At 55.8% G+C, this 55,996-nt stretch carries 57 protein-coding genes and 1 riboswitch (2 of these 58 only partly in view); of the genes, 30 read left to right on the top strand and 27 right to left on the bottom strand.

Annotation, left to right across the window (positions count from 1 at the left end):
- The 6 genes from OOJ60_RS12955 to ttdA form a co-directional block, all read right to left on the bottom strand.
- A protein-coding gene (locus OOJ60_RS12955) for an urease subunit beta (RefSeq protein ID WP_042289337.1) crosses the window boundary here: on the bottom strand, positions 1–236 show its 5' portion. It extends 85 nt beyond the left edge of the window; 236 of the gene's 321 nt are visible here — the first part of the coding sequence; its start codon is at positions 234–236; its stop codon lies off the left edge, out of view.
- A 9-nt stretch (positions 237–245) separates the two neighbouring features.
- Positions 246–548, bottom strand: a complete 303-nt coding sequence (locus OOJ60_RS12950; protein WP_042289336.1) for an urease subunit gamma — start codon at positions 546–548, stop codon at positions 246–248.
- Positions 549–557: 9 nt separating this feature from the next.
- Positions 558–1,382, bottom strand: coding sequence for an urease accessory protein UreD (locus OOJ60_RS12945; RefSeq protein WP_205612744.1), 825 nt, complete (start codon positions 1,380–1,382; stop codon positions 558–560).
- A gap of 140 nt (positions 1,383–1,522) precedes the next feature.
- Entirely contained in the window at positions 1,523–2,986 is a 1,464-nt protein-coding gene (locus OOJ60_RS12940) for an anion permease (protein WP_042289328.1), read from the bottom strand.
- Between the two features lie 48 nt (positions 2,987–3,034).
- On the bottom strand, positions 3,035–3,640 hold the full coding sequence (gene ttdB / locus OOJ60_RS12935; RefSeq protein ID WP_000722944.1) for a L(+)-tartrate dehydratase subunit beta: 606 nt from the start codon (positions 3,638–3,640) through the stop codon (positions 3,035–3,037).
- Positions 3,637–4,548, bottom strand: a complete 912-nt coding sequence (gene ttdA / locus OOJ60_RS12930; protein ID WP_120714909.1) for a L(+)-tartrate dehydratase subunit alpha — start codon at positions 4,546–4,548, stop codon at positions 3,637–3,639. The genes ttdB and ttdA overlap by 4 nt, the downstream gene beginning before the upstream one ends.
- 209 nt (positions 4,549–4,757) lie before the next feature.
- On the opposite strand from ttdA, the gene ttdR reads away from it, so the two are divergent.
- Positions 4,758–5,693: an L-tartrate utilization transcriptional activator TtdR gene (gene ttdR / locus OOJ60_RS12925; RefSeq protein WP_205612685.1), complete on the top strand. Its 936-nt coding sequence runs from the start codon at positions 4,758–4,760 to the stop codon at positions 5,691–5,693.
- A 30-nt stretch (positions 5,694–5,723) separates the two neighbouring features.
- Here ttdR and plsY read toward each other — a convergent pair whose 3' ends face one another.
- Positions 5,724–6,341 (bottom strand): glycerol-3-phosphate 1-O-acyltransferase PlsY, encoded by a 618-nt coding sequence (plsY, locus tag OOJ60_RS12920; protein WP_042289743.1) that lies wholly within the window; start codon positions 6,339–6,341, stop codon positions 5,724–5,726.
- Between the two features lie 106 nt (positions 6,342–6,447).
- On the opposite strand from plsY, the gene folB reads away from it, so the two are divergent.
- On the top strand, positions 6,448–6,813 hold the full coding sequence (gene folB / locus OOJ60_RS12915; RefSeq protein ID WP_042289321.1) for a bifunctional dihydroneopterin aldolase/7,8-dihydroneopterin epimerase: 366 nt from the start codon (positions 6,448–6,450) through the stop codon (positions 6,811–6,813).
- A gap of 92 nt (positions 6,814–6,905) precedes the next feature.
- Positions 6,906–7,727: an undecaprenyl-diphosphate phosphatase gene (gene bacA, locus OOJ60_RS12910; RefSeq protein WP_042289318.1), complete on the top strand. Its 822-nt coding sequence runs from the start codon at positions 6,906–6,908 to the stop codon at positions 7,725–7,727.
- A gap of 96 nt (positions 7,728–7,823) precedes the next feature.
- Here bacA and OOJ60_RS12905 read toward each other — a convergent pair whose 3' ends face one another.
- Positions 7,824–9,065, bottom strand: coding sequence for a multifunctional CCA addition/repair protein (locus OOJ60_RS12905; RefSeq protein WP_181822081.1), 1,242 nt, complete (start codon positions 9,063–9,065; stop codon positions 7,824–7,826).
- A 65-nt stretch (positions 9,066–9,130) separates the two neighbouring features.
- Positions 9,131–9,745, bottom strand: coding sequence for a TIGR04211 family SH3 domain-containing protein (locus OOJ60_RS12900; RefSeq protein WP_042289312.1), 615 nt, complete (start codon positions 9,743–9,745; stop codon positions 9,131–9,133).
- 240 nt (positions 9,746–9,985) lie between these two features.
- Here OOJ60_RS12900 and OOJ60_RS12895 point away from each other — a divergent pair, with 240 nt between their 5' ends.
- From OOJ60_RS12895 to glgS, 4 genes are all read left to right on the top strand, one after another.
- Complete coding sequence (locus OOJ60_RS12895; RefSeq protein ID WP_205612684.1) at positions 9,986–11,287, top strand: CYTH domain-containing protein; 1,302 nt, start codon at positions 9,986–9,988, stop codon at positions 11,285–11,287.
- A 105-nt stretch (positions 11,288–11,392) separates the two neighbouring features.
- Complete coding sequence (glnE, locus tag OOJ60_RS12890) at positions 11,393–14,221, top strand: bifunctional [glutamate--ammonia ligase]-adenylyl-L-tyrosine phosphorylase/[glutamate--ammonia-ligase] adenylyltransferase (RefSeq protein WP_060570851.1); 2,829 nt, start codon at positions 11,393–11,395, stop codon at positions 14,219–14,221.
- Positions 14,222–14,268: 47 nt separating this feature from the next.
- Positions 14,269–15,702 (top strand): bifunctional D-glycero-beta-D-manno-heptose-7-phosphate kinase/D-glycero-beta-D-manno-heptose 1-phosphate adenylyltransferase HldE, encoded by a 1,434-nt coding sequence (gene hldE / locus OOJ60_RS12885; protein WP_042289305.1) that lies wholly within the window; start codon positions 14,269–14,271, stop codon positions 15,700–15,702.
- A 167-nt stretch (positions 15,703–15,869) separates the two neighbouring features.
- On the top strand, positions 15,870–16,076 hold the full coding sequence (gene glgS / locus OOJ60_RS12880) for a cell surface composition regulator GlgS (protein ID WP_082636864.1): 207 nt from the start codon (positions 15,870–15,872) through the stop codon (positions 16,074–16,076).
- Positions 16,077–16,110: 34 nt separating this feature from the next.
- On the opposite strand, the gene ubiK is transcribed toward glgS, so the two are convergent.
- Positions 16,111–16,413, bottom strand: coding sequence for a ubiquinone biosynthesis accessory factor UbiK (gene ubiK, locus OOJ60_RS12875; protein WP_042289303.1), 303 nt, complete (start codon positions 16,411–16,413; stop codon positions 16,111–16,113).
- 132 nt (positions 16,414–16,545) lie between these two features.
- Positions 16,546–16,751: riboswitch (FMN riboswitch) on the top strand.
- 105 nt (positions 16,752–16,856) lie between these two features.
- On the opposite strand from ubiK, the gene ribB reads away from it, so the two are divergent.
- Positions 16,857–17,510 (top strand): 3,4-dihydroxy-2-butanone-4-phosphate synthase, encoded by a 654-nt coding sequence (gene ribB, locus OOJ60_RS12870; RefSeq protein WP_042289301.1) that lies wholly within the window; start codon positions 16,857–16,859, stop codon positions 17,508–17,510.
- Between the two features lie 210 nt (positions 17,511–17,720).
- Positions 17,721–17,897 (top strand): hypothetical protein, encoded by a 177-nt coding sequence (locus tag OOJ60_RS12865; RefSeq protein WP_042289298.1) that lies wholly within the window; start codon positions 17,721–17,723, stop codon positions 17,895–17,897.
- 21 nt (positions 17,898–17,918) lie between these two features.
- Here the strand turns inward: OOJ60_RS12865 and zupT are convergent, their stop codons facing one another.
- Positions 17,919–18,692, bottom strand: coding sequence for a zinc transporter ZupT (zupT, locus tag OOJ60_RS12860; protein WP_199957051.1), 774 nt, complete (start codon positions 18,690–18,692; stop codon positions 17,919–17,921).
- 132 nt (positions 18,693–18,824) lie between these two features.
- On the opposite strand from zupT, the gene ygiD reads away from it, so the two are divergent.
- Positions 18,825–19,622, top strand: a complete 798-nt coding sequence (gene ygiD, locus OOJ60_RS12855; RefSeq protein WP_060570847.1) for a 4,5-DOPA dioxygenase extradiol — start codon at positions 18,825–18,827, stop codon at positions 19,620–19,622.
- Positions 19,623–19,653: 31 nt separating this feature from the next.
- Here the strand turns inward: ygiD and OOJ60_RS12850 are convergent, their stop codons facing one another.
- The 3 genes from OOJ60_RS12850 to tolC form a co-directional block, all read right to left on the bottom strand.
- The gene (locus OOJ60_RS12850; RefSeq protein WP_042289291.1) at positions 19,654–20,814 is read right to left on the bottom strand and encodes a glutathionylspermidine synthase family protein; all 1,161 of its coding nucleotides are present in this window, start codon (positions 20,812–20,814) and stop codon (positions 19,654–19,656) included.
- A gap of 5 nt (positions 20,815–20,819) precedes the next feature.
- Positions 20,820–21,491, bottom strand: coding sequence for a DUF1190 family protein (locus OOJ60_RS12845; RefSeq protein WP_042289288.1), 672 nt, complete (start codon positions 21,489–21,491; stop codon positions 20,820–20,822).
- A gap of 198 nt (positions 21,492–21,689) precedes the next feature.
- A complete protein-coding gene (tolC, locus tag OOJ60_RS12840; RefSeq protein WP_269535573.1) occupies positions 21,690–23,165 on the bottom strand; it encodes an outer membrane channel protein TolC in 1,476 nt (491 codons plus the stop codon).
- Positions 23,166–23,365: 200 nt separating this feature from the next.
- On the opposite strand from tolC, the gene nudF reads away from it, so the two are divergent.
- The 5 genes from nudF to parE are packed head-to-tail and all read left to right on the top strand — an operon-like array spanning position 23,366 to position 27,770.
- Entirely contained in the window at positions 23,366–23,998 is a 633-nt protein-coding gene (gene nudF / locus OOJ60_RS12835; protein ID WP_042289285.1) for an ADP-ribose diphosphatase, read from the top strand.
- Positions 23,995–24,417 (top strand): DUF1249 family protein, encoded by a 423-nt coding sequence (locus tag OOJ60_RS12830; RefSeq protein ID WP_012907621.1) that lies wholly within the window; start codon positions 23,995–23,997, stop codon positions 24,415–24,417. Before nudF ends, OOJ60_RS12830 begins: the two co-directional genes overlap by 4 nt.
- A 24-nt stretch (positions 24,418–24,441) precedes the next feature.
- Positions 24,442–25,269 carry a 3',5'-cyclic-AMP phosphodiesterase gene (cpdA, locus tag OOJ60_RS12825; RefSeq protein ID WP_042289280.1) on the top strand — a complete coding sequence of 276 codons (828 nt, stop codon included), beginning with the start codon at positions 24,442–24,444 and terminating at the stop codon, positions 25,267–25,269.
- Positions 25,269–25,850 (top strand): esterase YqiA, encoded by a 582-nt coding sequence (gene yqiA / locus OOJ60_RS12820; RefSeq protein ID WP_042289277.1) that lies wholly within the window; start codon positions 25,269–25,271, stop codon positions 25,848–25,850. The genes cpdA and yqiA overlap by 1 nt, the downstream gene beginning before the upstream one ends.
- Positions 25,851–25,877: 27 nt before the next feature.
- Entirely contained in the window at positions 25,878–27,770 is a 1,893-nt protein-coding gene (gene parE, locus OOJ60_RS12815) for a DNA topoisomerase IV subunit B (protein WP_181822077.1), read from the top strand.
- Between the two features lie 76 nt (positions 27,771–27,846).
- Here the strand turns inward: parE and OOJ60_RS12810 are convergent, their stop codons facing one another.
- Positions 27,847–28,698: a helix-turn-helix transcriptional regulator gene (locus OOJ60_RS12810; protein ID WP_205612682.1), complete on the bottom strand. Its 852-nt coding sequence runs from the start codon at positions 28,696–28,698 to the stop codon at positions 27,847–27,849.
- Between the two features lie 164 nt (positions 28,699–28,862).
- Here OOJ60_RS12810 and OOJ60_RS12805 point away from each other — a divergent pair, with 164 nt between their 5' ends.
- From OOJ60_RS12805 to OOJ60_RS12790, 4 genes are all read left to right on the top strand, one after another.
- Positions 28,863–30,677: a DUF2264 domain-containing protein gene (locus tag OOJ60_RS12805; RefSeq protein ID WP_205612681.1), complete on the top strand. Its 1,815-nt coding sequence runs from the start codon at positions 28,863–28,865 to the stop codon at positions 30,675–30,677.
- Positions 30,678–30,709: 32 nt separating this feature from the next.
- The gene (locus OOJ60_RS12800) at positions 30,710–31,978 is read left to right on the top strand and encodes an oligosaccharide MFS transporter (RefSeq protein ID WP_060570843.1); all 1,269 of its coding nucleotides are present in this window, start codon (positions 30,710–30,712) and stop codon (positions 31,976–31,978) included.
- 23 nt (positions 31,979–32,001) lie between these two features.
- Positions 32,002–33,192 carry a glycoside hydrolase family 88 protein gene (locus OOJ60_RS12795; protein ID WP_205612680.1) on the top strand — a complete coding sequence of 397 codons (1,191 nt, stop codon included), beginning with the start codon at positions 32,002–32,004 and terminating at the stop codon, positions 33,190–33,192.
- 179 nt (positions 33,193–33,371) lie between these two features.
- Positions 33,372–34,556, top strand: coding sequence for an aminotransferase-like domain-containing protein (locus OOJ60_RS12790; RefSeq protein ID WP_205612679.1), 1,185 nt, complete (start codon positions 33,372–33,374; stop codon positions 34,554–34,556).
- Positions 34,557–34,608: 52 nt separating this feature from the next.
- Here OOJ60_RS12790 and OOJ60_RS12785 read toward each other — a convergent pair whose 3' ends face one another.
- From OOJ60_RS12785 to qseB, 4 genes are all read right to left on the bottom strand, one after another.
- The gene (locus OOJ60_RS12785; protein ID WP_042289259.1) at positions 34,609–34,923 is read right to left on the bottom strand and encodes a putative quinol monooxygenase; all 315 of its coding nucleotides are present in this window, start codon (positions 34,921–34,923) and stop codon (positions 34,609–34,611) included.
- Between the two features lie 30 nt (positions 34,924–34,953).
- Positions 34,954–35,535 carry an NAD(P)H-dependent oxidoreductase gene (locus OOJ60_RS12780; protein ID WP_205612678.1) on the bottom strand — a complete coding sequence of 194 codons (582 nt, stop codon included), beginning with the start codon at positions 35,533–35,535 and terminating at the stop codon, positions 34,954–34,956.
- 105 nt (positions 35,536–35,640) lie between these two features.
- A complete protein-coding gene (qseC, locus tag OOJ60_RS12775) occupies positions 35,641–36,993 on the bottom strand; it encodes a quorum sensing histidine kinase QseC (protein ID WP_042289247.1) in 1,353 nt (450 codons plus the stop codon).
- Entirely contained in the window at positions 36,990–37,649 is a 660-nt protein-coding gene (gene qseB, locus OOJ60_RS12770; RefSeq protein WP_042289246.1) for a quorum sensing response regulator transcription factor QseB, read from the bottom strand. Before qseB ends, qseC begins: the two co-directional genes overlap by 4 nt.
- Positions 37,650–37,801: 152 nt before the next feature.
- On the opposite strand from qseB, the gene OOJ60_RS12765 reads away from it, so the two are divergent.
- The 6 genes from OOJ60_RS12765 to OOJ60_RS12740 all read left to right on the top strand — a co-directional run bounded on the left by OOJ60_RS12765 (position 37,802) and on the right by OOJ60_RS12740 (position 45,860).
- On the top strand, positions 37,802–38,200 hold the full coding sequence (locus OOJ60_RS12765) for a YgiW/YdeI family stress tolerance OB fold protein (RefSeq protein WP_042289243.1): 399 nt from the start codon (positions 37,802–37,804) through the stop codon (positions 38,198–38,200).
- Positions 38,201–38,330: 130 nt separating this feature from the next.
- Positions 38,331–40,589 carry a DNA topoisomerase IV subunit A gene (parC, locus tag OOJ60_RS12760; protein WP_042289242.1) on the top strand — a complete coding sequence of 753 codons (2,259 nt, stop codon included), beginning with the start codon at positions 38,331–38,333 and terminating at the stop codon, positions 40,587–40,589.
- A gap of 277 nt (positions 40,590–40,866) precedes the next feature.
- A complete protein-coding gene (gene plsC / locus OOJ60_RS12755; protein WP_042289239.1) occupies positions 40,867–41,604 on the top strand; it encodes a 1-acylglycerol-3-phosphate O-acyltransferase in 738 nt (245 codons plus the stop codon).
- Between the two features lie 76 nt (positions 41,605–41,680).
- A complete protein-coding gene (gene ftsP / locus OOJ60_RS12750) occupies positions 41,681–43,093 on the top strand; it encodes a cell division protein FtsP (RefSeq protein ID WP_205612677.1) in 1,413 nt (470 codons plus the stop codon).
- 110 nt (positions 43,094–43,203) lie between these two features.
- Positions 43,204–45,375: a YgiQ family radical SAM protein gene (locus OOJ60_RS12745; RefSeq protein WP_042289236.1), complete on the top strand. Its 2,172-nt coding sequence runs from the start codon at positions 43,204–43,206 to the stop codon at positions 45,373–45,375.
- 68 nt (positions 45,376–45,443) lie between these two features.
- On the top strand, positions 45,444–45,860 hold the full coding sequence (locus OOJ60_RS12740; RefSeq protein WP_205612676.1) for a carboxypeptidase-like regulatory domain-containing protein: 417 nt from the start codon (positions 45,444–45,446) through the stop codon (positions 45,858–45,860).
- Between the two features lie 42 nt (positions 45,861–45,902).
- Here OOJ60_RS12740 and dkgA read toward each other — a convergent pair whose 3' ends face one another.
- Both dkgA and yqhD read right to left on the bottom strand, forming a co-directional pair.
- On the bottom strand, positions 45,903–46,730 hold the full coding sequence (gene dkgA, locus OOJ60_RS12735) for a 2,5-didehydrogluconate reductase DkgA (RefSeq protein WP_042289222.1): 828 nt from the start codon (positions 46,728–46,730) through the stop codon (positions 45,903–45,905).
- Positions 46,731–46,834: 104 nt separating this feature from the next.
- Entirely contained in the window at positions 46,835–47,998 is a 1,164-nt protein-coding gene (gene yqhD, locus OOJ60_RS12730; protein WP_205612675.1) for an alcohol dehydrogenase, read from the bottom strand.
- 191 nt (positions 47,999–48,189) lie between these two features.
- On the opposite strand from yqhD, the gene OOJ60_RS12725 reads away from it, so the two are divergent.
- Positions 48,190–49,089 carry an AraC family transcriptional regulator gene (locus OOJ60_RS12725; RefSeq protein ID WP_181822072.1) on the top strand — a complete coding sequence of 300 codons (900 nt, stop codon included), beginning with the start codon at positions 48,190–48,192 and terminating at the stop codon, positions 49,087–49,089.
- 49 nt (positions 49,090–49,138) lie between these two features.
- Here the strand turns inward: OOJ60_RS12725 and yghB are convergent, their stop codons facing one another.
- Together yghB and metC are read right to left on the bottom strand one after the other, a co-directional pair.
- The gene (gene yghB, locus OOJ60_RS12720; protein WP_060570833.1) at positions 49,139–49,798 is read right to left on the bottom strand and encodes a DedA family general envelope maintenance protein YghB; all 660 of its coding nucleotides are present in this window, start codon (positions 49,796–49,798) and stop codon (positions 49,139–49,141) included.
- Positions 49,799–49,960: 162 nt separating this feature from the next.
- Complete coding sequence (gene metC / locus OOJ60_RS12715; protein WP_205612674.1) at positions 49,961–51,148, bottom strand: cystathionine beta-lyase; 1,188 nt, start codon at positions 51,146–51,148, stop codon at positions 49,961–49,963.
- Between the two features lie 250 nt (positions 51,149–51,398).
- On the opposite strand from metC, the gene exbB reads away from it, so the two are divergent.
- On the top strand, positions 51,399–52,133 hold the full coding sequence (exbB, locus tag OOJ60_RS12710; protein ID WP_042289210.1) for a tol-pal system-associated acyl-CoA thioesterase: 735 nt from the start codon (positions 51,399–51,401) through the stop codon (positions 52,131–52,133).
- Between the two features lie 6 nt (positions 52,134–52,139).
- Positions 52,140–52,565, top strand: a complete 426-nt coding sequence (gene exbD / locus OOJ60_RS12705) for a TonB system transport protein ExbD (protein ID WP_205612673.1) — start codon at positions 52,140–52,142, stop codon at positions 52,563–52,565.
- A gap of 112 nt (positions 52,566–52,677) precedes the next feature.
- Here the strand turns inward: exbD and OOJ60_RS12700 are convergent, their stop codons facing one another.
- The 3 genes from OOJ60_RS12700 to OOJ60_RS12690 form a co-directional block, all read right to left on the bottom strand.
- A complete protein-coding gene (locus tag OOJ60_RS12700) occupies positions 52,678–53,562 on the bottom strand; it encodes an SDR family oxidoreductase (RefSeq protein WP_060570831.1) in 885 nt (294 codons plus the stop codon).
- Positions 53,563–53,654: 92 nt separating this feature from the next.
- Positions 53,655–54,077, bottom strand: a complete 423-nt coding sequence (locus OOJ60_RS12695; RefSeq protein ID WP_199957081.1) for a cytoplasmic protein — start codon at positions 54,075–54,077, stop codon at positions 53,655–53,657.
- On the bottom strand, positions 54,077–54,484 hold the full coding sequence (locus tag OOJ60_RS12690) for a hypothetical protein (RefSeq protein WP_205612672.1): 408 nt from the start codon (positions 54,482–54,484) through the stop codon (positions 54,077–54,079). Before OOJ60_RS12690 ends, OOJ60_RS12695 begins: the two co-directional genes overlap by 1 nt.
- A gap of 103 nt (positions 54,485–54,587) precedes the next feature.
- On the opposite strand from OOJ60_RS12690, the gene OOJ60_RS12685 reads away from it, so the two are divergent.
- Complete coding sequence (locus OOJ60_RS12685; RefSeq protein ID WP_205612671.1) at positions 54,588–55,091, top strand: ESA_00282 family adhesion-associated protein; 504 nt, start codon at positions 54,588–54,590, stop codon at positions 55,089–55,091.
- Between the two features lie 68 nt (positions 55,092–55,159).
- Positions 55,160–55,657 carry a TIGR00645 family protein gene (locus OOJ60_RS12680; protein WP_042289198.1) on the top strand — a complete coding sequence of 166 codons (498 nt, stop codon included), beginning with the start codon at positions 55,160–55,162 and terminating at the stop codon, positions 55,655–55,657.
- A 73-nt stretch (positions 55,658–55,730) separates the two neighbouring features.
- Here the strand turns inward: OOJ60_RS12680 and OOJ60_RS12675 are convergent, their stop codons facing one another.
- Positions 55,731–55,996: the 3' portion of an aldo/keto reductase gene (locus tag OOJ60_RS12675; RefSeq protein ID WP_205612670.1), read on the bottom strand. 775 nt of this gene lie beyond the right edge of the window; the window shows 266 of its 1,041 coding nt (coding positions 776–1,041); the start codon falls outside the window, past its right edge; it ends in the stop codon at positions 55,731–55,733.

Raw genomic sequence — 55,996 nt, 5'->3', positions numbered from 1 at the left:
ACCTCGCGCTTTTGCCCCGGTTCAAAGCGCACCGCGGTGCCGGCGGGGATATTCAGGCGGTATCCGCGCGCCGCCTCGCGCGGGAAGCGCAGGGCGGGGTTAGCTTCGAAAAAGTGGTAATGCGATCCAACCTGAACGGGGCGATCGCCGTGGTTTTCCACCACGAGAGTGCAGGTCTCGCGCTGGTGATTGAGCGCAATATTTCCTGCCGCGATCCGGTATTCGCCTGGAATCATAACCTCTCCTTACACGATCGGATTGTGGACGGTCACCAGCTTGGATCCGTCCGGAAACGTTGCTTCTACCTGGATGTCCGGGATCATCTCCGGTACCCCCTCCATCACCTGATCGCGGGTGAGCACATGGCGGCCGTCTTCCATCAGCGAGGCCACGCTTTTGCCGTCGCGTGCGCCTTCCATAATGAAGGCGCTGATCAGCGCTACCGATTCCGGATAATTCAGCTTCAGGCCGCGCGCCAGACGGCGTTCTGCCACCAGCGCGGCGGTAAAGAGCAACAGCTTGTCTTTTTCTCTGGGAGTCAGTTCCATCGGTGTCTCTTAGGTCTGCCAGATACGCGGCAGATGCGGTTGTTTGTGAGTTAACAGCGGACGTAAAAAGCGCCAGATATCGCGCATCGCGCGTTGGATAAGCAGGTTGTCTGCCGCCAGAAAGCGTACGGTGAGCAGCGAGTCAACGAGCGTCGCGCCTGCGTATTCGCCAAGCGGCATAAGCCGTTCACGGGCTCCGTCCAGCATCGCCTCTGTCCCCGGATAGCAAAACATCGTGCCGCACCACGGCTGGTTCGCGACGGCGGAAAGATCGCCCCCGCGAATTTTCAGGCCTTCGATAAGCAGCGGTATGCCGTCGCGCCAGATTTCCAGCCGGTTGACCAGCGTGCCGTGGCTGAACGTTTCCTGCATTACCGGGCGACCCAGGCAGAGCAGATCCCAGCCGAGCAGTTGGCTTTCGGTTGTCAGATGGAACACGGTGCGCAGGCTGGCGCGAGCGCCGGGAAACAGGATCGTATCCTGCGGCAGCCATTCCAGCGTGGCGTGCGGCGCAAGGGTGAAATCCTGACGCAGTTGCGCCAGTTGCCCTGCGCTGCGGTAAAACTTTCCCGCGCCGGGCTGGGTGATTAACGCGTGGCTGTGGGCGTCAAGGGTGACGGAAATGTGCAGTTCATCGCCGCCGACAATACCGCCAGGCGGGTGAAGCAAATAAAGATGACAAACATCATCTTCCGGGTAAAACGGTCGTTGAACGGCTAACGGACCAACGTGACGCGCTGAGGTGAGCACCGTTTTGTGCGCGGCACGGGTAAACCGCAGGTCCAGTTCGGCCTGCCAGCCCCGAATGAGTGTCTCGTGCGCAAGCGTGTCCAGAGCGTTCCCCTGTCAGTTTAAAGATAGGTGCATGGCAAAAAGTATGCCTCAGCACGGCGGCAAAGCGGTCATATGAGACGCTTATGGGAAAGGAGGGAAATCAGAAAAAAGGGGCGGCAGCCCGGCCGCCCCAACGGGGGTTAAAGCAAAACGAGAGGCATCCAGAGCAAACCGGTGACGATCAGTAGCAGCATGAAGATCAGGCCAAAAATCGCCCCCAGCCGCCAGTAGTCAGCCGTCGGCAAATAACCGCTACCGTAGTAGATGGGGCTGGGGCCGGTAGCATACGGGGTAAGAATGCTACCCAGACCAATCGCCGCGCCGACCATCAGGCAAAATACGGGGAGCGGAATGTCCGGCATCGCCAGCGCGGCGGCGATCATCATTGGCGCCAGTGCGGAGGTGTACGCCGTGGCGCTGGCGAAGAAATAACGCAGCAGATAAAACACCACGATCAGCGCGACCATCACCATTGTCGGGGAATAGCCGCTCAGGCTGCCTGCCAGCAGGTTGCCAAACCAGCGGATAAAGCCGGTATTGTTCAGCCCGGTCGCAAGAGTAATCAGTGACGCGAGCCAGAAAAAGACGTTCCATGCGGCTTTATTACTGACGATGTCATCCCAGCAGATAATGCGCAGCACCAGCATTAACGCCACCACGCTGTAGCCAACCATCGCCGCGTCAATGTAGTCACCGCCGAAAATCCACAGCACCAGCGCGCCGACCATCAGCACTAACATCTTTTTCTCACGCGTGCTCAGCGGGCCCATCGCCTTCAGCTCCGCCTCTGCCCAGCGCGGCACCTGATCGCCGGACTTAAGCACCGGCGGGTACAGCACATAAGCAAGCCACGGGACCAGCAGAACCAGCAAAATACTCAGCGGCAGCATCCCTAAGAACCAGTCGCCCCAGCTTAGCGCCGTGTGCGCCGCGCCCTTCATCAGGCCAATCAGCAGCAGGTTTGGCGCCATCGCGGTGAGGAAAATGGCGCTGGTGACGCAGTCGGCGGTGATCCCCATCCACATGATGTAGGAACCAATAGAGCGCGAACTGGCGTCATTCGGCTGCGAATGATACAGCGGCGGCAGATTACGGATTATCGGGTAGATAATCCCGGCGCCGCGCGCGGAGTTTGAGGGCGTAACAGGCGCGAGGATCAGCTCAGAGAGCATGACCGCGTAGCCGAGAAACAGCGTGCGGTGCCCCATCTTTTTCACCAGCCATAGCGCGATGCGTCGCCCCAGCCCGGTTTTTTCATAGCCCGTACCGAACATAAAAGCGGCAAAGATCAGCCAGATAACTGAATTAGAAAAACCAGACACCGCCCACGATAGCGCTTTGGCGGTGAATTTAAACCCGTCCTGCGCCAGCTGTTCGGGGCTGAACAGCAACCACGGCGAGAGGACGGCGATCGTCGAAATGCCGATCATCGCCACCACCGCGCCGGGAACAGGTTCCAGAATCAGTCCCACAATGACGCCGGTAAAGACCGCAAAATAGAGCCACGTGTGGTTCTCAAGACCGGTGGGGACGGGCAAAACAGCAATAATGGCGATGACCACCAGCGGAGCCAGGTATCGCCACCAACCAGCTAAAGGTGCCATTGTCGTATCCCTGCGAAGAGGGAGAGGCGGGGCGCCTCTCCGGAAGGGTTATTTGATGTAGTGAACGTGCTCGCAAATTTCGTCGACGATCGGACCACGACGCTCGGCGAACTGCTTTTTGTTCTCGGCGATCAGGTTATTGCCGTGGGTGTCGATAGAGACGATCAGCGGACCGAACTCCTTCACCCGACACACCCACAGGGATTCCGGCATGCCGAGTTCCGTCCAGTGGACTTCCTCTATCTCTTCCACCTGCGTAGCTGCCAGCACCGCGCAGCCTGCGGGGAAAATCACGTGCAGCGCCTTGAATTTCTGGCAGCCTTCTTCGGTCAATGGCCCCATGCCGCCTTTGCCAACCACCAGTTTGACGCCGGTCTGCTCGATGAACTCTTTTTCAAACGCCTCCATGCGCATGCTGGTGGTCGGGCCGACGGAAACCATCTCCCATTTTTCACCGTTTTTGCGCACGATCGGCCCGGCGTGGAAAATGGCTTTACCGTTCAGGTCGTAAGGGATCGGGCGCTTGAGTTCGATCAGGCGGCGATGGCAGACGTCGCGGCAGGTGACCAGCGTGCCGGTCAGATAGATCACATCACCAACGCGGATATCCTCCAGGTCTTCGGCCTTGATCGGGGTCGTCAGGATCTTTTTCATAGCGCGCTCCGGGTATGAGACAGGTTTTCGAAGGAGAGATCGGCATGCACCAGCAGCGTACCGCGACGGTGCGCCCAGCAGCCGGTGGAGACGGCCACCCCGATAGTCGAGGGGTGACGCGCGGCGGATTCAATGTGTACGCCCATGACGGAGCTGTTGCCCGTTAACCCCTGCGGGCCGATCCCCAGTCGGTTCAATCCTTCTTCCAGACGCAGTTCCAGTTCAGCCGCTTTGGGATTTGGATGGCGGGTGCCGATGGGGCGCAGAATCGCTTTGCGCGACAATACCGCGGCGGTTTCTACGGAAGTGGCGATCCCCACGCCCACCAGCACCGGCGGACAGGCGTTTACCGCCAGCGTGGAGATATTTTCAAACACGAACTTAACAACGCCTTCGTAGCCTTCGGACGGCATCAACACTTTTGAGCGCCCCGGCAGGGTACAGCCGCCGCCTGCCATATAGACTTCTATTTCGGCGTCGTCGCCGTCGGGGATAATGTCCCATGTCACCCACGGCACGCCGCTGCCGGTGTTTTTGCCGGTGTTGACTTCGTCAAAAATTTCCACCGCGTTATGACGAAGTGGGGCTTTCACGGTCGCGTCTTCCACGGCCTGCTTCAGAATGGCCTGCAGTTCGCCCAGGAGCGGGAAGCGGGAGCCGACCTTGACGAAGAACATGATCTCGCCGGTGTCCTGACAGGCCGGACGGTTCAAGTCGATCGCTTTCTGCATGTTGTCGAACATCGTGTGATAGATGATTTTTCCCATCGACGAGGTTTCAGCATCGCGCAGCTGTTTTAATTTATCCACGACGTCGTCGGGCATCCGGGTGGAAATCATTGCCGTAAACCCGGCGACAATTTCCGTCAGCGTATTTATCGCTTTTTGTTTATTTTCATTGCTCATCATGACAACTCCAGTGCTTTTATTTGTCTGGAAAGACATTCTGGGAAACAAACTACCACTAAAAATAGGGTTTTATATTTTTTGCCACTGTGTATATGTAATTAACAGTTCGTGAATCATGATGTGAAAAATCAGCGAAAATTGAGCAAGGGCAGGGAATAGCGACAGTAAGGGAATTACACTGCCGGTATTATCTTCATGGGTGCCCGAATATGCTGAACACATACCCTTTAGCGAAAGATCTGCAGGTGCTGGTTGAAATTGTTCATACGGGAAGCTTCAGCGCGGCGGCTGCGGCGCTCGGACAAACCCCGGCGTTTGTGACCAAGCGGGTGCAGATCCTGGAATCCACTCTCGCCGCCACGCTGCTGAATCGTTCGGCACGCGGCGTGGCGCTGACCGAGAGTGGGCAAAAATGTTATGAACATGCGCTGGAGGTGTTGACCCGCTATCAGCTTCTGGTGGATGAGGTGACGCAAATTAAAACCCGTCCGGAAGGCATGATTCGTATCGGCTGTAGCTTTGGTTTCGGGCGTAGCCATATTGCCCCGGCTATTACCGAGTTGATGCGCAATTACCCTGAGTTACAGGTGCATTTTGAACTGTTCGATCGGCAAATTGATTTGGTGCAGGATAATATCGATCTCGATATTCGTATTAACGATGTAATTCCAGACTATTATATTGCACACTTGTTAACAAAGAATAAAAGAATATTGTGCGCCGCGCCGTCTTATCTCGAAAAATATTCAGAACCGACAACCCTCCAGGAATTAAGCCGTCACGATTGCCTGATCACGAAAGAGCGCGATATGACGCACGGAATATGGGAGCTGGGAAACGGCGAGGAGAAAAAATCGGTCAAGGTGAGCGGGCATCTCTCGTCGAACAGCGGGGAAATTGTGCTGCAATGGGCGCTGGAGGGCAAGGGGATCATGCTGCGATCCGAGTGGGATGTGCAGCCGTTTCTGGCGAGCGGCAAACTGGTGCGGGTGCTGCCGGACTATGCGCAGAGCGCCAATATCTGGGCGGTGTATCAGGAGCCGCTATATCGCAGCGTGAAGCTTCGGGTCTGCGTGGAGTTTCTGGCGGCGTGGTGTCAGCAGCGGTTGGGCAGACCGAATGAAGGTTATCGGGTGACGTGGTGAACCCGATAGCCTTCCGGCGAGGTGAAAACGCTATTGCGGATCTTTTTCGCGTTTTTTCTTCAGCTTCGTCCAGATCTTTGTCTCCTGACGACGCCACAGTCGCTGAATGTTGTCGTGATGGCGCAGCAGGATCAGGCACGACAGCATCGAAACCGGGAAGGTGAACTGAGGTTTAAACCACCAGACGTAGAACGGCGCGATCAGCGCGCTGACGATGGCGCCCAGCGACGAATAACCGCTCAGCAGCACCGTGAGCAACCAGGTGCCCGCCATCACGCCGGTTAAATCCCAGCCGATAGGGGCAATAGCGCCGAATGCCGTCGCCACGCCTTTCCCGCCTTTAAACCCAAAGAAGACCGGCCAGATATGGCCCAGACAGGCGGCAATGGCGATCAGGCCCAGCCAGAAGGGGGTTACGCCCAACGCGTATGCGCCCCAGACGGGCAACATCCCTTTCAGGACGTCGAAAATCAGCACCGCTGCGGCTGCTCCCTTGCCACCGATTCGTAACACATTGGTCGCGCCAGGATTGCCGGATCCGCTGCTACGCGGGTCGGGCAAGCCAGCAATGCGGCAGACCAGAATGGCACTGGAAATGGAGCCGCAGAGGTACGCGATGAGGATCATTCCAGGCGCGATTGCACTCATAAGCTGTTCCGTTTTGAAAATGTCGTGTAAAACGCTACTTCTGTGGATAATACGCATATTTCGCCGGAAGTGGTATCCGGGTTAGCCAAAAAGCGGGCAGGTCGTGATGGATATTGTATTTATAGAGCAACTTTCGGTAATCACCACCATTGGTGTTTACGACTGGGAACAGACCATCGAGCAAAAGCTGGTGTTCGATATCGAAATGGCGTGGGACAACCGGAAAGCGGCAAAAAGCGACGATGTCGCCGACTGTCTGAGCTATGCGGATATCGCCGAAACCGTGATCGCGCACGTTGAAGGCAGGCGCTTTGCGCTGGTGGAACGCGTCGCGGAAGAGGTCGCGGATCTCCTGCTGGGACGCTTCCATTCACCGTGGGTGCGAATCAAGCTCAGTAAGCCCGGCGCGGTCGCGCGCGCGGCGAACGTGGGCGTGATTGTCGAGCGTAGCCATAATCTGAAAGGAAAATAATTAACTTCATCATTGTTAAACCAAACGGATATAAAAGAGTCTTACAGCGGGAACTTTTTTTTGCGGTAGTTTTTCTATTTAGGGGTTTATTGATGAGCGATATGCACTCGCTGCTGATAGCGGCAATTTTGGGTGTGGTCGAAGGATTGACGGAGTTTTTGCCGGTTTCCAGTACGGGCCATATGATTATCGTTGGCCATCTGCTGGGGTTTGAGGGTGATACGGCAAAGACCTTTGAAGTGGTGATCCAGCTTGGGTCGATTCTGGCGGTGGTCGTGATGTTCTGGCGGCGGTTGTTCGGCCTGATCGGGATTCATTTTGGCCGTCCGTTGCAGCGCGAAGGGGAAAGTAAAGGGCGGTTAACGCTCATTCACATTCTGCTTGGGATGATCCCCGCAGTGGTGCTCGGGTTGGTGTTTCACGATACGATAAAATCACTGTTTAACCCCATTAACGTGATGTATGCGCTGGTGGTGGGCGGTTTACTGTTGATTGCCGCCGAATGCCTGAAGCCGAAAGAACCGCGCGCGCCGGGGCTGGACGATATGACTTACCGACAGGCGTTTATGATTGGCTGCTTCCAGTGTCTGGCGCTGTGGCCGGGCTTTTCCCGTTCCGGCGCGACCATTTCCGGCGGGATGCTGATGGGCGTGAGCCGTTATGCGGCGTCGGAGTTCTCGTTCCTGCTGGCGGTGCCGATGATGATGGGCGCAACGGTGCTGGACCTCTACAAAAGCTGGTCGTTCCTGACCGCCGCCGATATTCCGATGTTTGCCGTCGGTTTCGTGACGGCGTTTGTGGTTGCGCTGATCGCCATTAAAACCTTCCTGCAACTGATCAAACGAATCTCGTTCATTCCGTTTGCGATTTATCGCTTTATCGTTGCAGCCGCGGTTTACGTGGTGTTCTTCTGATGATTCACCGTGCCGGATGGCGGCTATGCCTTATCCGGCCAACCACGCACGTCTGTCCACAGGCCGGTCAGCGGTAGCGCTGCCGGCACGGGCCGTTTAGCTGGCGGGTTTCGGGCAGCGCGTCTCTTTCCAACTGGCGACCGCCGCAATTCGCCGCTTCGTCAACTCTTCGCGGATCTCTGCGCCTTTAAATCCGGCCTCCACAACCTCTTTTGTCGGTACCGACTGCGCTACCTGCCACGCTTCGCGCAGCAGACGACCCTGCGGATAATCCGCCGCTTCAAAGCCAGTACGCCCGCGTACGTCAGCCTCGCTGGTGAGGGCTATCTGCTCCACGCGCTGCGGTTTACGCCAGGCGTCGATCGCGTCGAACAGCTTTACAATGGTCTTAGGCTGCAGTATCGGAAAGGTATGAATGAGATCGTGAAACTCCGCCACCAGCTTTGCCAGATCGCGGATTTCGTTCGGTACCCGCAGACGCTGACACAACTGCGCCACCAGCTTTACCCCCGCCGGACCATGACCGTGATGACGCGGCCAAAGCGCTGGCGGAGTCAACCCTTTTCCCAGGTCATGGCACAGGGTGGCGAAACGGATGTCCACCTCCGGGCTGAGCATCGCCGCCATCGACAGCGTCATGAGCGTGTGAACGCCGGTATCGATTTCCGGGTGCCATTTCGCTGGCGCGGGAACGCCAAACAGCGCATCCACCTCCGGGAACAGCACGCGCAGCGCGCCACAGTCGCGCAGGACCTGAAAATAGACCTGCGGGTTACGGGTGGTTAACGCGTTTTCGGTCTCTTTCCACACGCGCTCAGGCGTCAGGTGCTCCAGCTCTCCGGCGTGGGTCATGTCGCGCATTAGCGCCATGGTTTCGTCGGCAATGCGAAAGCTGAGATGCGCATAGCGGGCGGCAAAGCGCGCCACGCGAAGGACGCGGAGCGGATCTTCACTGAAAGCCGGCGAGACGTGGCGCAACAGGCGGTTTTTCAGATCGGCGCGTCCGTGATACGGATCGACGATAGCGCCGTCATCATCCTGCGCCAGGGCGTTAATGGTCAGGTCGCGGCGCTGTAGGTCATCTTCCAGCGTGACGTCCGGCGCCGCGTAGCAGGTGAATCCGGTATAACCGGAACCGGATTTACGTTCGGTGCGCGCAAGGGCGTACTCTTCGTGTGTTTGAGGATGGAGAAAAACAGGAAAATCGCGGCCTACCTGCTGGTAGCCCGCGTCGAGCATTTGCTGTGGTGTGGCGCCTACCACCACCCAATCTTTATCTTTGACCGGTAGCCCTAACAACGTATCCCTAACCGCACCACCGACCAGATAAATCTTCACGCCACACCACCTCTCCTGAGAAATACACTTTCTTAATGATATGACAGTGTGGCGGAGAAGGCGATTTAGTTCATCCAGCGGTCTTTGCGTTTGCGGCTTGGGATCATATGCGGCAGCACCAGACCGAGCAGCAGGCCGAGACCGAGCACGCCGCCGCCATACATAAACCATTGCATGATGATGGTACGCTGCTTGTCATCAAGCTGCAGATTTGCGGCGCTGACCTTCTTCTGCGCCACAATCAGCTCGTTTTTCAGCTTCTGGTTTTCTTCTTTCAGGCCGTTGATCACGCTGTCGCTCTGCGCGACCTTTTGCTGCATGTCGGCTGTCCGCTGATTCCAGGTGGTGTCAATGTTGGTCAGCTTATCGGTCAGGGTTTTGACCTGATTTTCCAGATCCGGTACGCGGGTGCGCAGGCTGGGCGAGGTGTTCAGCTCTTTCAGCGGGATCCAGGCAGTGCGACCGGTGCTGTCTTTGACCTGGCCGTAATTATTGTCGGTCTGTAACAAGGTGACCTGTTCGCCGGCGTTCATGGTGCCGACGAGGCGATAGTTATCTCCCGGACCGCTGCGGACCCAGGTGCTTAGTTCATCAGAGACATAGCGCGTTTCTTCTGCGTGGGAGACGGCAGTGGCGCTAAGTGCAAGTAAAGTTAGTCCAATCAGGCGTAATTTTGGCATCAGGCTGTCGTTATTGTCATAGAAAGTGGAACGATAGTAGTGGGATCAGTGTCTCTACGCAAAGCATTCGACATCAATCGGAATCATCTGTGTCAGCTTCGCCACTACGTCAAACTTTTACGCCCGTCAAATTGCTCGTTGCATGGCAATTTGGCGCAAAATACTATCTACTGACACTCAGTAACGCACGAAGTTCGCAGTCGATCCCTTCAACTGTGACATAACCCTAAGTACAAGGCCATGGCTCAGGAAATCGAATTAAAATTTATCGTTAATCACGATGCGGTTGACGCACTGCGCGACCATCTGAATACGCTTGGCGGCGAACATCACGCGCCCAGCAAGCTGCTGAACATTTACTACGAGACGGCGGATAACTGGCTACGCAGCCACGATATGGGGTTACGCATTCGCGGCGAGAATGGCCGCTATGAAATGACCCTGAAAATCGCCGGGCGGGTGGTCGGCGGTTTGCATCAGCGTCCGGAATATAATATTCCGCTTAGCGAACCTACGCTCGATTTAGCGCAACTTCCGCAGACAGTGTGGCCGAACGGCGAGCTGCCTGCCGATCTCGCTTCCCGCGTGCAGCCATTGTTCAGTACCGATTTTGATCGCGAGAAATGGCTGCTGGAAATTGACGGCAGCCAGATTGAAATTGCGCTCGATCTCGGAGAGGTTAAGGCCGGCGAATTTACCGAACCTCTTTGCGAGCTGGAGCTTGAACTGCTGAGCGGCGACACCCGGGCGGTGCTGAAGCTGGCTAATCAACTGGTGAGCCAGGCGGGATTGCGTCAGGGCAGCCTGAGTAAGGCGGCGCGAGGTTATCACCTGGCTCAGGGAAACGCCCGGCGCGAGATCAAACCGACCACAGTACTAACCTTGCCCGCAAAAGCCAGCGTTGAGCAGGGGCTGGAAGCGGCGATGGAGCTGGCCTTAGCGCAGTGGCAGTACCACGAGGAACTGTGGCTGCGCGGCGTGGAGTCGGCGAAAGCGGAGGTGTCTGCGGCGATGGGGCTGGTGCGCCATACGCTTACCCTGTTCGGTGGTATCGTTCCGCGTAAAGCGAGCACTCACTTACGAGATTTGTTAACCCAGTCTGAGGCTACCCTGGCCTCGGCGGTCTCTGCCGTGACGGCGGTGTATACCCCGCAAACCGCAATGGCAAAACTGGCGCTGACGGAGTGGCTGGTCACCAAAGCCTGGCAGCAGTTTCTGGATGCTAAAGCACAGGCCAAAATGGCCGATTCCTTTAAGCGTTTCGCGGATATCCATCTTTCACGTACCGCCGCTGAACTGAAAAGCGTGTTTGCTCAGCCGTTAGGCGACCAGTATCAGGATCAACTGCCGCGCTTACGTCGTGATATCGACACTGTGCTACTGCTGGCCGGGTATTACGATGCTGTAGTGGCGCAGGCGTGGCTGGAAAACTGGCAGGGGCTGCATCACGCCATCGCCACCCGACAGCGTATTGAAATTGAACATTTCCGCAATGAAGCGATAAACCAGGCGCCGTTCTGGTTGCACAGCGGAAAACGGTAAACCGCGTCATTCCCGAACGCAGAAGTGATTGCCTGTTGGCGCTGCGTCGTTGTAGGCCGGCTCTGGCGAACGCCGCCATCCGGCAACGTTACAAGGAACCCTTTCATGAAGCCGCTCTCTTCACCGTTACAGCAGTACTGGCAAACCGTTGCTGAACAATTGCCTGACGCTACGCTTAGCGTACAAGCGAAGTCAGTGCTCACATTCAGCGACTTTGTGCGGGACAGCGTTATTGCCCATCCCCACTGGCTGAGCGGGCTGGAAAATGCGCCGCCGCAGGCGGACGAATGGCAGCGCTACGGCGAATGGCTACACACGGCGCTGGCTGAGGTGAATGACGAAGCGGCGCTAATGCGGGAGCTGCGCCTGTTTCGTCGTCGTATTATGGTGCGGATAGCCTGGGCCCAGGCGCTCTCGCTGATTGAAGATACTGCGGTTTTACAGCAGCTCAGCCAGCTGGCGGAGACCTTGATTGTCAGCGCGCGCGACTGGCTGTATGACGCCTGCTGCCGTGAGTGGGGGACGCCGTGTAACCCGGAGGGCATCCCACAGCCGCTGCTGATCTTAGGCATGGGCAAACTGGGCGGCGGCGAGCTGAATTTTTCCTCGGATATCGATCTCATTTTCGCCTGGCCGGAACACGGCGCCACCCGGGGTGGTCGTCGCGAACTGGATAACGCGCAGTTCTTCACCCGCATGGGCCAGCGGCTGATCAAAGTGCTCGATCAGCCCACGCAGGACGGCTTCGTTTATCGGGTGGATATGCGCCTGCGACCGTTTGGCGACAGCGGTCCGCTGGTACTGAGCTTTGCCGCGCTGGAAGATTATTATCAGGAGCAGGGGCGTGACTGGGAACGCTACGCGATGGTGAAGGCGCGTATCATGGGCGAGACAGAGGGCCGCTACGTTGACGAACTGCGCGCCATGTTGCGTCCGTTCGTGTTCCGTCGCTACATTGATTTCAGCGTGATTCAGTCACTGCGCAACATGAAAGGCATGATTGCCCGGGAAGTGCGTCGTCGCGGGCTGAAAGACAACATCAAACTCGGCGCGGGCGGTATTCGTGAAATTGAATTTATCGTTCAGGTTTTCCAGCTTATTCGCGGAGGGCGCGAACCGTCGTTGCAGTCCCGCGCTTTGCTTCCCACTTTACAGGCCATCGCCGCGCTGCATTTGTTGCCGGATAACGATGCGAGCCAGTTGCGCTCGGCTTATCTGTTCCTCCGCCGTCTGGAAAACCTGCTGCAAAGCATTAACGACGAACAGACCCAAACGTTACCGGGCGATGAACTGAACCGCGCGCGTCTGGCGTGGGGGATGAATGCGGATGACTGGCAGCAACTGACCGACATCCTGGACACGCATATGGCCAATGTCCGTCGCGTCTTTAATGAACTGATTGGCGATGATGAAAGCGAAACGCAGGAAGATACGCTTTCGGAGCAATGGCGCGAGCTCTGGCAGGACGCGCTACAGGAAGACGACACGCCGCCGGTCCTGGCTCACCTGACCGACGAAGACCGGACCCGGGTACTGGCCCTGATTACCGACTTCCGTAAAGAGCTTGATAAACGCACCATTGGGCCGCGTGGGCGACAGGTGCTTGATCATCTGATGCCGCATCTGCTGAGCGATGTCTGCGTCCGTCAGGATGCCTCCGTCCCGCTGTCACGCATCACGCCGCTGCTGGTGGGGATCGTCACGCGCACGACTTATCTCGAGCTGCTGAGCGAATTCCCCGGCGCGCTGAAGCATCTCATTTCGCTATGCGCCGCCTCGCCGATGGTCGCCAGCCAGCTTGCCCGTTACCCGCTGTTGCTCGACGAATTGCTTGACCCGAACACGCTCTACCAGCCCACCGCGACCGACGCCTACCGTGATGAACTGCGGCAATATCTGCTGCGCGTGCCGGAAGATGACGAAGAACAGCAACTGGAGGCGCTGCGCCAGTTTAAGCAGACGCAGCTGCTGCGTATTGCCGCCGCGGATATCGCCGGAACGCTGCCGGTGATGAAGGTCAGCGATCACCTGACCTGGCTTGCGGAAGCGATGATAGACGCCGTGGTGCAGCAGGCGTGGCTACAGATGGTGGCGCGCTACGGACAGCCGGGACATCTGGCGGATCGCGAAGGGCGCGGTTTCGCGGTGGTAGGCTACGGTAAACTGGGCGGCTGGGAACTGGGCTACAGTTCCGATCTCGATCTCATCTTCCTGCACGACTGTCCGGTTGACGTAATGACCGACGGCGATCGCGAAATCGACGGACGACAGTTTTATCTGCGCCTGGCGCAGCGCATTATGCACCTGTTCAGCACGCGGACGTCTTCCGGCATTTTGTATGAAGTGGACGCGCGTTTGCGCCCGTCCGGCGCGGCGGGGATGCTGGTGACCTCCGCCGAGGCTTTCGCGGATTACCAGAAAAACGAGGCCTGGACCTGGGAACATCAGGCGCTGGTCCGCGCCCGCGTGGTCTACGGCGACCCGCAGCTCACCGCACAGTTTGACGCGGTACGCCGCGAGATCGTGACCCTGCCGCGCGACGGCGCCACGTTGCAAACCGAAGTGCGCGAAATGCGCGAAAAAATGCGTGCTCATCTGGGCAATAAACATCGCGATCGTTTTGACATCAAAGCAGATGAAGGCGGGATCACCGACATCGAATTTATTACGCAGTATCTGGTGCTGCGCTATGCACACGACAAACCGAAGCTGACGCGCTGGTCGGATAACGTGCGGATACTGGAGCTGTTAGCGCAGAACGACATTATGGATGAGCAGGAGGCGATGGCGCTGACCCGCGCCTATACCACGCTGCGCGATGAGCTGCATCACCTGGCTTTACAGGAACTGCCGGGCCATGTGGCGCAAACCTGCTTTGAAGCCGAACGCGCGCTGGTGCGGGCAAGCTGGCGGAAGTGGCTGGTCGCCGTTTGAAGTGTGCTATTATCGCGCGCAAATTTTGAATCTCTCAGGAGACAGGAATGAAAGTAACGCTGCCAGAGTTTGAACGTGCAGGAGTTTTGGTTGTTGGCGATGTCATGCTGGATCGCTACTGGTATGGGCCAACCAGCCGTATTTCGCCGGAAGCGCCGGTGCCTGTGGTCAAAGTGGATACCATCGAAGAGCGTCCGGGCGGTGCGGCGAACGTGGCGATGAATATTGCCTCTCTGGGGGCAAACTCCCGTCTGGTCGGGTTAACCGGTATAGACGACGCGGCGCGTGCGCTGAGCAAAACGCTGGCCGATGTGAATGTGAAATGCGACTTTGTTTCTGTACCGACCCATCCCACTATCACCAAACTGCGCGTGCTTTCGCGTAACCAGCAACTGATTCGTCTGGATTTTGAAGAAGGCTTCGAGGGTGTCGATCCGCAACCGCTTCACGAGCGTATTAACCAGGCGCTGAGTTCCATTGGCGCGTTGGTGCTCTCCGACTACGCCAAAGGCGCGCTGGCCAGCGTTCAGCAGATGATTGCGCTGGCGCGTAAAGCGGGCGTTCCGGTACTGATCGACCCGAAAGGCACCGATTTTGAGCGCTACCGCGGCGCGACCCTGCTGACGCCGAACCTCTCTGAGTTCGAAGCGGTGGCCGGGAAATGTAAAAGCGAAGAAGACATTGTTGAGCGCGGCATGAAGCTGATCGCCGATTTTGAACTGTCCGCGCTGCTGGTGACCCGCTCCGAGCAGGGGATGACGCTGCTGCAGCCAGGCAAGGCGCCGCTGCATATGCCGACCCAGGCGCAGGAAGTGTATGACGTGACCGGCGCTGGCGACACCGTGATTGGCGTACTGGCTGCTACGCTTGCCGCAGGCAACAGTCTGGAAGAAGCCTGTTTCTTTGCCAACGCGGCGGCAGGCGTCGTGGTCGGTAAGCTGGGGACGTCTACCGTTTCGCCGATCGAACTGGAAAACGCGGTGCGTGGCCGTGCGGAAACGGGCTTTGGCGTGATGACCGAAGACGAACTGAAGGTCGCCGTCGCCGCCGCGCGTAAACGCGGTGAAAAAGTGGTGATGACCAATGGCGTGTTCGATATTCTGCACGCAGGGCATGTGTCGTATCTCGCGAATGCGCGCAAACTGGGCGATCGCCTGATTGTCGCGGTGAACAGCGATGCGTCAACCAAACGCCTGAAAGGCGAAACGCGGCCGGTGAACCCGCTTGAGCAGCGCATGATCGTTCTCGGCGCGCTGGAAGCGGTGGACTGGGTGGTGTCGTTTGAAGAAGACACGCCGCAGCGCCTGATTGCGGGGATCTTGCCGGATCTGCTGGTGAAGGGCGGCGACTATAAGCCAGAAGAGATCGCCGGCAGCGAAGAAGTGTGGGCCAACGGCGGCGAAGTGTTGGTACTGAACTTCGAAGACGGTTGCTCAACCACCAATATCATTAAAAAAATCCAGAAAGAGAGCGATAACTAAAAGCGCTGCCCTGCGCCGGATAAACGCCACGCTGGCGGGTAACTTGCCAAAGTGTGATATCCGGCATCTTAATTGCGCACATTATGTACAAACCCGTCACCGGGACGGGTAAATACTGAAATCAGAAAAAGCATATGGCCTTAGCAGAGTTTCACAAACTGGAGGGTATGCTGATGAACAACACGGTTTATTCGTTGAACAATTTTGATTTCCTGGCGCGCAGTTTTGCCAGAATGCAGGCTGAAGGTCGCCCGGTGGATATCCAGGCCGTGACAGGCAATATGGATGAGGAGCACCGCAGTTGGTTTTGCAAACGCTATGCACACTACTGTCAGCAGGCGATGCAAGCGAGAAAATTAGAAGTGGAACACTAAACGACTCAACGGGCCTTGCGGCCCGTTGCTGTTTTTACTCCTGCGGTTCTACCGGCGGGATGGCAGGCGCGGGTTTGACTTCGTCGCTGATACCGCTCTGACGCGCTTCCAGCTCGCTCAACCGCTGTTCAAGCAGCGCCAGCTTTTCACGGGTACGCAACAGCACCTGCGTCTGCACGTCAAACTCTTCGCGGCTCACCAGATCGAGACGCGTCAACTGAGACTGCAGCGTCTGACGGATCTTTTTCTCGACATCTTCCCCGAACTCCCGGATCCCTTTCGGCATCGACTCGTGAACCTGGCGAGCGATCTGCTCAATTTTTTTCGGGTCAATCATAGTGGTTTCCCTGAACTGGTAAGTGTTAAAGCACATTGTAGTGCGATATGCGCAAGGCATAAACCAGAATTGTGTGAAGCTTATGCGGGTAAAGGCGTTGATGAAGGTAATCAATAGCGTTATAGTTATTCCGCTTATTCTCAGGGCGGGGCGAAATTCCCCACCGGCGGTAAATCAGCGATGTTCATCACTTTTCGTGTTGCAGTTCATCCTGCAGCGGCGTGAAAGTTGAAGGACCGGCTGAAAGCCCGCGAGCGCTTCAGATGCGAATTTGAAGGTCAGCAGATCCGGTGTAATTCCGGGGCCGACGGTTAAAGTCCGGATGGGAGAGAGTAACGATCCAGTCGGGCACGGACCCGCTCACGTTATTTTTTTGCCGCTTGTCGGTACTCCTAAGACTGCCCTGATTCTGGTAACCATAATTTTAGTGAGGTTTTTTTACCATGAATCAGACGCTACTTTCCTCTTTTGGTACGCCTTTCGAACGTGTTGAACATGCGCTGACTGCGCTGCGCGAAGGCCGCGGTGTGATGGTGCTTGACGATGAAGATCGCGAAAACGAAGGCGATATGATTTTCCCGGCAGAAACCATGACCGTTGAACAAATGGCGCTGACCATTCGTCACGGCAGCGGTATTGTTTGCCTGTGCATCACCGAAGATCGCCGCAAGCAGCTCGATCTGCCGATGATGGTGGAAAATAACACCAGCGCTTACGGCACCGGTTTTACCGTGACCATTGAAGCCGCTGAAGGCGTGACCACCGGCGTTTCCGCCGCTGACCGCGTCACCACCGTGCGCGCGGCGATTGCCGATGGCGCGAAGCCTTCCGATCTGAATCGTCCGGGACACGTCTTCCCGCTGCGTGCTCAGCCTGGCGGCGTGTTGACCCGTGGCGGCCACACTGAAGCGACCATCGATCTGGTGACGCTGGCTGGTTTCAAACCTGCGGGCGTGCTGTGTGAACTGACCAATGATGATGGCAGCATGGCGCGCGCGCCGGAGTGCATCGACTTTGCCAATAAACACAATATGGCGGTAGTGACGATCGAAGACCTGGTGGCATACCGTCAGGCCCACGAACGTAAAGCCAGCTAATACCTCCTTGCCGGATAGTGGTTAAAGCACCTTATCCGGCAAATTTCCCTTATTTGCCCTTCTTATCGGTTAATAAACACCCAACCTTTTTCTCTATGATCGAAATCATCATTTCGATTTCATACTGTGCCAGTATATAAATATACCTAAAAATAGGTATGTTAATTTTAACGCTAAATATCTGTTAATGTTAAATTTAAAGGGAAAAGGATGTTTATTGCCTGGTATTGGATTGTGCTAATTGTACTGGTCGTGGTGGGCTATTTCTGCCATATGAAGCGTTACTGCAAAGCGTTTCGCCAGGACAGAGATGCGCTGCTGGAAATTCGTAATACATTGCTGCGTCGGGACGAACAAACGCGTGTTCTGACTAAAGAGCAGGAATAGTCGCTTCCTGCTCTTTCTGCGTTATCCCAGCCCCATCGTCTGAAGGACGACGAGGCTTAGCCCCATCACTGACATGCCGCAAAGAACGCCGTAACTGGGGTTGTTATTTGGATCGATCTCTTTTGCCAGCGGCATCAGCTCATCGACCGACAGCGCCACCATAATGCCCGCCACTGCAGCCATAATGGCGGCCATGACCACAGGCGAAACCAGGCTGCCGAGAATCAGCCATGCCAGAACGCCGCCCAGAATTTCGGCCATGCCGGAAATGCCTGCCCAGAAGACGGCCGTTCGCTTCGAGCCTGTCGCGGCGTATACCGGACCGGCTACCGCCAGCCCTTCAGGAATGTTGTGCAAGGCAACGGCCAGCGCCACGCCAAATCCAAGTTCGAGGTTACTGCTGGCGGTAACGTAAGTGGCGATGCCCTCCGGAAAGTTGTGCAAACTGATACCGAGCGTCAGCAGGACAGCGGTGCGCTTAATCGAACCTGGAAGCGGCTGCGTTGTTTTTTGTACCAGATCCTGGGGATGAGCGTGTGGTAGCAGACGGTCGAGGCCAAAATAGCCCAGCAGGCCGATAATAAACATTCCGTAGCCGAGAAGCGGCGACATGCCTTCCGCGGCCAGTGCCGCAGGCAGCATCTCCATTAAAGAGATGAGCAGCATGATCCCGGCGGCAAATCCGAGTGAAAACGCCAGCAGACGGTTCGAGGGTTTCTGGCCCAGGACGCCTAAAAACGCGCCGATAAACGTGGCGGCGCCCGCCAGTAAGGTCAGAAGTAAAGGTACTGACATCAATAACTCCTTAAAAATTCACCTGACCTTCAAAATAACTGATGATCATCATCATGGTTATCTGAGTTCTTCATATATCGAAAGAGCGTATGGTAAGACTCATAAAATGACTCCCTGAGTAAGGATATCATCATGTCTTCAATTCGTATGCCAGCTTTGTTTTTGGGGCACGGCAGCCCCATGAACGTGCTGGAAGATAATCTGTATACCCGCGCCTGGCAGCAACTGGGGGAGCGTCTGCCGCGTCCGAAAGCGATTGTGGTGGTGTCCGCTCACTGGTACACGCGCGGTACTGGCGTGACCGCAATGGACGCGCCAAAGACGATTCATGATTTTGGCGGTTTTCCGCAGGCGCTGTACGACACGCATTATCCGGCTCCCGGTTCGCCGGAACTGGCACAGCGGCTGGTGGAGCTTCTGGCGCCGGTGCCGGTTACGCTCGATAAAGAGGCCTGGGGTTTTGACCATGGTTCGTGGGGCGTGTTGATCAAAATGTATCCGAATGCCGATATTCCCATGGTGCAGTTGAGCGTCGACAGCACCAAACCGGCGGCCTGGCATTTTGAGATTGGACGTAAGCTGGCGGCGCTGCGTGACGAAGGAATTATGCTGCTAGCCAGCGGTAATGTGGTGCATAACTTGCGCACTGTCCGCTGGCACGGTGACGACGCGCCTTATCCGTGGGCGACCTCGTTCAATGATTTTGTTAAAGCGAATCTGACCTGGCAGGGACCGACAGAACGGCATCCGCTGGTCAACTATCTCGACCACGAAGGCGGTCCGCTGTCGAATCCAACCCCGGATCACTTCCTGCCGTTACTGTATGTATTGGGCGCATGGGATGGTAAAGAGCCAGTGACCCTTCCCGTAGAGGGGATCGAAATGGGCAGTCTGAGTATGCTGTCGGTACAGGTGGGTCAGGCCGGATAAGGCGCTTTGCGCTCTCATCCGGCACCCTTAATCATTCGACAAAGATATGCGGGTAGAAGCGGGACAGATCCTGAGTGATCAGCGCGCGGTCTTCACGTATGCCGATCCCGGCAGGCTGATCGTTGATCAACCAACTACCGATCAGCATATAGCTGTCGCCAAACTTCGGCAGCGGATGGAACTGCTGCACGATCATGCCTTCTTCGCCGTAAGGGCCTTCCACCGCTTCGATCGTTTTACCGTTCTCTATGATGGAGACGTTAGCGCCTTCACGCGAGAAGATCGGCTTCACGACAAATTTTTCCATTTGCGGATGATCGTCCTCTGCGAAGTACGCAGGCAGCAGATTCGGATGGTCAGGAAACATTTCCCACAGCAACGGCAGCAGCGCCTTGTTGGAAATAATGCTCTTCCAGGCCGGTTCCAGCCAGCGAACGCCTGCGTCTTCCAGCTTGGTAGAGAACATCTCACGCAGCATAAATTCCCACGGATACAGCTTGAACAGGTTGGCGATCACCTGATCCTGCAGGTCCGTAAACTGGCCTTTCTCGCCCAGCCCGATATCTTCGATGTAGAGGAATTCGGTGGCGATTTCCGCTTCTGCGGCGCAGTCCTGCAGATACTGAATGGTTCCGCGATCCTCAACGGTGTCCCGGCAACAGGTGAGATGCAGAAGCTGAAAACCGTACTGCTCGCGCAGCTCGGCGAAACGCGCGATAAGTTTTTCCTGGAGGCTGTTAAACTGGTCGCTACCTTGCGGCAGGTTACCCGCGTTGAGCTGATCTTCAAGCCAGATCCACTGGAAAAATGCGGCTTCATACAGCGAAGTCGGCGTATCGGCGTTGTTTTCCAGCAGCTTAGGTTCGCCGGTGCCGTCCCACGCCAGATCGAGGCGTGAATAGAGCGAGGGCTGGCTCGTTTGCCAGGACTGACGAACGAAGCCCCAGGTATGCTTGGGAATGCGGAATTTGGTCATCAGCGCGTCGCTGGCGATCACTTTTTCGACCACCTTCAGGCACATCTGGTGCAGTTCAGCAGTCACCTCTTCCAGCTTTTCAACCTGCGCCAGCGTCAGCTTGTAGTATGCCTCTTCACACCAGTACGGTTCACCGTACATGGTGTGAAAATTGAACCCATATTCGTTGGCTTTATCGCGCCAGTCCGGGCGCTCAGTGATACTGACTCTTTCCATGCGGATCAGCCACCCATTGAACGCGTGGAGGTGCCGCTGGCGCTACGCTGCATGGTGTTCTGTTTGGCGACAGATTCACCAAAGCCGCCGCGCGTGACGGTCGAAGTGGTGGCAGGCTTCGGCGCCATGGCGGTTTTCGGCACCGTCATGCTGCGACCTGGCGTGGCGGCGCCATAGTTTTTGCCGCTTGCGTCGGTATATTTGCCGTATGCCGGGCTGGCCGGGTTTTTCGAGCTGAACAGCGGCTGCTGCGCGAAACCTGCGCCGCCGCCCATCATCCGACCCATCATGTAACCCGCCATTAACGGCATCCAGAAGCTGCCGCTGGACTGCTGCGCTTGCGCCTGTCCTTCAGGGGCCATACCGGCCTGGGCTGGCGCCTGCTGGCACTGGCCTTCGCCAAATTCGGCCACGCAGTCTTCGCGGGACGCGTATTTCGGCGCGGTACGTTCGGCTTCTTTCAGCGCGTTGTTGTAAGTTGCAGTACACTCCGCGCTTTTACCCGGATTGGCTGCCGAGCAGTCATCCGCATTCTGATACAGCGATACGGTTTCGTCGCTCTTTTCACATCCCGCCAGCATAAACACAGCGGTAACGGCTAACGCCACAGGCGTCAGGTGACGCGCGCTCCAGCTTTTGCGGAACGCAGCGTGTTTGATGGATTTTGTCCGTTTCATTTTCGTCTTCCAGGACCCAGTGGTAATTACTGCTCAGGATAGAGGATGAGTGGTTGAAAATGAAGCGAGAAGGGGCAGGAATGCGGCTGAATCGTGGGATCTTTACGTTGTCTTACGTTCAGCAGCGATTTTGTGCCGATCGGCGGCTGCGCCTTATCGGGCCTACGTAGCGGTAGGCCCGATAAGCGAAAAGCCGTCTTAATTGCGGAACGGGTTACTGCCGGAGGTCGTCCGGGCTGACGCTGGCTGTACGGCAGTGGCGTTACCGTTAAAGTTATCCACGGCGGCGTCCTGCTGCGGGGTTTCCGGCGCTACGCTGTCCGGGCTGGTCGGAATTGGTTTGCCCAACGTGTTGTTCAGCGCCACCAGATCCTGCTCGTTCAGCGTACCCAGTGCGGATTTGATATTGAGCTGGTTGATCAGGTAGTTATAACGCGCATTCGCCAATTGCTGCTTGGCGTTATACAGCGTGGTGGTCGCATCCAGCACGTCAACAATCGTACGCGTACCCACAGAGTAACCTGCTTCCATCGCGTCTAATGAGCTTTGCGCAGAAACAACCGCCTGTTTGTAGGCGTTAATACTGCTGATGGAAGCATTAATGTTATTGAAAGACGAACGTACGGTCTGTACCACGCTGCGGTGCGCGCTTTCCAGCTGCTCGCTCGCGCCGACAAAGTTGTACTGCGCCTGTTTCACCTGCGAGTTCACCATACCGCCCTGGTAGATCGGCAGAGAGAAGCTCAGGCCCACTTTGTTTTGGCCCATCTCACTGTCGTCATATTGCGAACCGGCAGCGCCACGAGTTTTGGAACCGCTGTATGAGGTGTCGGAAACGCCGGTCGAGGCGGTTAAATCCAGTGTCGGCAGATGGCCGTCCTGCGCCTGGCGAATTTGCTCGCGCGCCAGATCCTGGCTCAGACGCGCCTGCAACAGCGTCAGGTTGCGGTTTTCCGCTTCTTTCAGCAGGGCGTTTACCGGCTGCGGCTTGTCGGTTTTAAAGCTGTCGACGTTCAGCGACGCCAGCTCCGGGTAGTAGTTGCCGGTAACCTGACGCAGTTCTTCGACAGCGTTGTCGAGATCGTTACGCGCGGTCACTTCGTTCGCCAGTACGGTATCGTACTGTGAACGGGCGTTCTGCACGTCGGTAATGGCCACCAGACCCACGTTGAAACGTTGAGTGGTTTGATCCAACTGACGATAAATCGCCTGTTTCTGCGCCTGGGTGTAAGAGAGAACGTCAATGGCGTTCAACACTTTAAAGTAGGCACTGGCGGTGTTTAGGATCAGCGTTTGCTGGTCCGTCTGAAAGGTGACGTCCTGAATGCCCGCTGATTTTTCCTGCAGGGTCAGCGCGCGCCATTTCGACATATCGAAAAGGGTCTGCGTTAATTGCAGAGAAGCGCTGGTGGCGTTAGAGTTCACGCCGTTCGCGTCACGGTAGCCGTTGCTGTAGGTGTAATCGGCACCCAGACCCAGTTGAGGCAGTAAAGGACTACGTGCTTCGTTGATTTTTTCGAATGCAGCATCGCGATCGGCGGCGGATTTACGCAGTTCCGGGTTGCTCAGGCGTGCTTGCTGATAAACTTGCATCAGGTTCTCTGCCTGGCTCAGTGTGCTGAACCCCGACAGGCTCAGGCCGATAAGGATGGGGAGCAATTTCTTCATTTGCATTCCTTGTTGTGAAGCAGTATTTAGCGCTGATCAAATTTTAGAAAAATAATTGCCGATTCTAGCAGAATCCGCCACTGCAAAAAGTTGGCGTTATGTGCCATCAGGCGTTAATTTGCACCAATTTACCACAAGGTCGCTAAAACAGCAGTCAAACGCCCTTGAAATTCACATTTAAATCACTATTGGTACAGGACGGCACAATGCGTAAATCAGGCAACTCGCCCGTAACTTTCACCAAAAACGATGTAGAAATTATTGCACGAGAAACGCTATATCGCGGTTTTTTTTCGATGGATCTTTACCGCTTCCGCCACCGCTTGTTCAACGGTGAAATGAGCCAGGAGGTGCGGCGCGAAATTTTTGAGCGCGGTCACGCCGCAGTCTTGCTACCCTTTGACCCTGAGCGGGACGAAGTGGTGCTTGTCGAGCAGGTCCGAATTGCGGCCTATGACACCAGCGACACGCCGTGGTTACTGGAACTGGTGGCCGGCATGATTGAAGACGGCGAAACCGTCGACGACGTCGCGCGCCGTGAGGCGATGGAAGAAGCCGGCATCGTGGTGAAACGGACGAAACCGGTGCTCAGTTATCTGGCAAGTCCGGGGGGCACTAGCGAGCGCTCGTCAATTATGGTGGGTGAAGTGGACGCCACGACCGCGAACGGGATTCACGGTCTGGCTGATGAAAACGAAGATATTCGGGTTCATGTGGTAAGCCGGGAGCAGGCTTATCAATGGGTTGAAGAGGGGAAAATTGATAACGCGGCTTCCGTCATTGCCCTGCAATGGTTGCAGTTGCACTATAAAGAGTTAATACACGAGTGGAAAAAATGAAGCGCTATACACCTGACTTTCCTGAAATGATGCGTCTGTGCGAAACCAATTTCTCACAGCTACGCCGCCTGCTGCCGCGCAATGACGCGCCTGGCGAAACAGTAAGCTATCAGGTGGGCAACGCACAATATCGGCTAACGGTTGTTGAATCGACCCGATACACTACGCTTGTTACGATCGAGCAGACGGCGCCGGCAATCACCTACTGGAGCCTGCCGTCGCTGACGGTCCGCCTCTATCATGACGCGATGGTGGCTGAAGTGTGTTCAAGTCAGCAGATCTTTCGCTTCAAAGCGCGGTATGATTATCCCAATAAAAAGTTGCACCAACGCGACGAAAAGCATCAAATTAATCAGTTTTTAGCCGACTGGCTGCGATACTGTTTAGCACATGGAGCGATGGCGATTCCGGTTTACTAGCGTCGTGAAACCTAAGGACACCATTTGGAAAGCCTGTTAAACCTTCCTCTGGCTGGTGAGGCCAGGGTCAGGATCTTACAAATTACCGATACTCACCTGTTTGCCGAAAAGCACGAAACGCTGTTAGGCGTGAACACCTGGGAAAGTTACCAGGCCGTGCTGAAAGCGATTCATGCCGAGGGGCAGGAATACGATCTGATCGTGGCGACAGGGGATTTAGCGCAGGATCAAAGCGCGGCGGCCTATCAGCATTTTGCTGAAGGCATAGCCAGCTTTCGCGCGCCTTGCGTCTGGTTGCCAGGCAACCATGACTTTCAGCCAGCCATGTACAGCGCGTTGCAGGAGGCGGGGATCTCGCCAGCCAAGCGCGTGATGATTGGCGAACACTGGCAGATCCTGCTGCTCGACAGCCAGGTGTTTGGCGTACCCCACGGCGAACTGAGCGAATTCCAACTGGAGTGGCTTGAGCAAAAGCTGGCGGAAGCGCCGGAACGTCATACGTTGCTGCTTCTGCACCATCATCCGCTGCCTGCGGGCTGCAGCTGGCTGGATCAGCACAGTCTGCGCAACGCCGCGGAGCTGGACAGCGTGCTGGTGAACTTCCCGCGCGTGAAATATCTGCTTTGCGGACACATTCATCAGGAGCTGGATCTCGACTGGAATGGCCGCCGTCTGCTGGCGACGCCATCAACCTGCGTCCAGTTCAAACCGCACTGCGCTAACTTTACCCTCGACACGATTGGTCCTGGCTGGCGTACACTGGAGCTGTTTGCTGACGGTTCGCTACATACGGACGTCTGTCGTTTAGAGGGGACTGAGTTTCGCCCCGACACCGCGTCAGAAGGCTACTGATGTCTACGCTTCTTTATCTTCACGGCTTCAACAGTTCGCCTCGCTCGGCGAAAGCCTGTCTGCTCAAAGACTGGCTGTGCGCACAGCATCCTGACATTGAGATGATTGTGCCGCAACTGCCGCCATACCCGGCCGATGCCGCAGAAATGCTGGAGTCGATCGTGCTGGAGCACGGTGGGGAACCGCTGGGTGTCGTCGGGTCTTCTTTGGGCGGCTACTACGCGACCTGGCTGTCGCAATGCTTTATGCTGCCCGCTGTCGTGGTCAACCCGGCGGTGCGGCCTTTCGAACTGCTGACCGACTACCTCGGCCAGAACGAGAACCCCTACACGGGGCAGCAATATGTGCTAGAGTCTCGTCATATTTACGATCTTAAAGTCATGCAGATTGACCCGCTGGAAGCGCCAGACCTTATCTGGCTGCTGCAACAGACGGGGGATGAAGTGCTGGATTACCGCCAGGCAGTGGCGTACTACGCGTCCTGCCGCCAGACTGTAATCGAAGGTGGAAACCACGCATTCACGGGCTTCGAAGATTATTTCAACCAGATTGTCGATTTCCTTGGACTGCACAGTTGCTGACAATCATTTCGAACTGCTATTAAAACCATGACGCAAACTTATAACGCTGATGCCATTGAGGTACTCACTGGGCTTGAGCCGGTGCGCCGCCGCCCGGGGATGTACACTGATACCACCCGTCCCAACCATCTTGGGCAGGAAGTGATTGATAACAGTGTGGATGAAGCACTGGCAGGACACGCGAAACGCGTGGACGTCATTTTACATGCCGATCAATCGCTGGAAGTCATTGATGACGGGCGCGGCATGCCCGTCGACATTCATCCTGAGGAAGGCGTCCCGGCGGTTGAACTGATCCTTTGCCGACTGCATGCGGGCGGTAAGTTCTCCAACAAGAACTACCAGTTCTCCGGGGGGCTGCACGGAGTCGGGATCTCGGTGGTGAACGCCCTGTCGAAGCGCGTGGAAGTGAACGTGCGCCGCGATGGTCAGGTGTATAACATTGCGTTTGAAAACGGTGAGAAAGTGCAGGATTTGCAGGTTGTCGGGACGTGCGGTAAACGCAACACCGGCACCAGCGTTCACTTCTGGCCGGACGAAACCTTTTTTGATAGCCCACGTTTCTCCGTTTCGCGCTTAACGCATGTGCTGAAGGCGAAAGCGGTGTTGTGCCCCGGCGTGGAAATCACCTTTAAGGACGAGGTCAACAACAGCGAGCAACGCTGGTGCTATCAGGATGGTCTGAACGACTATCTCGGCGAGGCGGTTAACGGCTTGCCGACGCTACCGGAAAAACCGTTTATCGGTAATTTCGAAGGCGATACGGAAGCGGTCGACTGGGCGCTGCTCTGGCTACCGGAAGGCGGCGAACTGCTGACCGAAAGCTACGTCAACCTGATCCCGACCCTGCAGGGCGGGACGCACGTAAATGGTCTGCGTCAGGGGCTGCTCGACGCGATGCGCGAATTCTGCGAATACCGCAATATTCTGCCGCGCGGCGTGAAGCTGTCGGCAGAAGACATCTGGGATCGCTGCGCCTACGTGCTTTCCGTGAAGATGCAGGATCCGCAGTTTGCCGGTCAAACCAAAGAGCGCCTGTCGTCCCGTCAGTGCGCGGCGTTCGTTTCCGGCGTGGTGAAAGATGCGTTTACCCTGTGGCTGAACCAGAACGTCCAGGCTGCGGAACTGCTGGCGGAAATGGCGATCTCCAGCGCTCAGCGTCGTCTACGCGCGGCGAAAAAAGTGGTGCGTAAAAAGCTGACCAGCGGTCCGGCGCTGCCGGGGAAACTGGCGGACTGTACCGCTCAGGATCTGAATCGTACCGAGCTGTTCCTCGTCGAAGGGGACTCGGCGGGCGGTTCGGCCAAGCAGGCGCGCGATCGTGAATATCAGGCGATCATGCCGCTTAAAGGTAAGATCCTCAACACCTGGGAAGTCTCCTCGGATGAGGTGCTGGCCTCTCAGGAAGTCCACGACATTTCGGTGGCGATCGGCATCGATCCGGACAGTGACGATCTCAGCCAGTTGCGCTACGGCAAGATCTGTATCCTTGCGGACGCCGACTCCGACGGTCTGCACATTGCCACGTTGCTCTGCGCGCTGTTTGTGAAGCACTTCCGGACGCTGGTGAAGCAGGGGCACGTCTACGTTGCGCTGCCGCCGTTATACCGTATCGATCTCGGCAAAGAGGTCTATTACGCCTTAACGGAAGAAGAAAAAGCGGGCGTGCTGGAACAGCTCAAGCGTAAGAAAGGCAAGCCAAACGTTCAGCGCTTTAAAGGTCTGGGTGAAATGAACCCGATGCAGTTGCGTGAGACAACGCTGGACCCGAACACCCGCCGTCTGGTGCAGCTTACCATCAGCGATGAAGATGACCAGCGTACCAATGCGGTGATGGATATGCTGCTGGCGAAGAAACGTTCTGAAGACCGTCGCAACTGGTTGCAGGAAAAGGGCGATCTCGCGGATATTGAGGCATAGTTGTTCGCTTTTGCGCAAAGCCCGTTACGCCGCCGCCATCCGGTAAAGCTAAGAGTACCGGATGACGGCGGTAGCATCAGGTGGCGTGTTTTTTCCGGTACTGCAACGGCGTCTCGCCAATTCCCTTGCCAAACGCGCTGATGAAGTAGGTCACGTCCGAAAAGCCCACCTGTCGGGCGATATCACGCACGCTGGCGTTGCTGTGTAGCAGCGCCTCGCACGCTTTTCGTAACCGTAATGTATTGAGATAGTCGAGAATGCTTTCGCCCGTCTCATAATGAAAGCGGCGCGAGACGTAGCTTTTCGATTTCCCCACCTCTGCCGCCAGCGCATCGAGCCGGAATTTGTGCCGGTAATTTTCATCAAGCCAAAACATCACCTGGCTGGCGATTCCGCTGTCTGTCGCTGTCAAATTGACGTTATCCTCGGGTAACAGGCTTAATAAACTGAGCAACAGGCAAGAGACCTGTTCCGTATTGAGCGGCTTGCGGACGGCCATTTTTTCGTAGCGACTGAAAAGAAAATCGACGTGCGGATGAATATCCGCCGCGTCGGTCACCCAGGCTTCGCCGCCGCGCAGACTCAGGTTTTGCAGACGCTGATGGTTATGCGGAAAGTCGCGTAACGCCTTCAGCACCGCATGGTGATCGAGATGGATAATGGTGCGCCGGTAGCCATCCTGGGCCCGTTCATCGACCATAATTTTATGCAGCGTAAAGGGCGGGAAAAAGAACATCCTCCCTGGACGCATGGTGTATTGCTTGTGATCGACAATCACCACGCCAAATCCTTCCTCTACGTACAACACCTCAAGACACTGATGCCAGTGGTGATACCGCACTGTATTGGCAAACAGGCGACTGAACGAGGCAATGGCATCGTTCAGGGTGATCAACTCCAGGCGTTCTTCATTAAGCGGTGCGTTCATAGTGCAACAGATTTAAATTTTGATCGTCCTGGATTTGTTTATAAACCCTATTTTTAAATTTTCTCAATCACTGTTTTACTTCGGTGATAACGGTGTGACTGAGATAACATTTCCGCTTATCAGCGATTCACTATGATTTGTCCACTTAATCTGGAGGACAGGCTATGTGGACGGCTGCTGAAGAAACATCAAATCCTTTGTCATCACGCGAAGACGTAACGCGCGCCGTTAATGACATCGTACGTGCGCTGGACAAGCAGTTTCCGGCGGGGAAGGCGCAGTTTTCGCTGGGCAATACCTGCGCGCATTACAGCGTGGATATCGCCTGCATGGAGGGGCTTTCCCGCGCGCTGTGGGGGCTGTTTCCGTTGCTGGCGGGCGGCGCGGAAGTGCCGTTCGCAGAGAAGTATATTCAGGCGATTAAGCTGGGCACCGATCCGCATAGCTCTCAGTACTGGGGCGATACAGGCCCTTACGATCAGCGCCTGGTTGAAATGGCCGCTTACGGTTTGGGTCTTGCGCTATTGCAGACGCGGTTGACTGATGCGTTCAGCGTTGACGAACGGGAAAATCTTCATCGCTGGCTGAATCAAATCACTGACGCGCAAATGCCCGACAGTAACTGGAACTACTTTGCCATCATCGTGCAGCTCGGGTTCAAGCGCGCCGGTTTACCGTTCGATCAGGCTGCGATTGATCGCCGTTTTGCCATGATGGAAGCCTATTACCTCGGCGACGGCTGGTATTCCGACGGTCCCGGGCGGCCGAAAGATTATTACATCTCAATGGCCTTCCATTTTTACGGCCTGCTATACGCCACCCTCAGTCCGGATGACGTTGAACGTGCCGCGACGCTGCGCGAACGGTCGCGGCTGTTTGCGCAGGATTTTATCTACATGTCGGCGGCGGACGGCGCGTCGGTGCCATTCGGGCGCAGCCTGACCTACCGCTTTGCAATGGTGGCGTTCTGGAGCGCAGTGGCGTTTGCCGGGCTCGACGTGTTCTCTCCGGGGGTGGTGAAAGGGATCATTCTGCGCCATCTGCGCTGGTGGCAACAGCAGTCGATTTTCGATCGTGAGGGTATCCTGACGCTGGGTTTTGCCTACCCGAATCTGGTCATGTGCGAGGACTACAACTCGCCCGGTTCCCCTTACTGGGCGCTGAAGGTATTTTTAATCCTCGCCCTGCCGTCAACGCATCCTTTCTGGCAAGCGGAGGAACTGCCGCTTCCTGCGCTTAGCGAAACGCGGACCGTCCCGCACGCCGGGCAAATTTTGCAGCACAGCGAGCGTTCGCAACATGTCACCCTGTTGACCTCCGGCCAACTTGAGTTGAACAACTACGTCAACACCGAAGCCAAATACACCAAATTTGCTTACTCCAGCCGCTTTGGTTTCACCCTCGAACGCGGACGCTATGGCCTGAAACACGCGGCGTGCGACTCCATGCTGCTGCTGGCGGACGGCGACAACTATTATCGCGGTCGACGGGGTTGCGACGCGGTCAGCGTACGTGAAAACGTCATCTTTTCGCGCTGGTCGCCGTGGCATGACGTCATTATCGACACCTGGCTGGCGCCGTTTGGTGAATGGCATATTCGCCTGCACCGTATCCACAGCGCCCGTACCTTACAGACGGCGGAAGGTGGATTTGCGGTGATGAAAGCGGAGCATCGGGTAAGCGAACGCGGCTGCGAAATCAACGCCAGCAACGGCAGCAGCGCGATTGTCGATCTGTCGCCAGCGATCCGTCGTCAACCGGACAGCGTCGTCACGCCGCCGAACAGCAGCATTATGTTCGCAGAGTGCGCGTCCATCCCCCTGCTGTTAACAACAATTACCCCGGGCGAAACCTGGCTGTGCTGCGCAGTGTCGGCTCAGCAGAAAAGCGATGCGGCTGTTCCGCAACTGGAAATAAACACAGACCAGGTCGTTATTCGCGAACCTGGAAGCTCACGTCAACTGTCGTTCATTTTATAAAAACTGGCGCCCAGTGCGTCGGCGAGGATGATATGAATAAACTCTCACTTAATAACAGAGTGGAATATTACAAAATTAGTAGCTTTATATTCCTCTACTTCTTTACCTGGTCAGCCAGTATTGGTCTTTTGGCTATTTGGTTAGGACAAAAAGCACAGCTCAGTGGAACGGTAATTGGCACCGTGTTTGCCGTTAATGGCATATTTTCAGTCATTCTTAAACCCATTTACGGCTATATTCTCGATAAGATCGGCATGAGCAAATATCTGCTCTATTTTGTGGTGATCATGTCTGCGTTAATGGCGCCGTTCTTTATTTACGTCTACCAGCCGCTGTTGATGTCCAATACGATGCTGGGGATTATTATCGGCGCAATCTACCTGAGCTTTGCCTGGTATGCTGGTGTGGCGGCCTGCGAATCCTATTCGGATCGCTATAGCCGTCTTAACGGAATGGAGTTCGGTCAGATCCGTATGTGGGGCTCCCTCGGCTGGGCTGTCGCGTCCTCGTTTTCCGGTCTGCTGTTTAACCTCTCGCCGGCTTATAACTTTATTCTTGGCAGCGTGGCGTCGGTGGTGATGCTGATCGTCCTGTTGAGCCTGAAGGTCAACGTCAACGCGGCTAACGCGGCGGACGTCCTGACGAAAGATAAGATCGTTCCGGCGGACGTTTACGCGCTGTTGCGTAACCGTAAATTCTGGGCTTTCTGCCTGTATGTCGCGGGCGTGGCGTGGATGATGTTTATCGCCGAACAGCAATTTTCACGCTATTTCGTCACCTTCTTCTCGGATGTTAATGAAGGAAATGCCGTGTTTGGCTATCTCGGCACCGTACAGTCGGGCATGGAATTTGTGATGTATATGGTCATTCCTCTGTTCGTGAATGCCATTGGCGCGAAACGCGGGTTATTGATTGTCGGGGTAGTGGTCGGGGCGCGACTGGTTATTTCCGGAATCTGCGATTCCCATCTGCTTATTTCCATTCTTAAGCCGCTGTACGGTCTGGAAATTTGTTTGCTGCTGGTATCGGTATTTAAATATATCGCGGAACATTTTGATAAACGTGTCAATGCGACCATGTATTTGTTGGGCTATCAGGCGATGCTGTACGTCGGCAACGTGGTCGTCTCCTCGCCCGCTGGATTAATGTATGACCGTATTGGTTTTGAGAAAACCTATATCATTATGGGCGTTATTGCTCTGACCTTTACGTTGATTTCCGCCTTTACCTTATCGGCATGTCAAAGTAAGCGCCGGAATACTGCCGCGCTGGATATCGCTGAAAATAACGCTTCAAGATAAATTACGTCAAAAGGAACCGAAAAATGTTAAATCATATCGTTGAGGAAACGTTGCGCGAATTTCCTGGCAGCCCGGTCAATGTGGGGGCATTTCAGGATCAAATGAGCAGTGCGCGGCAGCATGTCCTTGAGCTGATTAGCCGTCATTTAACGGAATTCGGTGATAAATTCCCCGCCGAGACCTGCGTCAAAGGTTTTTACCCGTTAACGGACAACGTTGAGTGGACCACCAGTTTCTGGACCGGGCAACTCTGGCTGGCCTGGGAGATGAGCGGCGACGCGAAGTTCCGCGAGATGGCGGAAAAGCACGTGCGCTCATTCGGTTTGCGGATTGCCGGACGTCATGACACCAACACCCATGACCTCGGCTTTCTGTATACGTTGTCCTGCGTGGCGGCCTGGCGGCTGACGGGCAACCGCGACGCTCGCGGCTTTTCACTGATGGCGGCAGAGGCGCTCCTTGAGCGCTTCCACGAAAAGGCGCGGATCATCCAGGCATGGGGCGATCTTAACGATCCGGAGCAGGCCGGACGCATGATCATTGACTGCAACATGAATCTGCCGTTGCTCTACTGGGCGAGCGAGCAGACGGGCGACATGCGTTTTGCCGAGGCGGCAAAAGCGCACGTGTCGCAGGCGGCGAAATATCTGATTCGTGAAGATGCCTCGACGTTTCACACCTACTACATGGATGTCAAAACCGGCGCGCCGCGCTATGGCAACACACAGCAGGGCTACGCCGACGATTCATGCTGGTCGCGCGGGCAGGCGTGGGGCATTTACGGCTTCTTGTTGAGCTATATCTACACCGGCGATAAAGAGATGGTCTCGCTGTCGAAAAAGCTGGCGAACTATTTCCTCAACCGTCTGCCGGAAGATGCCGTCTGCCACTGGGATCTGGCGCTGGTGGGAACCGACGCGCTGCGCGACGCCTCGTCGGCGGCCATTGCGGTTTGCGGCCTGCTGGAGCTGATCAAGCATCTGCCGGTTACCGATCCGGATCGTGAACGCTATCAGCAGTGGGCGATGGGTATCATGTCCTCGCTGACGGCGCATTATGTGATGGCGAAGGACGAGAAGGGCAACGGCCTGCTGAAGCATTCGGTATATCATCTCTCCAGTCATAAGGGCGTCGATGAATGCGCGAGCTGGGGGGATTATTTCTATGTGGAAGCGCTGATGCGTTTCACCCAGTGCTGGAAGCTGTACTGGTAAGCCCTTTCCGCGTCAGGCAATCCCTGACGCGGAGAATATCTTATTGATCCAGACAGAGAGGTCTATTACGCTCAAACGAAGGCGAGAACGCGGGTGTGCAGGAACGTAATCTGGCGGGTATCGACAGGTGGATAGCTGATACCGGGGATGGACGCCGAACTACGTAATAAGGAAACAGAATGAACAACACACATCTCGCCCGAAACGTCGACGCGTTAAAACCGTCGGCGATCCGCGAATTATTAAAACATAGCAAAATGCCCGGCGTCATTTCCCTCGGCGGCGGAATTCCCAGTCTTGAACTGTTCGACAAAACCGGTCTTGAACTCGCCACCCAAAAAATGATGGCAACGCAGTTTCTGGACGCGTTTCAGTACGGTCTGAGCGAGGGATATCCTCCGCTGCGTGAGGCCATCAGCCAGCTTTGCCTGGGGCGCGGGATTCATGCCGCGCCGGAGCGAATTCTGATCACCAACGGGTCTCAACAGTCGCTGGATATTCTGGTCAGAACGTTGATTAATCCGGGCGATAAAGTGGTTGTTGAGCGCCCGACCTACCTTGCCGCTCTACAGGTATTGCAGCTGTCGCAGGCGAATATCCTCTCTGTCGGTACAGACAAAGACGGCATGATTGTTGATGAGCTGGAGCAGTTGTTGCAGCGCCATACCATCAAAGCCCTGTATGTCGTTCCTACCTTTGGCAATCCGGGCGGAGTGGTGCTGAGCGATGACCGTCGCCAGAAGCTGGTGCAACTGGCGAAACAGCACAACTTTGTGATTATCGAAGACGATCCTTACGGTGAAATCAACTTTACCGGCCAGTCCTACACAACCCTCTTCCAGCATGCGGCGCAAGCCGGTTGCCCGGAGCAGGTCATTTATACGTCGACCTTCTCCAAAATTCTGGCGCCGGGGCTGCGCGTGGGCTGGGTGGTGTTGCCGGAATGGATGGGGCAGAAGGCGACTATCGTGAAGCAGGCGACCGATCTGCATACCAGCGCGCACTCACAGGCGTTGGCGGCCAGCTATCTGTCGCTGGGACGCTTAGCAGAGCAGATTACGGTGATCCGTCAGGCTTATCGTGAGAAGTGCTATTTCCTCGCCGATATGATGCGCAGTGAACTGGGCGAGCATATTACTTTCCATATGCCGCAGGGGGGGATGTTCCTGTGGGGGACCTTCCGTTACGACGTCGACACCACGGCCTGGCTTTCCCGTACGCTGGAGGAAAAGGTCGTGTATGTTCCGGGGGAGTTTTTCTATAGCGATAACCCGGACAAGCGCACGCTGCGACTCTCTTTTGCCACGCCAACGAAGAATGAACTGGAAGAAGCGGTGCGCAGACTGAAAAGGGCGCTGCCGTAAAAAAATCGCCGGGTCGCGATGGTGTGTCGACCCGGCGTGACGCAGGAGACGCTTAAATGCCGGATTCGAGAATACGGATATTCATCTCCAGCACGTCGCCTTTTACCGCTTCGCTATAGGCTTTCATATGCGGGGTTTGCAGGTGCGCTTCAAGATGCGCGATGCTTTCCCACTGCTCAATCATCACGATTGAGTCAGGCGCAGTGGTCTGAAAACTCACGCCCGCGGCGTGATCCACCATCGGCGCATAGCCGTGGCAGCCTTCTTCCTTCAGGACGGTAGGAACGATTTTCGCAAACTGATCCAGTACTGCCTGGCGGTGATGTTGACCCGGACGGGTGCGAATTTCAGCAATAACTGTAAGCATGGTTAACTCCTTCTAATTCCAGACGACTAGTTAACCAAAAATTGCGTCCAGATGCTCGCGATATTCTGCAATGTGACGCGGAACATCCGGCATTTTAATGACGTCATTAGCGATATAGGTCGGCAGCGGCGTCATGCCCAGGAACTGGTTCGCTTTGTGGAACGGCAGATACACGCCGTCAACGCCCACGCCGTGGAAGAATTGATCTTTCTCGGTAAAGGCTTCCATCGGGGCGTTCCAGGTCAGAGAGAGCATGTATTTGGTGCCCTGAATCAGACCGCCGGAACCGTATTTCTTCGATGCGTCGGAGCGGGTACGGCCATCGCTGGCGTACAGCGTACCGTGGCCTTCGGTGAATACATCATCGATATATTTTTTTACCGTCCACGGCGCGCCCATCCACCAGCCCGGCATCTGCCAGATCACCACGTCAGCCCAGACGAAGTTCTGCACTTCTTCTTTTACATCGTACTCGCCGTCAGCGCGAACGATGCGAACATCATGCCCGAGGTCGCGCAGCGTGCCGTCCGCGACTTCGGTCAGGGTGTCGTTAAGTTGACCATTAGAGTGGGCGAATTTTTTCGCGCCGTTGACGATCAGAATGTTGCTCATTTTTTACCCTCTGGAAAATGCGTTTGAGGGCCATTTTACGCCGCAAAACGGCGCGGTGAAATGAGCAAAATGTGCAAAGTCTTTTGCTTCTGACGCAACAATCCGCTATCGCCAGTTCACCGTGGCTTCGAACCCACCGTCGGGCGCATTGCCAAACGCCACCGTCATGCCGTGCAGCGTGGCGATGCGGCGGACAATCGATAAGCCCAGGCCGCTGCCGGTAACGCGCTGCCCCGGGGGGCGGTAAAAGCGCTTGCCAATGTGGTCCAGCGCCTCTGGCGTAACGCCAGGGCCGTTATCTTTAACGGAAAAACCATTATGCCGCAGCGTGACCTGGACAATACTGCCCTGCGGACTGTAGCGAATGGCGTTATCCAGCAGATTGCGCACCAGCAGGCTGAGCAGCAGCGGCTGACCTGTGCGCTTTACATCGTGCGCGACGAGGTGCAGGCGCACATCGATATTCGCCTGTTGCGCCGGATGGTAAATGTCCATCACCGCAGACTGCAGAACGTCATCAAGCGCAAGCGTGGTGACGTCCTGCAGATTATCCAGCGAGTCGAGCCGGGAAAGCGTCAGGAGCTGATCGACCAGGCGGGTTGCGCGGTCGATGCCGGTATGCAACTGGAGTAGCGCCTTTTTCCGCGCCTGCGGGTCATCGTCAGACAGTTGCGCCACTTCGGTTTGCACCTGCAACGCCGCCAGCGGACTGCGCAGCTCATGGGCCGCGTCCGAGGTGAAGCGCCGCTCGCGCATCATCATGTCGTGCGTGCGGGTAAAAAGCTGGTTCAGCGAGTCGATCAGCGGGCGCACTTCGCTTGGTACGCCCTGTGAACTGAGCGGCTCGTTGGATTCCGGGTCGCGTAAACCTAACGTCCGGGCCATCTTTTTCAGCGGTTTCAGTTCGCGATGCAGTAGCATAATCAACAGCAGCAGCATCAGCGGCAGGGCGATAAGCCAGGGGATGAGCTGCGCGCTGACGATCGCCAGCGCCATGTCTTCGCGGTATTCCCACTCCTGACCCACCACAATGCGGTAATTACCGTCGGCGGACGTCAGCCAGACAAAACGCCAGAGATCGTCGTCGCCGATCAATCGTCCATTGTCAAACCCTTCCCGGCGGTAGCTGTAGGGGATGTACTGACCGTTGTCGCCATCGTGCAGCACCATTTTGCCGTCGAGGGTGTAAACGGCGAACACCAGAACGTCATCGTCGATATGGCCGTGTTTAAATGTCTTTGGCGTATGGGCCATCCGCTCGGAGGCTTTAAGTTCATCAATGTCCAGCGTAATCAGCCGTTTGGCGAACAGCATCAACTGCGTGTCAAACAGCTCGTCCACATTGTCGGTGGTCTGTTTCCAGGCGACGAAACTCGATGCTCCCCAGGTCACCGCCGCCAGTATCAAAAAGATGAGTGTGAGCCTGACCCGCAGGCTGAGCCGTTTTGTCACCGTTATGCCTCACCGAGCGTGTAACCGATGCCGTGCACGGTGCGAATGAAATCGCTACCCAACTTACGGCGCAGATGATGAACGTGAACCTCAACGGCGTTGCTGGTGACCTCTTCGTCCCAGTTATACAGTTTTTCTTCGATACGTTTTCGCGGCAGCACCCGGCCTTTATTGCGCATCAGCAATTCCAGCAGCGCGAACTCTTTTGGCTTGAGCGCTAAGTTTTCACCCGCCAGCGTGGCGGTCAGACCGCCGGGATCCAGCGTCACCTGACCGTGGTGGAGTTCGCTGCTGGCCTGCCCGCTGGCGCGGCGCATAAGCGCTTCCAGCCTGGCGGCGACCTCAATCAGCGCAAAGGGCTTGCAGAGATAATCGTCCGCGCCGAGGCGTAAACCTTCAACCCGCTCCGCCAGCGCATCGCGCGCGGTCAGAATCAGTACCGGTTCGCGTTTACCCTGTTCGCGCCAGTCGCGCAGAATATCGCGCCCGTCCATGCCCGGCAGCGACAGGTCGAGAATGACCGCGTCGTAAGGCGCGCTGTAAAGCGCCTCTTTTCCCTGGCGCCCTTCGGTAAACCAGTCGACGCTAAACCCCATTTTACTCAACCCCGCTTTGATGCCGTCGCCAATCAGCGCGTCGTCTTCAACCAGTAAAATCCGCATCTTTTCTTCCCTGGATCCGCCTTCATCACGGCAAGTAAACCCCGAGGTCGCCCGCGATGTACAGTAAAAAAATGTCTTTTTTTTGGCTTAAGAACTTGTTAAGGATTAACTTATGTAATGGACATGAAATGACATGAAAGGGAGAAACGATCGTGAAAAAATTAGCAGCTATCTTTGCCGTTCTGGCACTCAGCTCCGCACCGGTTCTGGCAGCTCAGCAGGGCGGTTTTTCCGGTCCCTCGGCCACACAAACGCAGACGCAGGGCGGTGGCTTCGTCGGACCGAACGGCAGTAGCGCAACCGTAGAAAGCGCAAAATCGCTGCGTGACGATACCTGGGTCACCCTGCGCGGGAACATCGTTGAGCGTGTTTCCGATGACCTGTATCTGTTCAAGGACGCCACCGGCACCATCAACGTTGATATTGACGATAAACGCTGGAACGGCCTGACCGTCACCCCGCAGGATACCGTTGAAATTCAGGGCGAAGTGGATAAAGACTGGAATTCCGTTGAAATTGACGTGAAGCAAATCAGGAAAGTCAGCAAATAATCCCCATCAGGGCCGCTTTCGCGGCCCTTTTCTTTGTGACTCAACGCGCCAGATAAGGTAGTATCTGCGGCAATATTGCCTGAAAAGATACCGGGTATCTGGCGGGCTTACAGTTGAGGAATCACGATTAATGAGCGATATGGCAGAGCGCCTTGCGCTGCATGAATTTACGGAAAACGCTTATCTGAATTACTCCATGTACGTCATCATGGACCGTGCGTTGCCGTTTATTGGTGATGGTCTGAAACCCGTACAGCGTCGCATCGTGTACGCGATGTCCGAGCTGGGGCTGAATGCCAGCGCCAAATTTAAAAAATCCGCCCGTACCGTCGGCGACGTGCTGGGTAAATACCATCCGCATGGCGACAGCGCCTGTTATGAAGCCATGGTGCTAATGGCGCAGCCGTTTTCTTACCGTTACCCGCTGGTTGACGGTCAGGGGAACTGGGGCGCGCCGGACGATCCGAAATCCTTTGCGGCGATGCGTTATACCGAATCGCGTCTGTCGAAGTATGCCGAAGTCTTACTGAGCGAACTGGGACAGGGGACCGCCGACTGGGTGCCAAACTTTGACGGCACGATGCAGGAGCCCAAAATGCTGCCTGCGCGTCTGCCGAACATCCTGCTGAACGGCACCACCGGCATCGCTGTCGGCATGGCGACGGATATCCCGCCGCACAACCTGCGCGAAGTAGCGAAAGCGGCGATTACCCTGATCGAGCAGCCAAAGACCACGCTGGATCAACTGCTGGATATCGTTCAGGGGCCGGACTTCCCGACCGAAGCGGAAATCATCACATCCCGGGCTGAAATTCGTAAAATTTACGAAAATGGCCGCGGTTCGGTACGTATGCGCGCGGTGTGGACCAAAGAAGACGGCGCGGTGGTGATTACCGCGCTGCCGCATCAGGTTTCCGGCGCCAAGGTGCTGGAGCAAATCGCCGCCCAGATGCGCAATAAAAAGCTGCCGATGGTCGACGACCTGCGCGACGAGTCGGATCACGAAAACCCAACCCGACTGGTGGTCGTGCCGCGCTCTAATCGCGTGGATATGGAGCAGGTGATGAACCACCTGTTCGCCACCACCGATCTGGAAAAAAGCTACCGCATTAACCTGAACATGATCGGTCTGGACGGTCGCCCGGCGGTGAAAAACCTGCTGGAGATCCTTACCGAGTGGCTGGCGTTCCGCCGTGATACCGTGCGTCGCCGCCTGAACTATCGTCTGGAGAAAGTCCTGAAGCGCCTGCATATCCTCGAAGGTTTGCTGGTGGCGTTTCTCAACATCGACGAAGTGATCGAGATCATCCGTACGGAAGATGAGCCGAAGCCAGCGCTGATGTCGCGCTTTGGCATCAGCGAAACCCAGGCCGAAGCGATCCTTGAGCTGAAACTGCGTCATCTCGCCAAACTGGAAGAGATGAAGATCCGCGGCGAGCAGGACGAACTGGAGAAAGAGCGCGATCAGTTACAGGGGATCCTCGCTTCTGAGCGGAAGATGAATACGCTGCTGAAAAAAGAGCTGCAGGCGGATTCAGACGCTTACGGCGACGATCGTCGTTCGCCGCTGCACGAGCGCGAAGAAGCGAAGGCGATGAGCGAGCACGATATGCTGCCGTCCGAGCCGGTAACTATCGTGCTTTCGCAGATGGGCTGGGTGCGTAGCGCCAAAGGTCATGACATCGACGCCCAGGGGTTGAACTATAAAGCGGGCGACAGCTACAAATCGGACGTGAAGGGCAAGAGCAACCAGCCGGTGGTGTTTATCGACACAACCGGGCGAAGCTACGCCATTGACCCGATTACGCTGCCGTCGGCGCGCGGTCAGGGCGAGCCGTTGACCGGTAAGCTGACGCTGCCGCCGGGCGCGACCGTAGAGCACATGCTGATGGAAGGCGACGATCAGAAGCTGCTAATGGCATCGAACGCGGGCTACGGTTTTGTCTGCACCTTTAACGATCTGGTGGCGCGCAACCGTGCCGGTAAAGCGTTGATTACGCTGCCGGAAAACGCTCACGTTATGCCGCCGGTGGTGATCAGCGACGAAAGCGATATGCTGTTGGCGATCACCCAGGCCGGACGGATGCTGATGTTCCCGGTGAGCGATCTGCCGCAGTTGTCCAAAGGTAAAGGCAATAAGATCATCAATATCCCGTCGGCGGAAGCGGCGAAAGGGGACGACGGTCTGGCGCACCTCTACGTACTACCGCCGCAAAGCACTCTGACCATTCATGTCGGGAAGCGCAAAATCAAGCTGCGTCCGGAAGAGTTGCAGAAGGTGACCGGCGAGCGCGGTCGTCGCGGTACGCTGATGCGCGGTCTCCAGCGTATCGATCACGTTGAGATTGATTCGCCGCGTCGCGCAAGCCAGGGCGACAGCGAAGAGTAAGAGGTTTTTTAACGCCTGAAACGCGGTCGGGCCTGAAAAGACGCAGTGCGTCGCCGTCAGGCCCGTCCGTCGTAGCGGATGGCGTTATTAATACTTTTCCGGCCTGCGGTTTTAACGCTGCCGCTGGGCCGGATGTACATTAAAATTTCCCGTAAAACCGTTGTTTATTCGTGAATAGCGATTAACAATACAGTTTTCCAGAGAGCCACATCAACAATACCCTAACCTGATAGCAGGTGACGTAGAATCCCGGGCTCTTAGGCCTTCAGAGGTTGTTATGCTATTTATTTTTCGTTTTATTATTACCGTTATTTACTCCATTCTGGTTTGTGTTTTTGGATCGATTTACTGCCTTTTCAGCCCGCGTAATCCAAAACACGTCGCGACATTCGGGCATATGTTTGGTCGCCTGGCGCCGGTGTTTGGCCTGAAAGTCGAATGCCGCAAACCTGCCGATGCCGAAAGCTACGGCAACGCCATCTATATTGCGAATCACCAGAATAATTACGATATGGTGACCGCAGCGAATATTGTGCAGCCGCCAACCGTTACGGTGGGAAAAAAGAGCCTGCTGTGGATCCCGTTTTTCGGCCAGCTTTACTGGCTGACGGGTAACCTGTTGATTGACCGTAACAACCGTGCGAAAGCCCACGGCACGATTGCCGAAGTGGTGAACCATTTCAAAAAGCGCCGTATTTCTATCTGGATGTTCCCGGAAGGGACCCGTAGCCGCGGTCGTGGGCTGCTGCCATTTAAAACGGGCGCGTTTCACGCCGCCATTGCCGCAGGCGTACCGATTATTCCGGTGTGCGTTTCGAATACCTCAAATAAGATTAACCTCAACCGTCTGAAGAATGGTCTGGTGATTGTCGAGATGCTGCCGCCGGTGGATGTGAGCCAGTACGGTAAAGACCAGGTTCGCGAACTGGCCGCCCATTGCCGTTCGCTGATGGAACAAAAGATTGCAGAACTCGATAAAGAAGTCGCCGGGCGGGAAGCTGCCGGAAAAGTTTAATTAAGAACGCGTTATTTTGCAGAGAACAGGCCTCCTTTTTCTGCCCGTCGTTTAGCCAGTTTTACAGGGAGCTTATATGTCACTCAGTCGGCGTCAGTTCATTCAGGCATCGGGGATCGCACTGTGCGCAGGTGCAGTTCCGCTGAGGGCAAATGCTGCCGGTCAGCAACAGCCGCTGCCCGTTCCGCCGCTGCTGGAGTCCCGCCGCGGTCAGCCGTTATTTATGACCTTACAGCGGACCCACTGGTCTTTTACCCAGGGGACGCGCGCGCCGGTATGGGGTATTAACGGACGCTATCTTGGCCCGACGATCCGCGTCTGGAAAGGCGATGACGTTAAGCTTATCTACAGTAACCGTCTCACCGAAAACGTCTCTATGACCATCGCCGGATTACAGGTGCCAGGACCGTTGATGGGGGGGCCGGCGCGGATGATGTCGCCGAATGCCGACTGGGCGCCCGTGTTGCCTGTTCGTCAGAACGCCGCCACGCTGTGGTATCACGCCAATACGCCAAACCGTACCGCTCAGCAGGTCTACAACGGCCTGGCCGGTATGTGGCTGGTGGAAGATGAGGTCAGTAAAACGCTGCCTATCCCCAATCATTACGGGGTGGATGATTTTCCGATCATCATTCAGGATAAGCGGCTGGATAACTTCGGTACGCCGGAATACAGTGAGCCGGGAAGCGGCGGTTTCATCGGCGATACGCTGCTGGTGAATGGCGCGCAAAGCCCATACGTAGAAGTTTCTCGCGGTTGGGTACGTTTGCGCTTGCTGAACGCCTCCAACGCGCGCCGCTATCAGCTGCAAATGAGCGACGGGCGCGCGCTGCACGTTATCTCTGGCGATCAGGGATTTTTGCCCGCGCCGGTGTCGGTGAAACAGCTATCGCTGGCGCCGGGCGAGCGCCGTGAGATTCTGGTCGACATGACCAACGGTGATGAAGTGTCGATCACCTGCGGCGAAGCGGCAAGCATCGTCGACCGGATCCGCGGTTTCTTCGAGCCGTCCAGTATTCTGGTGTCCACGCTGGTGTTAACGCTGCGCCCGACCGGGCTGCTGCCGCTGGTCACCGACAGCCTGCCGATGCGCCTGCTGCCGACGGAAATCCTGGGCGGCGCGCCGATTCGCAGCCGCGATATCAGCCTGGGAGACGATCCGGGGATTAACGGTCAACTGTGGGATGTAAACCGCATTGATATCACCGCGCAGCAGGGCACCTGGGAGCGTTGGACGGTGCGCGCCGACATGCCGCAGTCGTTCCACATTGAAGGCGTTTCTTTCCTGGTGCGTAACGTTAACGGCGCGATGCCGTTCCCGGAAGATCGCGGCTGGAAAGATACCGTCTGGGTAGACGGTCAGGTTGAGCTGCTGGTGTACTATGGCCAGCCGTCCTGGGCGCATTTCCCGTTCTACTTTAACAGCCAGACCCTGGAGATGGCCGATCGCGGCTCTATCGGCCAGATTCTGGTCAACCCGGCGCCGTGACGCGTCACCCACTCGCCCGGAAGGGCGAGTGAATACCTTTCGATTTCTCTTTCGTTCCGGCTTATAATCCCCGGCCTTTGATTATTTTTTTACCATTTTTTGGAAGCAATATGAGCGCAATATCCCTGATCCAGCCAGACAGAGATCTCTTCTCCTGGCCTCAGTACTGGGCGGCCTGCTTTGGTCCAGCCCCTTTTTTGCCGATGTCTCGCGACGAAATGGATCAACTTGGCTGGGATAGCTGCGACATTATTTTGGTGACGGGCGACGCGTATGTCGACCACCCGAGCTTCGGCATGGCGATTTGTGGCCGTATGCTGGAAGCGCAGGGCTTCCGCGTGGGCATCATCGCCCAACCGGACTGGAACAGCAAAGACGACTTTATGCGTCTGGGCAAACCGAATCTGTTCTTCGGCGTGACCGCGGGCAACATGGACTCGATGATCAACCGCTACACCGCCGATCGCCGTCTGCGCCATGACGACGCCTATACGCCAGATAATGTGGCGGGTAAGCGTCCGGACCGGGCCACGCTGGTCTACACCCAGCGCTGTAAAGAGGCGTGGAAAGAGGTGCCAGTGATCCTCGGCGGCATCGAGGCCAGCCTGCGCCGTACCGCCCATTATGACTACTGGTCTGATACCGTGCGCCGTTCGGTGCTGGTGGACGCCAAAGCCGACATGCTGATGTTTGGCAACGGCGAGCGTCCGCTGGTGGAAGTGGCGCATCGTCTGGCAATGGGCGAAACCATCGACCAGATCCGCGATGTGCGTAATACCGCGATTATGGTAAAAGAAGCGCTGCCGGGCTGGAGCGGTGTCGACTCGACCCGTCTCGACACGCCGGGAAAAATCGACCCAATTCCGCATCCGTACGGAGAAGACCTGCCGTGTGCGGACAATAAGCCGGTCGCGCCGAAAAAGCAGGAGGCGAAAGCCGTCACCGTGCAGCCGCCGCGCCCGAAGCCGTGGGAAAAAACCTACGTGCTGCTGCCCTCCTTTGAAAAAGTGAAGGGTGACAAAGTCCTCTACGCTCACGCCTCGCGCATTCTGCACCATGAAACCAACCCGGGCTGTGCGCGCGCGCTGATGCAAAAGCATGGCGATCGTTATATCTGGATCAACCCGCCGGCTATTCCCCTCTCTACCGAAGAGATGGACAGCGTATTTGCGCTGCCATACAAACGTGTGCCGCATCCGGCCTACGGCAACAGCCGCATTCCGGCCTATGAGATGATCCGCTTTTCCATCAACATCATGCGCGGCTGCTTCGGCGGCTGTTCTTTCTGTTCAATTACTGAACACGAAGGGCGCATCATTCAGAGCCGCTCTGAAGATTCAATCATCAATGAGATTGAAGCGATCCGCGACACCGTGCCGGGATTTACCGGCGTGATCTCCGATCTCGGCGGGCCGACGGCCAACATGTACATGCTGCGCTGTAAGTCGCCGCGCGCGGAGCAGACCTGCCGCCGTCTGTCGTGCGTTTATCCGGATATTTGTCCGCATATGGACACCAATCACGAGCCGACAATCAATCTGTATCGCCGCGCCCGCGATCTGAAAGGCATCAAGAAGATCCTTATCGCCTCCGGCGTGCGTTATGACATTGCGGTGGAAGATCCGCGCTATATCAAGGAGCTGGCGACCCATCACGTTGGCGGCTATCTGAAGATTGCGCCGGAGCATACCGAAGAAGGACCGTTGTCGAAGATGATGAAGCCGGGCATGGGCAGCTATGACCGCTTCAAAGAGCTGTTCGATCTCTATTCGAAACAGGCGGGCAAAGAACAGTATCTGATCCCGTACTTTATTTCCGCACACCCCGGTACGCGCGATGAAGATATGGTGAATCTGGCGCTGTGGCTGAAGAAACATCGCTTCCGTCTCGATCAGGTGCAGAACTTCTATCCGTCGCCGCTCGCTAACTCGACGACCATGTATTACACCGGCAAAAACCCGCTGGGTAAAATTGGCTATAAGAGTGAAGATGTGGTGGTGCCGAAGGGGGATAAGCAGCGCCGTCTGCATAAAGCGCTGCTGCGCTATCACGATCCGGCTAACTGGCCGTTAATCCGTCAGGCGCTGGAAGAGATGGGCAAAAAGCATCTGATCGGCGGGCGTCGCGAATGTCTGGTTCCGGCGCCAACGATCGAAGAGATGCGCGAGGCGCGTCGTCAGAACCGGCATACTCGTCCGGCGTTGACCAAGCATACGCCAGTGTCGCATCAGCGTCAGACCCCGGCGGCGAACAAAAAACGCGGCAAGGTCGCGGGGCGTTAATCTGAGTGCCCGATGACGCGCGTTTGTCGGGACAGGAAAACCGTGGCCCATAGGGCGGAGACGCAGAGATGAAAGCAGGGATGCTGGCAGGGATAATTGCGATCGCCTTGCTGCAATCTGGTTGCATGATACATCGCCAGACGCAGCCGGAAGTGGAAGGACGGCTGATCGACAGCGCCGGCAAGCCAGTTAGCGGTGCAACAGTCGTACTGGCGAGCCATGCTGAGAAGCCGGTGACGACCTTATCAGATAAAGAGGGGCGTTTTGCCTTTCCGCCCCAACACGAATGGGCCTTTTTTCTGCCGATAGGTCCAATGGACTGGTTTTACGCTACCTCGCTGCAGGTGAATGCTAACGGTAAGGCATACGAAGCGGAGACCGGCGGGGGCGTCGGTGGGCCGTTCGAGCTTGAAGGCGACGTGTTTAAGGTTGTTTGCAGAGTCCCGGACACATCCGGTGAGATGGCCTGCTCGTTCGGGTCATAGGCGCAGAAAAAGCCCGGCAGAACACCGGGCTGGGAAGGAAGATTAGCCGCCGAACTGATCCGGGTCGGGACCGAGCCGCTTGCCTTGCTCCAGTTTGGCAATTTCGCCCAGTTCGTCTTTATCAAGGCGGAAATCCCAGACGTCAAAGTTCTCGGCAATACGCGACGGGGTGACCGATTTCGGGATCACCACCAGGCCGTTGTCCAGATGCCAGCGGATAACGATCTGCGCCGGGGTTTTACCGTACTTGTCCGCGAGATCGCGAATGATTTTCTGATCGAAAACGCCTTCGCCGCCCTGCGCCAGCGGACTCCAGGATTCCGTCTGGATTTTATGCGTCGCATTCCAGGCGTGAAGCTGGCGCTGTTGCATCAGCGGGTGCAGCTCGATCTGGTTGATCACCGGCGTGACGCCCGTTTCATCGATCAGTCGTTGCAGATGATTGACCTGAAAGTTGCAGACGCCGATGCTCTTGATTAACCCCTCTTTTTGCAGATCGATCATACCCTGCCAGGCGTCAACGTAATGATCGATTGCCGGAACCGGCCAGTGCATCAGATACAGATCAAGGTAGTCGAGCTGAAGTTTTTCCAGACTCTCCTGCAGGGCTTCACGCGGACGTTTTTGATCGTCATTCCACAGCTTGGTGGTGATGAACAGTTCATCGCGAGGAACGCCAGCGCTGGCTAATGCTTTGCCCACGCCGTCTTCATTTTTGTATGCGGCGGCGGTGTCTATTGAGCGGTAGCCGACGTCCAGTGCTTTATGAATGGCGGAGACGACCTCGTCGTTACCGGCTTTCCATACGCCTAACCCCAACTGGGGCATTACATTGCCATCCTGAAGCTTAATTACGGTTTGGTTTGCCATTTTTCCTCCTTCATGTGCTCATCACCGGAGGAAGCCTCCGGTGATGCGGTGTGACTTAAGTCTGGACGAAATGTCCAAAAACGAAAGGCAGAGGCGAAAAAAGCTTAGCGCGCGGCTTCGTAAATACGGCGGCTGACGTCAAGTGTAATGTCTTTATTTTCACCGAGTTGCGTCATACCGTGCTCTTCTAACTTCGCCAGCAGCGCCGGGATAGAACTGCCGTCCAGGCCGTAGCCGGAAAGGCGTGTCGGTACGCCAAGCTGCTCGAAGAAGTTACGCGTCGCCGCAATAGCGGCATCAATACGTTCAGCGTCAGACCCTTCGCGGATGTTCCACACGCGTTCAGCGTACTGCAGCAGTTTGGCGCGTTTGGTGTCGCGTTTTTCATTCCACAGCGCGGGCAGCACCACCGCCAGCGTCTGGGCGTGATCGAGACCGTGCATCGCCGTCAGTTCGTGACCGAGCATATGGGTGGCCCAGTCCTGCGGTACGCCTGCGCCAATCAAACCATTCAGCGCCTGCGTCGCCGCCCACATCACGTTGGCGCGCACATCGTAGTTTTCCGGCTCTTTCAGCGCTTTCGGACCGTCTTCGATCAGCGTCAGCAGGATGCCTTCCGCAAAGCGATCCTGAATTTTGGCGTCAACCGGATAAGTCACGTATTGTTCAACGGTATGGACAAAGGCATCAACTACGCCGTTCGCCACCTGGCGCGGCGGCAGGGTGTAAGTGTATACCGGATCCAGTACGGCGAAGACTGGCTGCACGTGTTCGGAATGAAACGCCTGTTTGTCACCGGTAGTTTTGCGCGAAATCACCGCGCCTTTGTTGGATTCAGAACCGGTGGCGGGTAGCGTCAGCACGGAGCCCATCGGGATGGCGCTTTTAATCTCGCTGCCGCTGGTTTGCAGAATGTGCCACGGGTCAATGTCTGTCGGATAGTGTGCCGCCGCGGCAATAAATTTGGTGCCGTCAAGCACCGAACCGCCGCCCACTGCCAGCAGGAAGGTGACCTTGTCTTCGCGGGCGATTTTCACCGCGTTCATCAGGGTTTCATAAGACGGGTTTGGCTCAATGCCGCCAAACTCACGCACGTCCATGCCTTTCAGCGCATCCTGAACCTGAGCCAGCACGCCAGTCTTTTTCACGCTGCCGCCGCCATAGGTGATCATGACACGCGCGTCCTGTAGGATTTGATCGCGCAGGTCGGCAATCGCGCCTTTACCAAACAGAATGCGGGTTGGGGTATGCAGATTAAAGTTATTCATTGCTCGTTCCCTTATGTGGGTAAAAAGAGGGCAGGCGTCGGTCTGCCTGATGGAAACATTGTGGGCGTCCCCACGCTGCCTCTCAATGCTCATTTCTGCCAATGTTTTGCCTATTCCTCCAGAACGCTGGAGAAAAACACTAAATTTTCGCACAATCAATTCATCGATACTCGTTGCGAAAATAAGCCGTCATGAACCGTGAAGAGATTTGTCTGTTGCTGACAGATAAAATTAAACATCTGAAAGATAGTGAGAAAAACCAGGGGGAGCGGTTGCCGGACATCCGCCTGCTGTACGGCACTGAGCCGGGGCCGCGCACGCCGGTGATGTACGATCCCGGCATCATATTTCTCTTTTCGGGCTATAAAATTGGTTATATCAACGAGCGCGTTTTCCGTTATGACGCTAATGAATATCTGCTGCTGACGGTGCCGTTGCCGTTTGAATGTGAAACCTATGCGACGCCGGAGGTGCCGCTGGCTGGCATTCGCATTAACGTCGACATGCTGCAGCTACAGGAACTGCTGATGGACATCGGCGAGGATGAACGTTTTCAGCCGTCGATGGCGGCAAGCGGGATTAACTCTGCAACGCTGTCTGATGAGATCCTGTGCGCGGCGGAACGCCTGCTGGACGTAATGGAGCGACCGCTCGACGCGCGTATTTTAGGGAAACAGATTATCCGTGAGATCCTGTATCACGTGCTGACCGGACCACGTGGCGGCGCGCTGTTGGCGCTGGTGAGCCGACAAACCCATTTCAGCCTGATCAGCCGGGTGATAAAGCGCATTGAGAACAAATACACCGAGAGCCTGAACGTCGAGCAACTGGCGGCGGAAGCCAATATGAGCGTGTCGGCGTTTCACCATAACTTTAAGTCGGTGACCAGTACATCACCGTTGCAGTACCTGAAAACGTATCGGCTGCATAAGGCCCGGATGATGATTCTTCACGACGGTATGAAGGCCAGCGCGGCGGCGATGCGGGTGGGTTATGAAAGCGCGTCGCAGTTCAGCCGCGAGTTTAAGCGCTACTTCGGCGTCACGCCGGGAGAAGATGCGGCGCGGATCCGCACTTTACAAGGAAGTTAACTTGCCTGTTCCACGCCGGATAAGCGAAGCGCTATCCGGCATTCAGCATTCAGGCGTTGCAGTATTTCTTTTTGATCACCACGACCAGCGTGCCCAGTAAACCCGCTGCTAACAGGACGATCGGCAGGATCATTAAAAAAGTCATCACCTGGTCTTCGTGACGCTTCACAAACGGGATCATGCTCAGCGCGTAGCCAAAGCTGGTGACCACGCCGACCCACAGCAGCCCGCTCAGCCAGTTAAAGAACTGGAAGCGGCGGTTGGAAAGCCCGGAAATGCCCGCCATGGTTGGCAGCAGGGTACGCACGAAGGCCAGAAAACGGCCAGCCAGCAGCGCCAGCAGGCCGTGGCGGTCGAACATGCAGGTCGCGCGCTGGTGATATTTCACCGGCAACTGCGCCAGCCAGCCTTTTACCGTTTTGGTATTGCCCAGCCAGCGTCCCTGAATATAGCTCAGCCAACAGCCCAGGCTGGCGGCGGTCGTCAGAATGAACAGCGTCGGGACAAAGCTCATCACCCCTTGCGCAACCAGCGCGCCCGCCAGCAGCAGCAAACTGTCGCCAGGCAAGAATGAGGCCGGTAACAGGCCATTTTCTAAAAACAGCGTGGCGAACATCACAAAGTAGACGACGCTAACAATATGGGGATCCGCCAGCGCCGCAAAATCGTGTTGCCAGAGCGCAGCGATAATATCTTGAATGACAGACATGGACTTTCCTGTGGAACAGCGTTTACGCCCCTGAGCCGAACGGAATGGGCGCTTAATTTACCCATTATACTCCCTTACAGGCCCGGATGCCTTGATCCGAGGCGCAACAAATGCAGACAATTTCGGTCGATGTGTCTGCATTCATGTCCATTGGCGTCAATATTATACGATGCGGGAGAAACCGGCGGCTAAATCTGCAATCAGATCGTCAACATTCTCTAAACCAATATGCAAACGGATGAGCGTGCCGTCGAAATCGACGTTGCCTTGCGGGCGGATCTCCGCAATCTGTTCCGGCTGGTTCGCGAGAATCAACGACTCAAAGCCGCCCCACGAGTAGGCCATGCTGAACAGACTAAAATGATCCAGATAGGCGGAGAGTTCTTCGTTGGTCAGCTTTTTGTTCAGTACAAACGAGAATAGCCCGCTGCTGCCCGTAAAGTCTCGTTTCCAGTATTCATGACCTTTGCTACCGGGCAGGGCCGGGTGATTCACTCGCGCCACCTGAGGATGCGCGGCCAGCCACTCGGCAACCCTGAGGCTACTTTCATGGTGCTGACGCAGACGCACGCCGAGCGTGCGCAGTCCGCGACTGGTGATATAAGCGGTGTCGGCGTCGACCATTTGTCCCATCAGATAGGCGTTTTCACGCAGTTGATCCCAGCAGCGGGCATTAGCGACCGCCGTGCCGATCATCGCGTCTGAATGACCAACCAGATACTTTGTCGCGGCCTGTATAGAGATGTCGATACCGAAGTCGAGCGCGTTGAACAGGATCCCCGCCGCCCAGGTATTATCGATCATAATGATGGCCTCCGGCGCGACGCGTCTTACCGCGCTGACGATCGCCGGAACATCATGCACTTCCATCGTAATGGAGCCGGGCGACTCCAGAAACACCACTTTGGTGTTGGGCTGAATATGCTTTGCGATATCCGCGCCGACGAGAGGATCGAACCAACTGGTGGTCACGCCAAGTTTGCCGAGGATTTTGCGGCAGAAATCCTGACTCGGTTCATAGGCGGTGTTGGTCATTAGCACATGATCGCCTTGTTCCACAAACGCCAGAATGGTATTGGCGACCGCCGCAGCGCCGCAGGGAAACAGCGCGCATCCGGCGCCGCCTTCCAGTTCACACATCGCTTCCTGGAGTGAGAAATGCGTGAGCGTGCCGCGACGTCCGTAAAACAGTTCGCCGTTTGCGCGGTTACGGGTGGCGTGTTTTTTGGTTTCGACGGTGTCGAAGACCAGCGATGAGGCGCGCTGAATCACGCTGTTGACGGAGCCGAGAGTGTACTTCTTACGGCGTCCCGCGCTGACCAGTCGGGTCTCCAGTTGCTTATCTGCCATGTCGGTTTTTCCTGTTTTTATACGTCTGGATGTCTAAACTACCACGAATGACAAAATGCGCATCCCGTCCTCTTATATAAAGCACAATATTTTCCCAAATTCTCCGCTCGTGATGTTTTACTGCGTAAGCGCAAGGAAAAGAAACCAAAGGTGCGGCACTATGTAAATAGTAATGAGAACGACTATCAATTCGACGTCGTTTTGATATTATTATGCTCAGATTTTGTGATTTGCGTCCTGGAGATACAGAGTGGGTAATAATTTGATGCAGACGGATCTCTCCGTCTGGGGTATGTATCAGCACGCCGATATCGTAGTGAAGTGCGTGATGATTGGTCTGATTCTGGCGTCAGTGGTCACCTGGGCTATCTTCTTCAGTAAAAGCGTGGATTTCTTCTCCCAGAAGCGTCGCCTGAAGCGCGAACAGCAACTGCTGGCGGAAGCCCGCTCTCTGGATCAGGCAAGCGATATTGCCGCTAAGTTCGGCGCGAAAAGCCTGAGTACCCAGTTGCTCAACGAAGCGCAGAACGAGCTGGAGCTGTCTGAAGGCAGCGAAGACAACGAAGGGATCAAAGAGCGTACCGGTTTTCGCCTTGAGCGTCGCGTTGCGGCGGCAGGACGTCAGATGGGACGCGGAAATGGTTACCTGGCGACCATCGGGGCGATCTCCCCGTTTGTCGGTTTGTTCGGTACCGTATGGGGTATCATGAACAGTTTCATCGGTATCGCCCAAACGCAAACCACTAACCTTGCTGTGGTCGCGCCGGGTATCGCTGAAGCGCTGCTGGCGACCGCGATTGGTCTGGTTGCTGCGATTCCAGCCGTCGTCATCTATAACATTTTCGCCCGTCAGATTGGCGGTCTGAAAGCAACGCTCGGCGATATCGCCGCGCAGGTGTTGCTGCTGCAAAGCCGCGACCTGGACCTGGATGCAAGCGCCTCCGCGCATCCGGTACGTACCGCGCAGAAATTACGTGTAGGATAACGTTTCATGGCAATGCGTCTTAACGAAAACCTGGACGATAACGGTGAAATGCATGAAATCAACGTGACGCCGTTTATCGACGTCATGCTGGTGCTGCTGATCATCTTTATGGTGGCGGCTCCGCTGGCGACGGTGGATGTGAAGGTGAATCTGCCCGCATCTTCCAGCACGCCGCAGCCGCGTCCGGAAAAACCGGTGTATCTGTCAGTGAAAGCCGACAACAGCATTTTTATAGGTAACGATCCGGTGACCGAAGAAAGCATGATTGCTGAGCTTAACGCCCTGACGGAAGGGAAGAAGGACACCACGATTTTCTTCCGCGCGGACAAAACCGTGAACTACGAAACCATGATGAAGGTCATGGATACGCTGCATCAGGCGGGGTATCTGAAGATTGGCCTGGTCGGGGAAGAGGTCGCGAAGGCGAAATAATCGGCGCTTTTCGCTGACGGAAGAAGTAGGCCGGGTAAGGCAAAGCCGCTACCCGGCTTTTTTATGGCCTGATGGCGCGTCGCGTATCAGGCCAATGGGTTACCGTACTCAACTAGCCTAAATGCTCACCGCCGCACACGCCGTGTACTTCTGCGGTCACATAGCTTGATTCCTGACTCGCCAGATAGACATAGACCGGAGCCAGTTCCGCAGGCTGACCAGCGCGCTTCATGGGCGTCTGCTGACCAAACTGCGGAATTTTATCCTGCGTCTGACCGCCCGAGATTTGCAGTGCGGTCCAGATAGGGCCGGGCGCGACAACGTTTACCCGGATCCCTTTCCCGGCGACCTGTTTCGCCAGACCCCGGCTGTAGTTGAGGATCGCCGCCTTAGTCGATGCATAGTCCAACAGATGCGGACTTGGCTGATACGCCTGAATTGACGAGGTGGTGATAATGCTGGCGCCTTTCGGCAGCAACGGGATGGCCTCTTGCGTGATCCAGAACAGCGCAAACACGTTCACCGCAAAGGTTTTCTGGAACTGTTCACTTGTCAGGTCCTTAATTTCAGGAATCGCCACCTGTTTACCGGCGACCAGCGCCAGCGTATCCAGACCCCCCAGCGCCTCGCGCGCCTTATGTACCAGCGAGCGGGCAAAGGATTCATCGCTCAGATCGCCGGGAATAAGCACCGCTTTGCGCCCGCTCTCTTCAATAAGGGCTTTAACCTGTTGCGCGTCCTCTTCTTCCGCTGGCAGATAGTTTATCGCCACGTCTGCGCCTTCACGCGCGTAAGCAATGGCGGCAGCCCGTCCTATGCCGGAGTCGCCCCCTGTCACCAGTGCCTTACGATCTTTAAGGCGACCGCTGCCCACGTAGCTTTTTTCGCCACAGTCAGGCACTGGGGTCATTTTCGCCTGTACGCCTGGCGCGGGCTGTTTCTGTTGGGGATATTCACCGGTGTAGTACTGTGTGGTGGGGTCTTGTAGAGTCGACATGCCATTTCTCCCTTCAGGTTAATCATACCTTAAGGGTAGACGCTATGCGGGAAAGCGGGGGGAACCAGGACGATCCTGATCGCCCGGACAGGCTACGTTTTCTTTACGACGAGTTGTTCATCCAGCGCGACGCTGGTGATGTTCAGCGTGCGGTAGCGACCTTCGGCAAGCTTACGCGTCAGGCGCAGCGTCGCCGTTTCGCGATCCAGCAGTTGTTGCCAGTGGCTTTCCAGACGCCTCATGATTTTGTCATGTAATTCAGGGCGTTGCCGAATAAGGGCATTTATCACCGCGCCGTAAATTTCTTCCTTAATTTGCAGCGCGTACATTTCCCGACGGTTCTGCCACTTCAACCGAACCAGCGCCGCAGGAATGGACGTCGCTTCCTGCGCCACGTTTTCCAGCAGCGCATTCTTATGCGCGACCAGCGCCGCAAGATTCTGCTTTAAGACAAATTGATCGCTTTTATTATCGTCCAAAGCCAGATAGACATTGTTATCTTCAACATCTTTGATCATTGTTCATCATCCAGAGAATAAAAAATCGGGGAAGATTTTTCTCGCGTAATTAAATTAAGCCAAATTTCGTTGCCATTTTCATTAATATGGTTGGTGGTGTCAGTCAATATTTTACTTAAGGTCTGGGCATCAATGTCACCTTCCGCCTGTAAGGTATTAATCACACGGGCAAAGGTTTCAATTTTTGCCACCCGACACAGCCGTTCTTTAAAATGGCGATCGTGTTCTTCGAGCAGCATATTTTTAGATTGCCCGGTAGATGCCGCGCTAATTAAAATATCGGCTTCGTAATCGCGAAGGTTTTTCTTTCCCTGAGTGAAATTATTAGCGTTTTCTGCGGATCCTTCCGTCTGGCCTGACGCAGACAGATGAAAGCGCGGCGGGACAAGATGCTCGGGAAGCATGTCACATTATCCTTTATTATCAGGTGTATAATTATTCTTATTGACAGGTCGCGTTGACAATAACATGGGGTAATTTTAAAATCAAAAAAAATGGAGCCATTTTATGAACAGTATTTTTTATTCTGTTATTACTCTGCTATTGCTCATCGGAGCCATACTTTTTTTAATACGCGAGTTTAATAAGCCGCGCGGTGCCGAAGAACATTCTCCCGACGTTCCACTCCCGCCGTTAACCAAAGACGAGGGGGAAGATCATTTTTCCACGCTGATGAATGCCATTACGCCGGTATGGTACTGGCGGGTTAATCATGAATATATTGATTTCCTGCACGCCACGGTAAAGCGAATGACAATGGCGCAATTGAATGAAACCCCCGGGCTATTTGATGCCCAGCGTCGCTGTAGCGATCTCAATTCCGCCGTGTATAAATACTACGACACGATAAAGAAACGCTGCCTGAATGGTGAAAAAGTGCCGCATTCCGATCTGGATGTCCTCAATCTGCGACAGTGCTTCCAGGAATTTAGCCTTGAAGCCTATCCGTCGCTGGTGGCGCTGGTGTGGCCCGAGTATCAGCGCCCGTGGATCACCCCCGGGGAAGTTTAAGGGATGTTGATCTGATGTTGCCCTGTTGAGATATACTGTTCCCCGGTTTTGCTACATGACAGGAATATATGGAACGCTTTCTCGAAAACGTAATGTACGCGTCTCGCTGGTTGCTCGCCCCCGTCTACTTTGGTCTGTCGCTTGCGCTGGTGGCGCTGGCGCTGAAGTTCTTTCAGGAGATCTTTCACGTCCTGCCTAACGTCTTTTCGATGGCGGAAGCGGACCTGATTCTGGTGCTGCTGTCGCTGGTGGATATGACCCTCGTCGGCGGGTTGCTGGTGATGGTGATGTTTTCCGGTTACGAAAATTTCGTCTCACAGCTGGATATCTCAGAAGGTCGGGAAAAGCTCAACTGGCTGGGGAAAATGGATGCGACCTCGCTGAAAAACAAAGTGGCCGCGTCGATTGTGGCGATCTCTTCTATCCATCTTCTGCGCGTGTTTATGGACGCGAAAAACGTGCCGGACAATAAGCTGATGTGGTATGTGATTATCCACCTCACCTTTGTGCTGTCGGCGTTTGTAATGGGTTATCTCGACAGACTCACCCGGCATAAACACGAGTAAGCGATCTTCACTCCTCGCGCCGGATGGCGGTAGCGCCATCCGGCAGGGTGTCTCGCCCGACGGCGATGACGGTTTATTTGTCGGAGGACGCCTGCCACAGGTTCAGTTGGCCGTCCGCGACATGCTTATCAATCTGCGCCAGTTCCTCGGCGGTAAACGCCAGATTCTTCAGCGCCTGTACGTTTTCTTCCAGCTGTTCAGGGCGGCTCGCGCCAATGAGTACCGAAGTGACGCGCTCATCTTTCAGCAGCCAGCTTAACGCCATTTGCGCCATCGACTGACCGCGCTGTTGCGCCATGGCGTTGAGCAGGCGCAGGCTGCTGAGATTCGCTTCCGTCA

Origin of the sequence: Citrobacter sp. R4 (genome assembly GCF_026719175.1) — a bacterium.
GTDB classification, from domain to species: Bacteria; Pseudomonadota; Gammaproteobacteria; order Enterobacterales; family Enterobacteriaceae; genus Citrobacter_A; species Citrobacter_A sedlakii.
Note: the sequence above shows the minus strand (reverse complement) of the source record. Positions and strands in the feature narration are given on the sequence as shown.

Coding starts and splice junctions, on each gene's coding strand:
- OOJ60_RS12950 (WP_042289336.1), bottom strand. CDS start 548: ATGGAACTGACTCCCAGAGAAAAAGACAAGCTGTTGCTCTTTACCGCC.
- OOJ60_RS12940 (WP_042289328.1), bottom strand. CDS start 2,986: ATGGCACCTTTAGCTGGTTGGTGGCGATACCTGGCTCCGCTGGTGGTC.
- ttdB (WP_000722944.1), bottom strand. CDS start 3,640: ATGAAAAAGATCCTGACGACCCCGATCAAGGCCGAAGACCTGGAGGAT.
- ttdA (WP_120714909.1), bottom strand. CDS start 4,548: ATGATGAGCAATGAAAATAAACAAAAAGCGATAAATACGCTGACGGAA.
- ttdR (WP_205612685.1), top strand. CDS start 4,758: ATGCTGAACACATACCCTTTAGCGAAAGATCTGCAGGTGCTGGTTGAA.
- plsY (WP_042289743.1), bottom strand. CDS start 6,341: ATGAGTGCAATCGCGCCTGGAATGATCCTCATCGCGTACCTCTGCGGC.
- folB (WP_042289321.1), top strand. CDS start 6,448: ATGGATATTGTATTTATAGAGCAACTTTCGGTAATCACCACCATTGGT.
- bacA (WP_042289318.1), top strand. CDS start 6,906: ATGAGCGATATGCACTCGCTGCTGATAGCGGCAATTTTGGGTGTGGTC.
- OOJ60_RS12900 (WP_042289312.1), bottom strand. CDS start 9,745: ATGCCAAAATTACGCCTGATTGGACTAACTTTACTTGCACTTAGCGCC.
- OOJ60_RS12895 (WP_205612684.1), top strand. CDS start 9,986: ATGGCTCAGGAAATCGAATTAAAATTTATCGTTAATCACGATGCGGTT.
- glnE (WP_060570851.1), top strand. CDS start 11,393: ATGAAGCCGCTCTCTTCACCGTTACAGCAGTACTGGCAAACCGTTGCT.
- hldE (WP_042289305.1), top strand. CDS start 14,269: ATGAAAGTAACGCTGCCAGAGTTTGAACGTGCAGGAGTTTTGGTTGTT.
- glgS (WP_082636864.1), top strand. CDS start 15,870: ATGCTGATGAACAACACGGTTTATTCGTTGAACAATTTTGATTTCCTG.
- ubiK (WP_042289303.1), bottom strand. CDS start 16,413: ATGATTGACCCGAAAAAAATTGAGCAGATCGCTCGCCAGGTTCACGAG.
- ribB (WP_042289301.1), top strand. CDS start 16,857: ATGAATCAGACGCTACTTTCCTCTTTTGGTACGCCTTTCGAACGTGTT.
- OOJ60_RS12865 (WP_042289298.1), top strand. CDS start 17,721: ATGTTTATTGCCTGGTATTGGATTGTGCTAATTGTACTGGTCGTGGTG.
- zupT (WP_199957051.1), bottom strand. CDS start 18,692: ATGTCAGTACCTTTACTTCTGACCTTACTGGCGGGCGCCGCCACGTTT.
- ygiD (WP_060570847.1), top strand. CDS start 18,825: ATGTCTTCAATTCGTATGCCAGCTTTGTTTTTGGGGCACGGCAGCCCC.
- OOJ60_RS12850 (WP_042289291.1), bottom strand. CDS start 20,814: ATGGAAAGAGTCAGTATCACTGAGCGCCCGGACTGGCGCGATAAAGCC.
- OOJ60_RS12845 (WP_042289288.1), bottom strand. CDS start 21,491: ATGAAACGGACAAAATCCATCAAACACGCTGCGTTCCGCAAAAGCTGG.
- tolC (WP_269535573.1), bottom strand. CDS start 23,165: ATGCAAATGAAGAAATTGCTCCCCATCCTTATCGGCCTGAGCCTGTCG.
- nudF (WP_042289285.1), top strand. CDS start 23,366: ATGCGTAAATCAGGCAACTCGCCCGTAACTTTCACCAAAAACGATGTA.
- OOJ60_RS12830 (WP_012907621.1), top strand. CDS start 23,995: ATGAAGCGCTATACACCTGACTTTCCTGAAATGATGCGTCTGTGCGAA.
- yqiA (WP_042289277.1), top strand. CDS start 25,269: ATGTCTACGCTTCTTTATCTTCACGGCTTCAACAGTTCGCCTCGCTCG.
- parE (WP_181822077.1), top strand. CDS start 25,878: ATGACGCAAACTTATAACGCTGATGCCATTGAGGTACTCACTGGGCTT.
- OOJ60_RS12810 (WP_205612682.1), bottom strand. CDS start 28,698: ATGAACGCACCGCTTAATGAAGAACGCCTGGAGTTGATCACCCTGAAC.
- OOJ60_RS12805 (WP_205612681.1), top strand. CDS start 28,863: ATGTGGACGGCTGCTGAAGAAACATCAAATCCTTTGTCATCACGCGAA.
- OOJ60_RS12800 (WP_060570843.1), top strand. CDS start 30,710: ATGAATAAACTCTCACTTAATAACAGAGTGGAATATTACAAAATTAGT.
- OOJ60_RS12795 (WP_205612680.1), top strand. CDS start 32,002: ATGTTAAATCATATCGTTGAGGAAACGTTGCGCGAATTTCCTGGCAGC.
- OOJ60_RS12790 (WP_205612679.1), top strand. CDS start 33,372: ATGAACAACACACATCTCGCCCGAAACGTCGACGCGTTAAAACCGTCG.
- OOJ60_RS12785 (WP_042289259.1), bottom strand. CDS start 34,923: ATGCTTACAGTTATTGCTGAAATTCGCACCCGTCCGGGTCAACATCAC.
- OOJ60_RS12780 (WP_205612678.1), bottom strand. CDS start 35,535: ATGAGCAACATTCTGATCGTCAACGGCGCGAAAAAATTCGCCCACTCT.
- qseB (WP_042289246.1), bottom strand. CDS start 37,649: ATGCGGATTTTACTGGTTGAAGACGACGCGCTGATTGGCGACGGCATC.
- parC (WP_042289242.1), top strand. CDS start 38,331: ATGAGCGATATGGCAGAGCGCCTTGCGCTGCATGAATTTACGGAAAAC.
- plsC (WP_042289239.1), top strand. CDS start 40,867: ATGCTATTTATTTTTCGTTTTATTATTACCGTTATTTACTCCATTCTG.
- ftsP (WP_205612677.1), top strand. CDS start 41,681: ATGTCACTCAGTCGGCGTCAGTTCATTCAGGCATCGGGGATCGCACTG.
- OOJ60_RS12745 (WP_042289236.1), top strand. CDS start 43,204: ATGAGCGCAATATCCCTGATCCAGCCAGACAGAGATCTCTTCTCCTGG.
- OOJ60_RS12740 (WP_205612676.1), top strand. CDS start 45,444: ATGAAAGCAGGGATGCTGGCAGGGATAATTGCGATCGCCTTGCTGCAA.
- dkgA (WP_042289222.1), bottom strand. CDS start 46,730: ATGGCAAACCAAACCGTAATTAAGCTTCAGGATGGCAATGTAATGCCC.
- yqhD (WP_205612675.1), bottom strand. CDS start 47,998: ATGAATAACTTTAATCTGCATACCCCAACCCGCATTCTGTTTGGTAAA.
- OOJ60_RS12725 (WP_181822072.1), top strand. CDS start 48,190: ATGAACCGTGAAGAGATTTGTCTGTTGCTGACAGATAAAATTAAACAT.
- yghB (WP_060570833.1), bottom strand. CDS start 49,798: ATGTCTGTCATTCAAGATATTATCGCTGCGCTCTGGCAACACGATTTT.
- metC (WP_205612674.1), bottom strand. CDS start 51,148: ATGGCAGATAAGCAACTGGAGACCCGACTGGTCAGCGCGGGACGCCGT.
- exbD (WP_205612673.1), top strand. CDS start 52,140: ATGGCAATGCGTCTTAACGAAAACCTGGACGATAACGGTGAAATGCAT.
- OOJ60_RS12700 (WP_060570831.1), bottom strand. CDS start 53,562: ATGTCGACTCTACAAGACCCCACCACACAGTACTACACCGGTGAATAT.
- OOJ60_RS12690 (WP_205612672.1), bottom strand. CDS start 54,484: ATGCTTCCCGAGCATCTTGTCCCGCCGCGCTTTCATCTGTCTGCGTCA.
- OOJ60_RS12685 (WP_205612671.1), top strand. CDS start 54,588: ATGAACAGTATTTTTTATTCTGTTATTACTCTGCTATTGCTCATCGGA.
- OOJ60_RS12680 (WP_042289198.1), top strand. CDS start 55,160: ATGGAACGCTTTCTCGAAAACGTAATGTACGCGTCTCGCTGGTTGCTC.